62 protein-coding genes (1 of these 62 cut by a window edge) are annotated in these 55,641 nt (G+C 55.3%); 28 read left to right on the forward strand and 34 right to left on the reverse strand.

All coding sequences use genetic code 11. The annotated features are described in order from the left end of the window. Nucleotides 1–392 precede the first annotated feature (392 nt). Complete coding sequence (locus AUQ43_RS15230; RefSeq protein WP_008888737.1) at nt 393–1,082, forward strand: response regulator transcription factor; 690 nt, start codon at nt 393–395, stop codon at nt 1,080–1,082. A gap of 228 nt (nt 1,083–1,310) precedes the next feature. Here the strand turns inward: AUQ43_RS15230 and AUQ43_RS15235 are convergent, their stop codons facing one another. Then, the gene (locus AUQ43_RS15235) at nt 1,311–2,006 is read right to left on the reverse strand and encodes a YggS family pyridoxal phosphate-dependent enzyme (protein ID WP_062957045.1); all 696 of its coding nucleotides are present in this window, start codon (nt 2,004–2,006) and stop codon (nt 1,311–1,313) included. Between the two features lie 69 nt (nt 2,007–2,075). Between AUQ43_RS15235 and AUQ43_RS15240 the strand changes: the two genes are divergently transcribed. Beyond that, a complete protein-coding gene (locus AUQ43_RS15240; RefSeq protein WP_062957046.1) occupies nt 2,076–2,726 on the forward strand; it encodes a thiamine phosphate synthase in 651 nt (216 codons plus the stop codon). Nucleotides 2,727–2,744: 18 nt separating this feature from the next. Beyond that, nucleotides 2,745–3,965, forward strand: a complete 1,221-nt coding sequence (locus AUQ43_RS15245) for a glycosyltransferase family 9 protein (protein WP_062957047.1) — start codon at nt 2,745–2,747, stop codon at nt 3,963–3,965. Nucleotides 3,966–4,067: 102 nt separating this feature from the next. On the opposite strand, the gene AUQ43_RS15250 is transcribed toward AUQ43_RS15245, so the two are convergent. Both AUQ43_RS15250 and AUQ43_RS15255 read right to left on the reverse strand, forming a co-directional pair. Then, nucleotides 4,068–5,102: a porin gene (locus AUQ43_RS15250; RefSeq protein WP_062957048.1), complete on the reverse strand. Its 1,035-nt coding sequence runs from the start codon at nt 5,100–5,102 to the stop codon at nt 4,068–4,070. Nucleotides 5,103–5,761: 659 nt separating this feature from the next. Next, nucleotides 5,762–6,796 carry a porin gene (locus tag AUQ43_RS15255; RefSeq protein ID WP_062957049.1) on the reverse strand — a complete coding sequence of 345 codons (1,035 nt, stop codon included), beginning with the start codon at nt 6,794–6,796 and terminating at the stop codon, nt 5,762–5,764. Nucleotides 6,797–7,188: 392 nt separating this feature from the next. Between AUQ43_RS15255 and AUQ43_RS15260 the strand changes: the two genes are divergently transcribed. Genes AUQ43_RS15260 through holA form a run of 4 tightly spaced genes read left to right on the forward strand, consistent with a single transcriptional unit; the run spans nt 7,189 to nt 9,874 of the window. Continuing rightward, entirely contained in the window at nt 7,189–7,614 is a 426-nt protein-coding gene (locus tag AUQ43_RS15260; protein WP_369813472.1) for a DUF3576 domain-containing protein, read from the forward strand. Between the two features lie 5 nt (nt 7,615–7,619). Then, complete coding sequence (locus tag AUQ43_RS15265) at nt 7,620–8,285, forward strand: hypothetical protein (protein WP_062957051.1); 666 nt, start codon at nt 7,620–7,622, stop codon at nt 8,283–8,285. Further along, nucleotides 8,282–8,788 carry an LPS assembly lipoprotein LptE gene (gene lptE / locus AUQ43_RS15270; protein ID WP_062957052.1) on the forward strand — a complete coding sequence of 169 codons (507 nt, stop codon included), beginning with the start codon at nt 8,282–8,284 and terminating at the stop codon, nt 8,786–8,788. The genes AUQ43_RS15265 and lptE overlap by 4 nt, the downstream gene beginning before the upstream one ends. Before the next feature lie 54 nt (nt 8,789–8,842). After that, nucleotides 8,843–9,874 carry a DNA polymerase III subunit delta gene (holA, locus tag AUQ43_RS15275; protein ID WP_062957053.1) on the forward strand — a complete coding sequence of 344 codons (1,032 nt, stop codon included), beginning with the start codon at nt 8,843–8,845 and terminating at the stop codon, nt 9,872–9,874. 221 nt (nt 9,875–10,095) lie between these two features. Here holA and AUQ43_RS15280 read toward each other — a convergent pair whose 3' ends face one another. The 7 genes from AUQ43_RS15280 to AUQ43_RS15315 form a co-directional block, all read right to left on the reverse strand. Beyond that, the gene (locus AUQ43_RS15280; protein ID WP_062957054.1) at nt 10,096–11,289 is read right to left on the reverse strand and encodes a ParB/RepB/Spo0J family partition protein; all 1,194 of its coding nucleotides are present in this window, start codon (nt 11,287–11,289) and stop codon (nt 10,096–10,098) included. Beyond that, nucleotides 11,286–12,110 carry a ParA family protein gene (locus AUQ43_RS15285; RefSeq protein ID WP_062957356.1) on the reverse strand — a complete coding sequence of 275 codons (825 nt, stop codon included), beginning with the start codon at nt 12,108–12,110 and terminating at the stop codon, nt 11,286–11,288. Before AUQ43_RS15285 ends, AUQ43_RS15280 begins: the two co-directional genes overlap by 4 nt. 14 nt (nt 12,111–12,124) lie before the next feature. Continuing rightward, a complete protein-coding gene (gene rsmG / locus AUQ43_RS15290; protein ID WP_062957055.1) occupies nt 12,125–12,760 on the reverse strand; it encodes a 16S rRNA (guanine(527)-N(7))-methyltransferase RsmG in 636 nt (211 codons plus the stop codon). 480 nt (nt 12,761–13,240) lie between these two features. Beyond that, complete coding sequence (mnmG, locus tag AUQ43_RS15295; protein WP_062957056.1) at nt 13,241–15,142, reverse strand: tRNA uridine-5-carboxymethylaminomethyl(34) synthesis enzyme MnmG; 1,902 nt, start codon at nt 15,140–15,142, stop codon at nt 13,241–13,243. Nucleotides 15,143–15,286: 144 nt separating this feature from the next. Next, on the reverse strand, nt 15,287–16,660 hold the full coding sequence (gene mnmE / locus AUQ43_RS15300; RefSeq protein ID WP_062957057.1) for a tRNA uridine-5-carboxymethylaminomethyl(34) synthesis GTPase MnmE: 1,374 nt from the start codon (nt 16,658–16,660) through the stop codon (nt 15,287–15,289). A gap of 445 nt (nt 16,661–17,105) precedes the next feature. Continuing rightward, nucleotides 17,106–17,429, reverse strand: a complete 324-nt coding sequence (locus tag AUQ43_RS15310) for a ferredoxin (protein WP_062957059.1) — start codon at nt 17,427–17,429, stop codon at nt 17,106–17,108. Nucleotides 17,430–17,443: 14 nt separating this feature from the next. Then, a complete protein-coding gene (locus tag AUQ43_RS15315; protein WP_062957060.1) occupies nt 17,444–17,701 on the reverse strand; it encodes a DUF6489 family protein in 258 nt (85 codons plus the stop codon). A gap of 325 nt (nt 17,702–18,026) precedes the next feature. Here AUQ43_RS15315 and AUQ43_RS15320 point away from each other — a divergent pair, with 325 nt between their 5' ends. Together AUQ43_RS15320 and AUQ43_RS15325 are read left to right on the forward strand one after the other, a co-directional pair. Then, the gene (locus AUQ43_RS15320; RefSeq protein WP_062957357.1) at nt 18,027–20,066 is read left to right on the forward strand and encodes a thioredoxin domain-containing protein; all 2,040 of its coding nucleotides are present in this window, start codon (nt 18,027–18,029) and stop codon (nt 20,064–20,066) included. Nucleotides 20,067–20,121: 55 nt separating this feature from the next. Then, nucleotides 20,122–20,610: a methylated-DNA--[protein]-cysteine S-methyltransferase gene (locus tag AUQ43_RS15325; RefSeq protein ID WP_062957061.1), complete on the forward strand. Its 489-nt coding sequence runs from the start codon at nt 20,122–20,124 to the stop codon at nt 20,608–20,610. 16 nt (nt 20,611–20,626) lie between these two features. Here the strand turns inward: AUQ43_RS15325 and AUQ43_RS15330 are convergent, their stop codons facing one another. Further along, nucleotides 20,627–21,019, reverse strand: a complete 393-nt coding sequence (locus tag AUQ43_RS15330) for a VOC family protein (protein WP_062957062.1) — start codon at nt 21,017–21,019, stop codon at nt 20,627–20,629. Between the two features lie 220 nt (nt 21,020–21,239). Here AUQ43_RS15330 and AUQ43_RS15335 point away from each other — a divergent pair, with 220 nt between their 5' ends. Beyond that, nucleotides 21,240–22,214 (forward strand): quinone oxidoreductase, encoded by a 975-nt coding sequence (locus tag AUQ43_RS15335; RefSeq protein ID WP_062957063.1) that lies wholly within the window; start codon nt 21,240–21,242, stop codon nt 22,212–22,214. A 105-nt stretch (nt 22,215–22,319) separates the two neighbouring features. Then, nucleotides 22,320–22,976 (forward strand): 2OG-Fe(II) oxygenase, encoded by a 657-nt coding sequence (locus AUQ43_RS15340; protein ID WP_062957064.1) that lies wholly within the window; start codon nt 22,320–22,322, stop codon nt 22,974–22,976. 59 nt (nt 22,977–23,035) lie between these two features. On the opposite strand, the gene AUQ43_RS15345 is transcribed toward AUQ43_RS15340, so the two are convergent. After that, nucleotides 23,036–23,569, reverse strand: a complete 534-nt coding sequence (locus tag AUQ43_RS15345) for an HD domain-containing protein (protein ID WP_062957358.1) — start codon at nt 23,567–23,569, stop codon at nt 23,036–23,038. Between the two features lie 162 nt (nt 23,570–23,731). Between AUQ43_RS15345 and AUQ43_RS15350 the strand changes: the two genes are divergently transcribed. After that, complete coding sequence (locus tag AUQ43_RS15350) at nt 23,732–24,034, forward strand: hypothetical protein (protein ID WP_062957065.1); 303 nt, start codon at nt 23,732–23,734, stop codon at nt 24,032–24,034. Between the two features lie 157 nt (nt 24,035–24,191). Here the strand turns inward: AUQ43_RS15350 and rho are convergent, their stop codons facing one another. The 10 genes from rho to AUQ43_RS15395 form a co-directional block, all read right to left on the reverse strand. Further along, entirely contained in the window at nt 24,192–25,457 is a 1,266-nt protein-coding gene (rho, locus tag AUQ43_RS15355; protein ID WP_062957066.1) for a transcription termination factor Rho, read from the reverse strand. 446 nt (nt 25,458–25,903) lie between these two features. Beyond that, complete coding sequence (locus AUQ43_RS15360; protein WP_062957067.1) at nt 25,904–26,263, reverse strand: helix-turn-helix domain-containing protein; 360 nt, start codon at nt 26,261–26,263, stop codon at nt 25,904–25,906. Further along, complete coding sequence (locus tag AUQ43_RS15365; protein ID WP_062957068.1) at nt 26,260–26,907, reverse strand: Smr/MutS family protein; 648 nt, start codon at nt 26,905–26,907, stop codon at nt 26,260–26,262. Before AUQ43_RS15365 ends, AUQ43_RS15360 begins: the two co-directional genes overlap by 4 nt. Beyond that, nucleotides 26,885–26,995: a hypothetical protein gene (locus tag AUQ43_RS20695; RefSeq protein ID WP_348657885.1), complete on the reverse strand. Its 111-nt coding sequence runs from the start codon at nt 26,993–26,995 to the stop codon at nt 26,885–26,887. The genes AUQ43_RS15365 and AUQ43_RS20695 overlap by 23 nt, the downstream gene beginning before the upstream one ends. 137 nt (nt 26,996–27,132) lie before the next feature. Further along, entirely contained in the window at nt 27,133–28,065 is a 933-nt protein-coding gene (locus AUQ43_RS15370) for an ABC transporter substrate-binding protein (RefSeq protein WP_062957069.1), read from the reverse strand. 1 nt (nt 28,066) lies between these two features. Next, entirely contained in the window at nt 28,067–28,780 is a 714-nt protein-coding gene (gene dnaQ, locus AUQ43_RS15375; protein WP_062957070.1) for a DNA polymerase III subunit epsilon, read from the reverse strand. A gap of 18 nt (nt 28,781–28,798) precedes the next feature. Continuing rightward, the gene (gene coaE / locus AUQ43_RS15380; protein WP_062957071.1) at nt 28,799–29,383 is read right to left on the reverse strand and encodes a dephospho-CoA kinase; all 585 of its coding nucleotides are present in this window, start codon (nt 29,381–29,383) and stop codon (nt 28,799–28,801) included. A gap of 21 nt (nt 29,384–29,404) precedes the next feature. Further along, nucleotides 29,405–30,271: a shikimate dehydrogenase gene (locus tag AUQ43_RS15385; RefSeq protein WP_062957072.1), complete on the reverse strand. Its 867-nt coding sequence runs from the start codon at nt 30,269–30,271 to the stop codon at nt 29,405–29,407. Nucleotides 30,272–30,325: 54 nt separating this feature from the next. Beyond that, nucleotides 30,326–30,931, reverse strand: coding sequence for a nucleoside triphosphate pyrophosphatase (locus AUQ43_RS15390; protein ID WP_062957073.1), 606 nt, complete (start codon nt 30,929–30,931; stop codon nt 30,326–30,328). Nucleotides 30,932–30,977: 46 nt separating this feature from the next. Beyond that, nucleotides 30,978–31,802, reverse strand: coding sequence for a pyruvate, water dikinase regulatory protein (locus AUQ43_RS15395; protein ID WP_062957074.1), 825 nt, complete (start codon nt 31,800–31,802; stop codon nt 30,978–30,980). Between the two features lie 693 nt (nt 31,803–32,495). On the opposite strand from AUQ43_RS15395, the gene hemE reads away from it, so the two are divergent. The 3 genes from hemE to hemJ all read left to right on the forward strand — a co-directional run bounded on the left by hemE (nt 32,496) and on the right by hemJ (nt 35,438). After that, the gene (hemE, locus tag AUQ43_RS15400) at nt 32,496–33,536 is read left to right on the forward strand and encodes a uroporphyrinogen decarboxylase (RefSeq protein WP_062957075.1); all 1,041 of its coding nucleotides are present in this window, start codon (nt 32,496–32,498) and stop codon (nt 33,534–33,536) included. Nucleotides 33,537–33,735: 199 nt separating this feature from the next. Continuing rightward, nucleotides 33,736–34,851: a ferrochelatase gene (hemH, locus tag AUQ43_RS15405; protein ID WP_062957359.1), complete on the forward strand. Its 1,116-nt coding sequence runs from the start codon at nt 33,736–33,738 to the stop codon at nt 34,849–34,851. Nucleotides 34,852–35,009: 158 nt separating this feature from the next. Further along, nucleotides 35,010–35,438 (forward strand): protoporphyrinogen oxidase HemJ, encoded by a 429-nt coding sequence (gene hemJ / locus AUQ43_RS15410; protein ID WP_062957076.1) that lies wholly within the window; start codon nt 35,010–35,012, stop codon nt 35,436–35,438. A 141-nt stretch (nt 35,439–35,579) separates the two neighbouring features. On the opposite strand, the gene secB is transcribed toward hemJ, so the two are convergent. Together secB and AUQ43_RS15420 are read right to left on the reverse strand one after the other, a co-directional pair. Next, a complete protein-coding gene (secB, locus tag AUQ43_RS15415) occupies nt 35,580–36,077 on the reverse strand; it encodes a protein-export chaperone SecB (RefSeq protein WP_062957077.1) in 498 nt (165 codons plus the stop codon). Nucleotides 36,078–36,365: 288 nt separating this feature from the next. Further along, nucleotides 36,366–37,004 (reverse strand): FxsA family protein, encoded by a 639-nt coding sequence (locus AUQ43_RS15420; RefSeq protein WP_062957078.1) that lies wholly within the window; start codon nt 37,002–37,004, stop codon nt 36,366–36,368. A 371-nt stretch (nt 37,005–37,375) separates the two neighbouring features. Between AUQ43_RS15420 and AUQ43_RS15425 the strand changes: the two genes are divergently transcribed. From AUQ43_RS15425 to AUQ43_RS15435, 3 genes are all read left to right on the forward strand, one after another. Beyond that, nucleotides 37,376–38,071, forward strand: coding sequence for a Tim44/TimA family putative adaptor protein (locus AUQ43_RS15425; RefSeq protein WP_062957079.1), 696 nt, complete (start codon nt 37,376–37,378; stop codon nt 38,069–38,071). Nucleotides 38,072–38,255: 184 nt separating this feature from the next. Further along, on the forward strand, nt 38,256–39,536 hold the full coding sequence (locus tag AUQ43_RS15430; protein WP_062957080.1) for a murein transglycosylase A: 1,281 nt from the start codon (nt 38,256–38,258) through the stop codon (nt 39,534–39,536). Continuing rightward, a complete protein-coding gene (locus tag AUQ43_RS15435; RefSeq protein WP_062957081.1) occupies nt 39,533–39,898 on the forward strand; it encodes a Dabb family protein in 366 nt (121 codons plus the stop codon). The genes AUQ43_RS15430 and AUQ43_RS15435 overlap by 4 nt, the downstream gene beginning before the upstream one ends. Nucleotides 39,899–39,929: 31 nt before the next feature. Here the strand turns inward: AUQ43_RS15435 and AUQ43_RS20350 are convergent, their stop codons facing one another. From AUQ43_RS20350 to AUQ43_RS15465, 7 genes are all read right to left on the reverse strand, one after another. After that, the gene (locus tag AUQ43_RS20350) at nt 39,930–40,103 is read right to left on the reverse strand and encodes a hypothetical protein (protein WP_157088469.1); all 174 of its coding nucleotides are present in this window, start codon (nt 40,101–40,103) and stop codon (nt 39,930–39,932) included. Nucleotides 40,104–40,142: 39 nt separating this feature from the next. Continuing rightward, nucleotides 40,143–41,399: a 23S rRNA (adenine(2503)-C(2))-methyltransferase RlmN gene (gene rlmN / locus AUQ43_RS15440; RefSeq protein WP_062957082.1), complete on the reverse strand. Its 1,257-nt coding sequence runs from the start codon at nt 41,397–41,399 to the stop codon at nt 40,143–40,145. Between the two features lie 232 nt (nt 41,400–41,631). Beyond that, the gene (locus AUQ43_RS15445; RefSeq protein ID WP_062957083.1) at nt 41,632–42,195 is read right to left on the reverse strand and encodes an invasion associated locus B family protein; all 564 of its coding nucleotides are present in this window, start codon (nt 42,193–42,195) and stop codon (nt 41,632–41,634) included. A gap of 229 nt (nt 42,196–42,424) precedes the next feature. Further along, nucleotides 42,425–42,937, reverse strand: a complete 513-nt coding sequence (locus AUQ43_RS15450; protein ID WP_062957084.1) for a hypothetical protein — start codon at nt 42,935–42,937, stop codon at nt 42,425–42,427. 12 nt (nt 42,938–42,949) lie between these two features. Continuing rightward, nucleotides 42,950–43,663 (reverse strand): polymer-forming cytoskeletal protein, encoded by a 714-nt coding sequence (locus AUQ43_RS15455; protein WP_062957085.1) that lies wholly within the window; start codon nt 43,661–43,663, stop codon nt 42,950–42,952. 82 nt (nt 43,664–43,745) lie between these two features. Continuing rightward, on the reverse strand, nt 43,746–44,423 hold the full coding sequence (locus AUQ43_RS15460; protein WP_062957086.1) for an EI24 domain-containing protein: 678 nt from the start codon (nt 44,421–44,423) through the stop codon (nt 43,746–43,748). A gap of 505 nt (nt 44,424–44,928) precedes the next feature. Next, nucleotides 44,929–45,642: an outer membrane lipoprotein carrier protein LolA gene (locus tag AUQ43_RS15465; protein WP_062957087.1), complete on the reverse strand. Its 714-nt coding sequence runs from the start codon at nt 45,640–45,642 to the stop codon at nt 44,929–44,931. Nucleotides 45,643–45,872: 230 nt separating this feature from the next. Between AUQ43_RS15465 and gshB the strand changes: the two genes are divergently transcribed. Continuing rightward, nucleotides 45,873–46,817, forward strand: coding sequence for a glutathione synthase (gshB, locus tag AUQ43_RS15470; RefSeq protein WP_062957088.1), 945 nt, complete (start codon nt 45,873–45,875; stop codon nt 46,815–46,817). Between the two features lie 94 nt (nt 46,818–46,911). On the opposite strand, the gene AUQ43_RS15475 is transcribed toward gshB, so the two are convergent. Next, nucleotides 46,912–47,205 (reverse strand): cupin domain-containing protein, encoded by a 294-nt coding sequence (locus AUQ43_RS15475; protein WP_062957089.1) that lies wholly within the window; start codon nt 47,203–47,205, stop codon nt 46,912–46,914. 247 nt (nt 47,206–47,452) lie between these two features. On the opposite strand from AUQ43_RS15475, the gene AUQ43_RS15480 reads away from it, so the two are divergent. Both AUQ43_RS15480 and AUQ43_RS15485 read left to right on the forward strand, forming a co-directional pair. Further along, complete coding sequence (locus AUQ43_RS15480; protein ID WP_062957090.1) at nt 47,453–48,910, forward strand: alkaline phosphatase D family protein; 1,458 nt, start codon at nt 47,453–47,455, stop codon at nt 48,908–48,910. A 51-nt stretch (nt 48,911–48,961) separates the two neighbouring features. Next, the gene (locus AUQ43_RS15485) at nt 48,962–49,591 is read left to right on the forward strand and encodes a glutathione S-transferase N-terminal domain-containing protein (RefSeq protein WP_062957091.1); all 630 of its coding nucleotides are present in this window, start codon (nt 48,962–48,964) and stop codon (nt 49,589–49,591) included. Between the two features lie 166 nt (nt 49,592–49,757). Here AUQ43_RS15485 and AUQ43_RS15490 read toward each other — a convergent pair whose 3' ends face one another. Beyond that, nucleotides 49,758–50,324, reverse strand: coding sequence for a carboxymuconolactone decarboxylase family protein (locus AUQ43_RS15490; protein ID WP_062957092.1), 567 nt, complete (start codon nt 50,322–50,324; stop codon nt 49,758–49,760). 116 nt (nt 50,325–50,440) lie between these two features. Here AUQ43_RS15490 and AUQ43_RS15495 point away from each other — a divergent pair, with 116 nt between their 5' ends. The 3 genes from AUQ43_RS15495 (at nt 50,441) to AUQ43_RS15505 (ending at nt 51,995) form a co-directional block, all read left to right on the forward strand. Then, on the forward strand, nt 50,441–51,040 hold the full coding sequence (locus AUQ43_RS15495) for a TetR/AcrR family transcriptional regulator (protein WP_062957093.1): 600 nt from the start codon (nt 50,441–50,443) through the stop codon (nt 51,038–51,040). Between the two features lie 106 nt (nt 51,041–51,146). Then, entirely contained in the window at nt 51,147–51,383 is a 237-nt protein-coding gene (locus AUQ43_RS15500) for a hypothetical protein (protein WP_062957094.1), read from the forward strand. A 129-nt stretch (nt 51,384–51,512) separates the two neighbouring features. Continuing rightward, on the forward strand, nt 51,513–51,995 hold the full coding sequence (locus AUQ43_RS15505) for a GNAT family N-acetyltransferase (RefSeq protein WP_062957095.1): 483 nt from the start codon (nt 51,513–51,515) through the stop codon (nt 51,993–51,995). Between the two features lie 27 nt (nt 51,996–52,022). Here the strand turns inward: AUQ43_RS15505 and AUQ43_RS15510 are convergent, their stop codons facing one another. Continuing rightward, nucleotides 52,023–52,502, reverse strand: a complete 480-nt coding sequence (locus tag AUQ43_RS15510) for a MarR family winged helix-turn-helix transcriptional regulator (protein ID WP_062957096.1) — start codon at nt 52,500–52,502, stop codon at nt 52,023–52,025. A 120-nt stretch (nt 52,503–52,622) separates the two neighbouring features. Here AUQ43_RS15510 and AUQ43_RS15515 point away from each other — a divergent pair, with 120 nt between their 5' ends. The 4 genes from AUQ43_RS15515 to AUQ43_RS15530 all read left to right on the forward strand — a co-directional run. Then, entirely contained in the window at nt 52,623–53,096 is a 474-nt protein-coding gene (locus AUQ43_RS15515) for a VOC family protein (RefSeq protein ID WP_062957360.1), read from the forward strand. 73 nt (nt 53,097–53,169) lie between these two features. After that, nucleotides 53,170–53,607, forward strand: a complete 438-nt coding sequence (locus AUQ43_RS15520) for an SgcJ/EcaC family oxidoreductase (protein WP_062957097.1) — start codon at nt 53,170–53,172, stop codon at nt 53,605–53,607. Nucleotides 53,608–53,645: 38 nt separating this feature from the next. Next, nucleotides 53,646–54,053 (forward strand): VOC family protein, encoded by a 408-nt coding sequence (locus AUQ43_RS15525; protein WP_062957098.1) that lies wholly within the window; start codon nt 53,646–53,648, stop codon nt 54,051–54,053. 90 nt (nt 54,054–54,143) lie between these two features. Continuing rightward, on the forward strand, nt 54,144–55,641 hold the 5' portion of the coding sequence (locus AUQ43_RS15530; RefSeq protein ID WP_062957361.1) for a YifB family Mg chelatase-like AAA ATPase. The gene runs 14 nt beyond the window's last position; only the first 1,498 of its 1,512 coding nucleotides appear in the window; its start codon is at nt 54,144–54,146; its stop codon lies beyond the right edge, outside the window.

The following is a 55,641-nucleotide window of genomic DNA, read 5'->3' on the forward strand; positions in this document are numbered from 1 at the left end:
ATCTTGTCTTTGTGATCACAACATCGCGATCTGGTGGCTATGGGGCTGGATAAAGACCCGGTTTAATTCATATAAGCGCATCAGGCGGCGCAATTGGTGATGCGCAAAATCGCAGGAAGACGCGCATCTTTCAAGATTTTACGACATCACGTTTTAGACAAATCGCCCCTACTACCTAATCCGGGTTGGTCAGGAGTTAAAGGACCAATGCGAAAACAGTTTGTTCTTGAAAATACAACTTAAGATGCTGATCCTGTGGTCAGGTTTAACAATGCATACTGCATATATGGCGGGCCGGACCCGAAAGCGCCACTAAAACAACCCGGTAAAATCAACATCAGGCGCAGACCCCGGATATGACGGCGGATCTGACAAGCAGCAAGGGATGGTGAATGTCGACAGGTAAACAGGTTCTGGTGGTTGAGGACGATGCAGCGCTCAGCCAGTCTCTGACGGAACAGCTCAGACTTCATGAAGATTTCGAATGCGTGGTTGCCAACAGCGGCAAGGAAGCGCTCGATCTTGCCAAGGATTCCTATTTCGATGTGATCCTGCTTGATGTTGGCCTGCCCGATATGGATGGCCGTGATGTCTGCAAGCTGATGCGTCGCGCCAATGTCAAATCACCGATCATCATGCTCACCGGTGCCAATAGCGATTCGGACACCATTCTGGGCCTGGAATCGGGTGCCAATGATTATGTCACCAAACCGTTCCGCCTGAATGTGCTTTTGGCCCGTATTCGCGCCCATATCCGCCAGCATGAACAAAGCGAGGATGCCGTCTTTGTTATCGGCCCCTATAGCTTCCAGCCCAGTGCGAAAATCCTGATCGAAACCGCGACCGAGAAAAAAGTCCGCCTGACGGAAAAGGAAACCTCGATCCTGAAATTCCTGTTCCGGGCGGGCGACAAACCGGTCAGCCGCGAAACCCTTCTTGATGAAGTCTGGGGCTATAACGCCGGTGTAACGACTCATACGCTCGAAACGCATGTGTATCGCCTGCGCCAGAAGATCGAAAAGGATCCGTCAAACGCAGCGATCCTGATTACCGAACCGGGTGGCTACAAGCTGATCCCCTGATCAGACGATGGTTTTAGGACCTGAAAAAAGAAAATCCCGGCGATGCGGGATTTTTTTGTCACGGATGTCGGGTTGCTGCGTCTATGTCTTTGGGCCGATTATCCACAGCATGGGGCAAACTGCAGAAACCCTCGTTAAATGCGTAAAAACCGCCTGAAACGCACGCGTTTTTGCAGTTTTTTGCCTCGAAAACAGATTAGACAGCCAAAATATCGCCCCAAAGGCCGTTTAATAGCCTCGGGATCCGAAAATAGCCGTGCCAACCCGCACATGGGTAGCGCCAAACCGGATCGCGGCCTCGTAATCACCGCTCATGCCCATGCTCTTGATTTTCAAACCATGGCGATCGGCGATCTTGCCAAGCAGGGTGAAATGCGGGGCCGGCTCTTCGTCCACCGGGGGAATGCACATCAGGCCAATAATCGGAAGATCAAGCTCTTCGCGACACATCTTGATGAAGTCATCGGCATCTTTTGGCGCGATTCCCGCCTTTTGTTCTTCCTCACCAGTATTGATCTGAATGAACAGATCCGGGCAGGCGCCAGTATTATCGCGCTGCCTGGCCAGCGCCTTGGCCAGTTTCGGACGATCCACCGTTTCGATCACGTCAAACAGGGCCAAGGCATCCTTGACCTTGTTGGTCTGAAGCGGCCCGATCAGGTGCAGCTCAATATCGGGGAATTCCGCGCGCAATCCCGGCCATTTACCGGCCGCTTCCTGCACACGGTTTTCACCAAATACCCGCCGGCCATCCACCAATGCCTTGCGCACATGATCCGCATCGTGGTTTTTGCTGACACAGACCAGCGTCACGTCACTCGGATCACGATCGGCCACGTCACATGCCGCATTGATATTGCTCTGGATTTCGGCAAGGTTGGCTGCCACATCGGTTTTATCAGATGACAGATCATGACTGCTCATGGCGGGTGGTCCTTCATCGGTAACGCATTCAGGAACGGCAGGTATAGCTGCCAAGTCGGGAGTGTATCAATGGATAAGGCCCTGTTAAAGCAGGCACGCAGGCTCAATCTGCGTAATGGTGGCCCGAATTGCCCGATTCCGCCGATTGTGCTGATGACCGATGACCAAAGATTGCCCGATCCGGAACCCGCCATCCGCGCCCTGCCAAGCGACAGCATGGTCATTTTTCGCCATTACGATCATCCACAGCGCGCGAAACTCGGAACAAGGCTGCGCGCGATCTGCCGCGCAAGGCGTATCCTCTTTCTGGTGGCAGATGACGTTGGGCTCGCGCTCAGGCTCGATGCCGATGGCCTGCATTTCCCCGAATACCGCGCGCTCACAGACCCGGGTATCTATCGGCAACTCCCGGCTCGGTTTTTGCGCACTTCGGCTTGCCACTCACTGCAAACAATCCGAAAACTGGCCCTGCTTCCGGAGTCAACTCGCCCCGATGGTGTCCTGATTTCCCCGATCTTTCCAACCCGGAGCCACCCGGGCGCAGCACCAATGTCATGGGCTGAAATCCGCCAAACGACCCGGATGTGCCAACAGGCCGGCATGACCCCGATTGGACTGGGCGGGATCACTGCGCAAACAATCGCAAATCTGCGGACGTCCGCCCTTGCCTCGGTCGCCGGGATCGGGTTTTCTGGTATCAGCCATCCGCCATCCCGTTGACCGGAGTTCTCCCGCAAAATGCCCCGGGCCCCACACCCATCCCGCAAGAAATTCACCCGTTTTGCATCCAAACAACCGTTTCAGTTTGGTCTGCCCAATGTCAGTCCTGCCCTGACACAAGCATCCGATAACAGCCCGATCTATGTCACCCGGACAACGTCCCTGCTGCGTCGTCAGGTTCTGGCGAACGCGCCCGGGGTCAAGATCAAGTCAGACAGCTATCGGTTTCAGGTCCTGCCACGTGACAGCTGGGGTGAACCGGATTTCTCGCGAAAATCCGTCCTTTTCCTCATCCCCGATGATGCGCTTGGCGATTGTGTCGGCATGGCGCTGTTTTTCCGTGCGCTCAAGCAAAAGTTTAAAGATATCCGGATCGGGGTTCTTAACGCTGGCAGCGCGTCGGACATCTTTGCGCTGGTACCTGATATCGAGATTTTCCAGCTGTTTATCTCAAGCACACAGCTCAAACGCTTTGATCACGTCATTGATCTCAGTGAAATGGAAGGTTGGCGTGATATCGCGACCATGCCGGTCAATCCGGAAGAAGCCCTCTGCGAAGCGTTTGGCATTCCGCCCATACCGCTTGAAGAACGGCATCTACCAACAGAAACGCGACTTAAGATCGGCATTGTCCCGATGGCGTCATCGCCACTGCGCACGCTACCACCCAAACTGATCAGCGAAATCACCGCCATGCTGTCCAAACAGGATTACGAAATCACCATTGTTCTGAATGCCTATCAGGGGGTGATGAAGGCCTATAAGACAGCCCTTGGCGCCTTGTCAGGCAAAAACATTCGCATCCTTGAGGGCTTCAAAACGATTGGTGACCTGGTCACGTTTGTCGGACAACAGGATTATCTTGTCGTGGCCGATAGCGGCCCGGCTCATATCTCCAAACTGTTCCAGACACCGGGATTTGGCATTTACAGTTCTGCTGACGCCAAGACCCTGCAAGGACGCCACAAAAACCTGCGCGTCTGGCAAAGTGATTTCGAAGGACCGCACTGCACCGCCCCGTGTGGGCTGGCAAAACTGCGTGCGACACCTGATGGCAAGATCGGCTGTATGGGCAGTCTTGATCTCCCCATCTCCGCACTGCCTGACATTCCTGAAAAAAGCGATCCACATCTTGCGCGGGCCCTTATCACGGATACCCCGGTACCTTGCGTTGCAAAGCTGCATGATCAGCGCGCTGCGATTGCCACAGCAATCGCCCAGGATCTGGGGCTTACCTGACGCCTGATTTTGTGCCGTTATCTCTTGGGCCCAAGGCTCACTTAGGCAAAAAGAAAGGGTGGCCGAAGCCACCCTTTCGAAACCTTGCATAATTCCGAAGAATTAGAAGGACAGTGCGAGACCGGTAACCGCACCAAAGCCGTCATTGTCGGCGATGTTTGCGCTGTCGGCTTCGTCATCGAACCAGAAGATCGACGATTTCCATGCTACGCCTGCGCCAAGGGTATAGGCCATGCCGAGGTCAACGGTGCTGATTTCACCAGAAGTGGTGGTGCTGCCGTCGGTGCGGTTGCCATACTCGGAGTATGCATAGGACAGCGAAACGGTCGCTGCGTCCATTGCATAGGAAACACCAATGTCGTAGCTGTCGGTGTCGCCAGCAGTGCGGGAGTTTTCGCCCTGTGCGTAATCGTCTTCGATGTGGCCCCAGGAAGAACCAACTACGAAGTTGCCAAAGCCAACGGTCGCGCCAAGGCCATACCAGTTGCCTTCACCCCAGTTTTCACCGGTTGCGGAAACACCAAGCGCAATACCGTCAAAGTCATGACGGAATTCAACACCTGCGGAAACGATTTCGTCGCCGTTGCCATCGGTGCCGTTATAGTTGTTCGAACCGTTACGCTGGCTGTCATCTGCATAAGATGCACCAAGGCGGAAGCCACCGAAGACCGGGGTGTAGTAGGTCAGGCGGTTCTGGTCGCCGCTCGACGGAACGGTGTCGATCAGGTACGCGTCAACCCAGTTGGTCAGGTCGCCATCGTTGACACCAACCGGACCGACGGACGGTGCAGTCACACCCATTGCGTCCGCAGCACTGTCATCTTTACCAAGACGAACCTGGCCAAAACCGCCGCTGACATAGAGATACTGTTCGTCGATCTGATCGCCCGAGGTTTCACCTTCGAGTTCGATTTTTGCACCGACTTCGATGCCGTTATCAAGCGTGGTCGCACCGGAGAAGTGAACTTCGGTATCGGACTGGAAGGCGTTTTTGGACTCGCCAACATCCTGGTCAGCGACACCAGCCCACTGTTCCATGTAACCACCGACCGAAAGTTTGATCGGCTCAGAAGCCTGTGCGGTGCCTGCAGCGGCAACAGCGACGAGCGCGCTGGAAGCAAAAAGAATCTTTTTCATCTTAACCCTCAATAGAATGACGTTGATGGAGTGAAGGGATGAACCGAGCGACCCTTCAATCTGTCGAGGGTGATAAAACACTCAAGGTGACCGTTGGTCAATTACTATAAATGACTAAATGTCACTTAAATGATGCACCGTTGCTCATTTGCAACACAACATCTCTATAAGCCTTCTATTTACTGTGTTCAGTCTCTATCTACATATGCCGACTAGCCATTAACAACTTTCCCCTCAACTGTTCTTTGTCTGACCTGTCACCTATTGTGACTTCCAGTCACTTATCACAAGCGACGTTAACCCACACAGAAATCAAGCTTGGCAACTCATGAAACAGTTAGATTTAGCACCCTTTGGTCTTTCGCTACGCGAGCGATCTCACGCAGAGGAGCTAAAACCGGCTTGGCACAGCTTTGCGAGTGTCACTGTATAATAGCCGGGATTGTTGGGAAAACCGACCAACGCTAACCATGATCGGGAGGGAGAGGCAGGAAATGGAGGGCGAACCACGAGGAGGTGGATCGTCGAGCGTTCTGACAACAACGCGACATTGTGTGGTTACGGAAAGCCGTTTTGACATCAAATACGATTAAATTAGGCACAAAAAAGAAGGGGGCGGATATCCGCCCCCTTCAATTCTTCAACTAATCCAGAGAGGATTAGAAGGACAGTGCGAGACCGGTAACGGCACCATAACCGTCGTTGTCGTCGCTAGCAGCCGTCGTGCCACGCTCGTTGTCGAACATGAAGACCGAGGACTTCCAGGTCACGCCAGCGCCGAGGGTGTAGCTCAGGCCGAGGTGCAGGTTGGAAAGGCTGTCTTCAGCAGTTGCCGAACCGTTTTCGTCTTCACCATAGAAGTAGGTGAGGGTTACGGTTGCGGCGTCCATTGCGTAGCCAACACCGAAGTCATAACCGAAAGCATCGCCGTTGGTTGCGTTAGCGCCACCATCGAGGTATTCGCTGTTTGCGGCACCATATGAACCACCAACGGTGAATGCGCCGAAGCCAACGTTTGCACCAACATGGTAGTTACGGCCATCGTCGGCATCGCCTTCAGCCATACCGGAAACTTTAACCGAAACGGCATCGAAATCACCGATGTATTCTACGCCAACAGCATAACGTGCGTCACCAGCGGTAGCGGTGTCGTTGTGCTCCGAGGTGTCGTCATCGGTGTAAGAAAGACCTGCACGGAAACCACCGAGAACCGGGGTGTAGTAGGTTACTTTCTTGGCATCGCTGTAGCCATAGATGTTGGCGGTGATGTTTGCGTCAGAAAGGCTTACCCAGTTGCCAAGGTCACCATCCTGAGCGTTGACCGGACCGGTCGACGGAGCAACGGTGAGCATATCGGTCTGCGGGCCATCTTCGGCGCCGAGTTTGATCTGACCGAAACCACCGTTGACGTACAGGTACTGTTCGTCAACCTGTGCACCAGCAGCTTCTTCGCCTTCGAGTTCGATTTTCGCACCGACTTCGATGCCGTTATCAAGCGTGGTCGAACCAGCAAAGTGAACTTCGGTGTCAGACTGGAAAGCGTTACGGGACTCGTATGCGTTGTCCTGCGAAGCAACACCGGCCCACTGTTCCATATAACCACCTACGGACAGGCTGATCGGCTCAGAAGCCTGAGCTGCGCCTGCGAAACCAACAGCGACAAGTGCGCTGGAAGCTACCAGAATCTTTTTCATCTTTTCCCTCAACGTCTTTGAATGCGTTTTACGCAATACAAATATTTGGACAGCTTTTGCCGCCCGGTTCGAAAAGGATGGAGCCACTAAATATCTGCCGCGTCAACCAAAGCTGTGACCAAAATGGCACATTGCCGCTCGACTGTGGCAAAAAAAACACACCGGTTTTCTTTGCTCATCGTGAAATTCCACCCTATATTCGCTGCAAAATATGGTTCTGCTTCTGAAGTACATTTGTCTAAAGGCCGGAAATGATAACCTTTTCTTCGTTCAAATCGCAGATTTCTGCGGCGGCAATCGTTTTGGTGCTGGCCGGATGTTCCTATGGCAGCGTTGATTATGATCAGTTTCCGGGATCGGCCAATACGGACGAGCGAGTCAACGGGAGAACCATGACACGCGCCGACGAAAAAGAACGCGGCGGTCTGTTTGGCTCCGAAGGGCTCAATATTTTTGGTGGAGAAGACGCGCAGCAAGGCGGTGGTTCAGGGATTGGCGTGAACAGCTTCCTGTGGCGTGCCTCACTTGATACGCTCTCCTTCATGCCACTTAATTCTGCAGACCCGTTTGGCGGCGTCATCATTACCGACTGGTACACACCGCCCGAGTCCCCGGACGAGCGTTTCAAGCTGACCGCCTACATCCTTGGTACCGCGCTTCGTTCAGATGCCATCAAGGTTTCCGTCTTCCGCCAGGTCAGTGTTGGTCCCAACCAGTGGCAGGACGCAGTTGTTGAGCCGGGAACGGTAACCTCCATGGAAGATGCCATTCTCACTCGTGCACGTCAGCTTCGCATTGATAGTGCAACGGCCGAATAAGGTTAATGTCGAAAGGCACACCTTACATATCGCCAGAATACAACCCCCATGCGCTGCAACGCGAATGGGGGTTTCTTGTATCAGCCGAGCGTCATGAGCTGTTTGAAGCGATGCACAAGAGTCTGGGTACATTCCGCGCTGTGCTCTGCGGATCTGTTGTTCAACACGCGGCCGAAGGTTCCGAGAGTTCTGATGCGATGCCCGGACACTCGGCCAAAGTTACGAGCGAGGGGATCGCACAAGAGGGCGAACAGCTCTATCGGGAAGTCGGCCTTGATATCATGACACTCGCACTGCTTGCCGATGTCCCGGCAAGCCGCCCCCTACACCTGACGCAACATAGCCTGATTGGCCATTGGCGCTGGCTGCGGGATGTCTGGCGCGAAACGCAATCACGTCCGAAATATGATGCGACAGCCTTTCAAACCCGAGATGCGGTAAGTGATGCCGTGCAGAACGGCAAGAACAATCTGGCTGTGGCTGAGTTGCGCAAGATGTTTAAAGAGGTGCAACACGCGCCAGAAAATGATGGGCTCTATATTTCCTTCCTGAACAGTCTAAGTCTGTTTTGCCCTTTTATCGGAACCGAACTATTGTGGCGTCAGGGACGGATTGATCATGATCCACTCGGCAGGTCCGGTACCAAAGACAAAGAAGGTTTGATTGAATGACATTGCGCGCGATTGCTCCGATTCTCGCACTTGTGGCCCTGACAACCCTCAGTGCCTGCGGATTTCGCCCGCTCTATGCAACGGCGGGTGATGACTACCAGACCGCTGCAAATATGGCGCAAGTAAAAGTCGAGTTGATCGATGATCGGGTCGGTCAATTAACCCGCAATGCCCTGCTTGAAACCCTCACCCCGCGCGGGCAAAGTTTAAACCCTCTTTATGACCTGAGCGTTACCTTGACCGAATCGACAAGTGAACAGGGCTTCACCAAGGACAACGAAGCAACCATCGCCGACTATCAGATTATCGCGACCTATGCCGTGACACGTAGATCGGATACCAAAGTACTCCGGAGCGGTACGGTCCGCGCCCGAACCAGCTACAATATCGTCGATTCGGATTTCGCCAGCATCGAGGCCGAAGATGCTGCACGCAAGGATGCCGCACGCAATCTGGCACAGCAACTGGCCAACCAAGTCGCGATTGGCCTGCGCTCACAATAACCTTCTCAGTTCACGCGACTCACACTAATCCTCTAAAGAACCACAAGGCGCATCATGAAGCTCAAGGCAGCACAGGTTGAAAACTTCTTGCGCGCCCCGGATGCGAAGGCCCAGCTCGTTCTGATCTATGGCGAGGACGAAGGCCTTGTGCGCGAACGCGCCATCAGGCTGGCCAAGACCGTGGTCGAGGATCTCAAGGACCCCTTCCGCGTCATCGAGCTTGGCACCGCCCAGCTGAAAGAAGATGCCGGCCGTCTGCGTGATGAAGCCGCCGCCATGAGCTTTGGTGGCGGGCGGCGTGTGATCCGACTCCGTGATATTGGTGATGCACAGGCCCCTGTCATTGCCGATTTTCTCGGTGATCCGGCCGGCGATGCCCTGATTGTCATTGAGGCCGGAAGCCTTCCAACCCGTTCCAAACTGCGCCAGGCAGTTGAAAAGGCCGGCAATGGCATGGCCCTGCCCTGCTATGCCGACGGCGCGCGCGATATTGAAAGCCTGATCCATTCGATCATGGAAGAACACAAACTGCGCATTGACCGCGATGCCACCAGCTATCTGGTCGCCAATCTCGGCTCGGACCGCATGATTTCGCGAAGCGAACTTGAAAAGCTCGCCCTCTATGCGCTTAAGGACGGTCAGGTCACGCTGGCAGACGCCATGGCCTGCGTTGGCGACAGTTCCGCTCGACACTATGACGATGTCATTCAGGCAGTTTCACAGGGCAATGTCGTCAATCTGGATGCCGCGCTCACCCGGCTGGTCGAAGAAGGCCTCAACCCGGTCGGGGCCCTTCGCATGATGATCAGCTATTTCCAGAAGCTGCATCTGGTCAAAGGACAGGTGTCTCAGGGAATGGACGCCAACCAGGCGATGAAATCACTGCGCCCGCCCCTGTTTTTCAAGGCCGCCGATCAGTTCCGCGCCAACCTCAATAACTGGGCGGTCAACAACCTGCAGCGTGCCTTGCAAATCCTGCTCGAGGCCGAAAAGGACTGCAAAAGCGGCTTGGCAATCCCGGAAACCATCGCGCACCGCGCCATGATCAAGGTCGCGGTCGCCCGTCAGAAACAGGTCCGGCGCTAACCACCCGCTCCTCTCGTGACGTCCTCAAGAAAATAGGCATGCCACGCGATGCGACATGCCTACAAAGATCAGACGGACCCATAGCCCGATAAAAGGCACAAGAACGTCTTAAAGAATCCGCTTAACCTCTACCGATCCCCGGCGTGATTTCGCATCTTCTTCTTTAAGCTTCTTGAGTTGATCGATCTTTTCGCGATCAAGATCTTTCATGCTGGTTCTGGTTACGGCTTTTTTCCCGTGCCATCTGTAACCTCCTCGGCGATCAGATCATCAAGCGCTTCTTCGCTGACTTCTTCGCTTTCGATCGGATCATCGCCTTCGGGCCCTTCAATTACGAAATCATCGTCTTCGCCTTCGGGAAGCGTCGCATCGGCAATGGTTTCAAGTTCTGCGGTCAGATCATCGTCCGAGTCGTCATCTTCGATAAACATCGAATCGAATTCGTTCTCATCGCCATCCGCCGAACTCACCGCGACCTCATCCTCGCCAAGTTCACTTGCCTTTCCATGGGTCAGGCGCTGCAGGATGTCATCAAGCTGCTCAAGCGTGTCATACCGGATCAAGATTTTGCCAGACGCCCCGTCAAAGTCGATATTGACCGCCAACCCCAACATATTGCTAAGGTCACGTTCCAGAGCTACCGTATCTGGGTCTTTTTCGGCTGCTGCACTACCCGATGACTTCTTCGGACGCGTGGCCTTGCCGCCATCGGTTTTGACAAGTTTTTCGGCCTGACGAACGTTCAAGCCCTTCTTGACGATCTGACCGGCAAGCTCGACCGCGTTTTCTGCGCCCAAAAGCGCACGCGCATGGCCAGAGCTCAGAACCTTGTCAGACAGCATCTGCTTGATTGGTGCCGGCAGGCCCAGCAAACGCAGGCTGTTGGCAATATGGCTACGGCTTTTGCCCAGTGCCTGGCCAAGTGCTTCCTGCGTGTGGGAAAATTCGCTCATCAGGCGGTTATAGCCTTCGGCCTCTTCCAGCGGCGACAGATCCTGACGCTGCAGGTTTTCAATCAGGGCAATTTCGGCCGTTTCGCGGTCATCAAATTCGCGCACCAAGACCGGCACTTCATGAAGCTGTGCACGTTGTGCCGCACGCCAGCGACGCTCACCGGCAATGATTTCATAGGTGGTTTCACCCGTTGACGATGCACGTACGAGAATCGGCTGAATGATGCCTTTTTCGCGGATCGATGCCGCCAGATCATCAATCGCGTCATCATCAAAGTTACTGCGCGGCTGAAACGGTGACGGTTTCAGATCAGTAATCGCAATATGCTGCGTCGTCCCGCCCGGTCCCGGATGGGCCGCTTCGGCGCTATCGCCACTGGCGGCAACAGCAACTTCTTCGTCCTCTTCACCCAGAAGTGCAGACAGTCCCCTTCCCAAGCCGCGTTTTTTTGCTTCGCTCATGCTTTTACCCCTTCGCGTTTCAGGACTTCGCTCGCCAAATTCAAATAGGCCCGTGAACCCGGGCACTTCATGTCATAAACCAGCACCGGCGTTCCGTGGCTCGGTGCTTCGGAAACGCGCACATTGCGCGGAATCACCGTGCGATACACAACATCCCCGAAATAATCGCGCACATCATTGGCCACCTGGGCTGACAGGTTGTTGCGCTTGTCATACATGGTCAGGACAATGCCCTGAATTTCAAGGTTCGGGTTGAACGCCTTTTTGACCCGCTTGATGGTGCGGACCAGATGGCTGATCCCTTCAAGGGCAAAGAATTCACATTGCAACGGCACCAGAACCGCATCGGATGCCACCAGCGCATTCAGGGTCAAAAGACCCAGAGACGGCGGGCAGTCGATCAGGACGTAATCAACATCCTGCGGCAATTTACCGAGCGAATCTTTAAGCTGCGTCTCGCGACGTTCGAAATCAACCAGCTCGATCTCCGCCCCCGAAAGGTCCATGCCCGACGGCACGATGCTCAGCCGCGGGATCGTGGTTTCCTTGCGTGCCTCTTCAAGCGTGTTGCCATTAATCAGCACATCATAAGAACTGATTTCGCGGTCGGACGGACGCAGGCCCAAACCGGTACTGGCATTGCCCTGCGGATCAAGGTCGACAATCAGAACCCGCTGGTTCACCGCCGCCAGTGCGGTTGCCAGATTGATCGTTGTGGTGGTCTTGCCAACACCGCCCTTCTGGTTGGCCACGGCGATGATGCGCGGACGATGATTTCTATCCCCGGCCTTGGCACCCTCTGATTTCGTCGAAAGCGGCAAATCAATAACATCCGTCACCGGCCCACTCCTTTTAAGATCATCACGACACCGTCCGGATCGACCAGGCTGGCATGCGTGGTTACATCAAATGTCCAACCAGCGTCCCGTGCGTCCGCCAGCTCATCCTCAAAGGCACGTCCCTTTAGCAACACATAATGGCCACCGTCTTTCAAATGGCGCTGCCCCAGCTCCAAAAGCTTGGGCAAGGGCGCAAAGGCGCGCGCCGTAATCACATCGGCCTGGCGTGGTGCCGCAGCCTCAATCCGTTCGCGGGCAATTTCGGTCTGACCCAGCACACCGCACACCCGGGCAGCTTCCATGAGAAAGACGGTTTTTTTGGTGTTGGATTCCATCAGGGTGACGTTATTGGCCCCAAGGATCGCCAGAACGATACCCGGGAAGCCGGCACCCGATCCAAAATCAACGATTTTGCCGGTTGCGGCGATGTCCTCAAGATACGGCCAAAGCTGTGCGGAATCCTGTAAATGACGTCCCCAAACGTCTTCGGCCGTGCTGGCGCCGACGATATTAATCCGTGGCTGCCACTTCACGACGAGGTCTGCATACTGGTTCAGTCGGTCCAATGTTTCACGTGAAACATTCAAATCCTGCTCGAACCAGGTTTTTACGGGTGTGGAAATTGTTTGCATATTTGATTTATAGGCCGAGCCACAAAAACACTCCAGTCTTGATTTTTACGGTTTTGTGTTTTTGCCCGCGTCGGATGTGATAAAACACCCCAAAACAGCGTCGAATGTTTCACGTGAAACATTCCCACCATCAAAATGGATCGCACCGGGTCAATTTCACCGCATAATCGAGGAAGTTTGTACCCCGACCGTCCGTCGTCAGCCGAGTCGTACCGATCCGCCGAGACAATCCCCGGCGACTCGGCAGAGATCAATGTAACGAGAGTGTAGGTCCAGCCTACCCCTGCTCGCCCACGTTCATGGTCCCATCTGTATATCCGTGCAGACGGACACAATCACAGTCAGGTTTCCGGGACGGAGAATCCCGATACGACAACACCCGGCCAATGGCTTGGCCGGGTGTCTGAATTTGGGTCGGATGTGTCGGTTATCGACACTTTATATATATGTGCTTGCAGGCCCACGATATGCACCGACCGATCAGGCGGTGCGGGTTGCAGTCGCGGTCTGGTGCTTGTGGCTTTTGATATGACCGAGCAGCGCGGTGACCGCTGCCGGGGTAACGCCGGGAATGCGCGATGCTGCCCCGATGGTTTCCGGTTGGATTTCTTTCAGCTTCAACCGGATCTCTGCCGACAGTCCACCAACCTTATCAAAATCAAGCCCGCGCGGCAGGCGCAATTCCTCGTCCCGGCGGAAGGCAGCAATGTCAGCCGCCTGACGATCAAGATACCCTTTGTACTGGGCATCAATCGAAACCTGTTCCTTGATCGCCGGATCAAGGGCACCCAGCTGCGGCCAGACCTTGGTCAGAGTATCGAAATCAATATCGGGATAGGCCAGCAGGTCATAGGCCGACCGGCGCACGCCATCCTGATTGATCTTGATATCAAACTTGGCCAAACCATTCGGGGTTTCGGTCAGTTCAGATACTTCGGTCTTGGCAGCATTCAGGGCCAATTTCTTGGCACCCCACGCCTGTTCACGGATCGATGCGATGCAGCCAATATCAAGACCGCGATCCGTCAGACGCTGATCGGCATTATCGGCGCGTAGCATCAGGCGGTATTCCGCTCGTGAGGTAAACATGCGATACGGCTCGCGCGTGCCAAGGGTGACCAGATCATCGATCATCACGCCGATATAGGCATCGGCGCGATCCAGAACAAACTCGCGCTCAGTTCCACCGGCAATCAGGGCAGCATTCACACCGGCAATCAGCCCCTGCCCGGCGGCTTCTTCATAGCCAGTGGTGCCATTGATCTGACCAGCAAAGAACAGGGCTGCGACCTTCTTGGTTTCCAGCGTATGGCGCAACTCGCGCGGATCGACGAAGTCATATTCCACCGCATAGCCCGGACGGAAAATCTCGACCTTTTCCAGACCCGGAATGGTGGCCAGCATGGCAAGCTGAACGTCTTCGGGAAGCGAGGTTGAAATACCGTTCGGATAAACCGTCGAATCATCGAGGCCTTCGGGCTCAAGGAAAATCTGATGCTGATTTTTCTCGGCGAAGCGCACGACCTTGTCTTCGATGGACGGGCAATAGCGCGGACCGCTGCTTTGGATCTTGCCGCTATACATCGGCGCGCGGTCGAGATTGGCACGAATAATTTCGTGGGTCGCTTCGGTCGTCCAGGTCAGGTGGCAGGGAATCTGCGGCACCGTGATTTCCTTGGTCAGGAAGGAAAACGGATCGGGTGGCGTGTCGCCCGGCTGTTCCTGCAGGCTGGCCCAGTCGATGGTCCGGCCATCAAGGCGGGCCGGGGTTCCGGTTTTCAAACGTCCTAATCGGAATTCGTATTTTGCCAACGTATCGGACAGTCCGGTTGCCGGCGCATCGCCCATACGACCGGCCGGTTCGGATTTCTCGCCAATATGGATCAAACCATTGAGGAAGGTACCCGTGGTCAGCACCACCGCCCCGGCCAGGTATTCGGACCCATCACCGATGACAACACCCTTAACACGGTTTTGGTCATCAATGATCAGGTCCTCGACACCGCCTTCAAGAATGGTGAGGTTTTCCTGCTCAGCAAGGATATCCTGCACCGCCTGGCGATACAGCTTGCGATCGGCTTGCGCACGCGGCCCGCGCACGGCGGGGCCCTTGGAACGATTGAGCATCCGGAACTGGATGCCCGCACGGTCAATCGCGCGGCCCATCACACCGTCAAGCGCATCAACTTCGCGCACCATATGCCCCTTGCCCAGACCACCGATGGCCGGGTTGCATGACATTTCCCCGATGCGATCCGCACGGTGGGTGACCAGTGCCGTGGATGCACCCATGCGCGCAGCGGCAGCTGCGGCTTCGCATCCGGCATGTCCCCCGCCGACCACGATGACGTCAAAGCGGTTATTTGGCACGTTCTGTGACATCGACTTCCTCACTCAATCCCCGCTGCTTGTCATGCGGCGGGCGTGAACCTTGTTTGGTTCGAATAGGCGTATATGGTCAACCTTGTGACGAATGTTTCACGTGAAACATTGGCTGGGACCAAGTCTAACGACTCTTCCCTAACTCTATTTGCCGATACAGAAGTCCCCGAAGATAATATCGAGCAAGTCTTCCACATCGACGCGTCCGGTAATCTTGCCGATTTCGCGAACAGCGAGGCGTACATCCTCGGCCGCCAGTTCCGCGATATCGGTCTGCAATCCGCGATCCAGATGATCGCTGGCACTTTCAAGTGCCCGCCGATGGCGCAGCCGTGTCAGCGGCACGGGCCCGGCAAAATCGAGCCCCTCTTTTACGCGAGTCTCCAGCAGTTGCAAGAGGCTTTCCATCCCCTGCCCGGTCATGGCCGATATGGCCAAAACGGGAAGCTCCAGTGCACGGCCATCTGCGGATGTTCCCTCCCAGCTTGCCGGGATATCAAGGCTGTCGGTCGCATCGACCTTGTTGATCAGAATAAGTGTCTTGTCATCGATCAGACGCGCGGCCTCCGGATCAATGTTCGGCCAGTCGTTGCGATCAATCACCACCAGGCGCAAATCGGCATTTTCGGCCCGCTCCGTCGCCCGGCGGACACCCTCTGATTCAATCACGTCACCGCTTTCGCGCAGACCCGCCGTATCGACCATGGTCACCGGGAAGCCCCCCAGATCCAGATGGACTTCGATCATGTCACGCGTGGTCCCCGCGATCTCGGACACGATGGCGGCATCACGCTGTGCAAGCCGGTTGAGCAAACTTGACTTACCGGCATTGGGCGCACCAAGGATGACGATCTGGAACCCTTCGCGCAGCCGTTCGCCGCGACGATTATCGGCAAGGTGTTTTTTGATCTCGTCAAACACACTCATCAGATCACCGCGTACCACCGGCACAATGCCATCGGGCAAATCTTCGTCGGGGAAATCAATATCGGCCTCGATATGGGCCAATGCCTTCATCAAACGCGCGCGCCAGCCTTCATAAAGCGTGCCCAGCTCACCGGCCATCTGGCGTACCGCCTGACGGCGCTGGGCAGATGTTTCGGCGTCAATCAGATCGGCAATGCCCTCGGCCGAGGTCAGATCCATCTTGCCGTTTTCAAAGGCGCGTCTTGTGTATTCGCCGGGATCGGCCACGCGCAAACCGTCCTGACGTGACAGGCAATCGAGCACCCCTTCGATCACGGCCCGCCCGCCATGGACATGCAGTTCAACCACGTCTTCGCCGGTAAAGCTTGCCGGGCCTTCGAAATAGATCGCCACCGCATCATCAAGCCGTTCGTGCGACTTGGGATCGCGGATCGGGGCATAGATCGCATGACGCGGTTTGGGCATGGTATCGCGGCCCAATAACGCACACAGCACCGCCCCCGAACGTGGCCCGGATAATCGAATCACGGCAACACCGGCACGCCCCGCGCCGGAGGACAGGGCAAAAATGGTTTCTCGGCTGGCAATCATGGCGGGTCCGTCAGTTCTGAAAATGCGGTTGCGTTGCTGAGGAGGATATCGTCCAGACAGCGGCAAAGGTCAACATATGGCAGAAAATAACCAACAGGGGTTTAATGACCTTTCGTTGGTTGATCGGATCTTGAAGTGCGCTTTGGCAACCGCCACTACCCGATTCACCGCCCTCGCCCCGTCATGGACCCCCGCCTTGGCGGGGGTGACGGTGTGTGGCAAGCATGGGGAAACCGTCTTTGCTGTCACTCAGGAGTGAGCATGGCAGGCCCAGGCCGCGCCGGAGCAGCATCCCGAGCGCCGCATACGGTCCGAGGACATGACCCCCCTCCGTCATGCCCGCGCAGGCGGGCATCCACCGCCGCGAGCACCACTGCACATAAAAAACCGGCCATGCAGCTGTCACAGGCCGGTTTTCACAATTAATGACTTATGGGTCGGCGGATTATTGATCGGGGGTAAGCCGCAACCGTTCAACGATCTTGCCACCGATCAGATGGTCATTGAGGATCGCCTCGATGTCTTCCATCGTCTCGTAGCGATACCAGGTGCCTTCGGGATAGACCACCATCACCGGGCCAAGTTCGCAGCGATCAAGGCATCCGGCGGTATTAATCCGGGTCTGCGGCAGGCCAAGTTCCTTGGCGCGCACCTTCATGTAATTGCGAAGTCTGGTCGCACCCTTTGAATTGCAGCATCCGCGTTCATGGCCGGCCGGGCGTTCGTTCTGGCACACGAATACATGTGCCTGATAGTAGTGTTCACGCATGATATCGGGTCTGCCTAGCCTTTGTCCTTGTCACCGGTGCCGGTACCCGCATTGAACTGGCCCCAGAAGGCTTTCTGAAGCTGTTCCCAGTTCTGGATGCCCTGTGGCAGCCAGGTATTGAGCATGGTTTCCGGGTCCATCGCCGCCAGATTGGCTTTCATGCGGTCTTCGATATCTTGCATCATCGCCTTTTGCATCGGCTGAACATCAGGAAGGCCAAAGAAGGTCCGTGCCTCTTCTGGCGTGCAATCAATGTTCACGGTTACTTTCATCGCCCTGATCTCCTGAACTGTTCTCTTTGTCGATCTCTGTCTTTTTTGTCTGGCGGGGCCATTATCCCCACAAGCAAGCCCGCGGCAATCATAATAACACGCCCCGTCCCTACCATATGGAAGGTAACGTCAGGCCGCGACCGCAACTTTCACAATATTGCGATAAAAGATTCCGGCCATTTGCCTTTATGAATGACGGCATAACCCTTAGAATCACGTAAATAGCCTAATAAAGCATTGCCAGCACTGATGACTGGCGCGTGATTGCAGATCGCGCTACCGCAAACAATAAAGTCATCCGCCAATGGATGGCACAGGACACAAAATGGAACTCGCACGCAACAATCTTGGTTCGGAAACCAGCCCCTATCTTGTTCAGCATCGCGACAACCCGGTGCATTGGCAGCCCTGGAGCAGCGAAATCCTTGCTGCGGCAAAGGAGGCCAACAAGCCAATCCTGCTGTCGGTCGGGTATGCGGCGTGTCACTGGTGCCACGTCATGGCGCATGAAAGCTTTGAGGATGAGGGCATCGCCGCCCTGATGAACGAGCTTTTCATCAATATCAAGCTCGACCGCGAAGAACGCCCCGACCTTGATGCGCTTTATCAGAACGCGCTGGCCCTTCTGAGCCAACAGGGTGGCTGGCCACTGACCATGTTTTTGACCCCGGATGGCGAGCCGTTCTGGGGCGGGACCTATTTCCCCAAGGAAGCGCGCTATGGCCGGCCGGGATTTGGCGATGTGCTTAAGACCGTCGCCAAGATATATGCCGAAAAACCCGATGATGTCCGCCACAATGTCAGCCAGATTTCCAACGCGCTGATCAAGATGAACAGTGCGGCAGTTGGCGCGGTCCCCAGCCTTGAGATGATTGATCGCTGCGGCCATGGCTGCGTGCAGATCATGGACGGGGAAAATGGCGGCACATCAGGCGCGCCGAAATTCCCTCAGCCCTGTCTTTTGTCCTATATCTGGCGCACCGGTGTGCGCACCGATGATGACGGGCTGAAACGCATCGTCAAACACAGCCTGGATCGCATGTGCCAGGGCGGCATTTATGATCATCTGGGTGGCGGTTTTGCCCGCTATGCCGTCGATGACCAGTGGCTGGTGCCGCATTTCGAAAAGATGCTGTACGACAATGCCCAGCTGATTGATCTTTTGTGTGATGTCTGGCGGGTTGATCCCAATCCGCTTTATGCCAAGCGGGTCGAGGAAACCATTACCTGGATCCTGCGCGAAATGCGCATTCCCGGTGGCGCCTTTACCGCAAGCCTTGATGCCGACAGCGAAGGGGTGGAAGGCAAGTTCTATGTCTGGTCCGAAGATGAAATTGACCAGATCCTGGGCGCGGACGCCGAACTGTTCAAGAAATTCTATGACGTCTCCGCGGGTGGCAACTGGGAAGGCCAGAATATCCTTAATCGTACTGCATCAGGATTGGCGCTTGCCGATGACGCGACCGAGGAAAAGCTGGCCGAGCTTCGGGACAAGCTTCTGACCGAACGGGCAAAACGCATTCGCCCGGGATGGGATGACAAGGCGCTGACCGACTGGAACGCCATGACAATTGCCGCCTTTGCCGAGGCGGCGATGACCTTCCACCGGGCCGACTGGCTGGATTATGCCAAGCTTGCTTATGGCTTTGTGATCAACACCCTGATGAAGGATGACCGCTTCCTGCACAGCTATCGTAATAGTCGTGTGCAGCATGCCGGAATGCTGGAAGACTATGCGCATATGATCCGCGCGGCACTCAGGCTTTATGAATGCTTTGGCGAGGATGCCTATCTTAATGAAGCCATCCGGTGGTCGGCTGCGGTCGAAACCCTGTTTGCCGATGCCAAGGGCGGCTATTTCCAGTCGGCATCGGATGCCAGTGACCTTGTCGTGCGCCAAAAACCCTTCATGGATAACGCCGTGCCATCGGGCAATGCGATCATGGCCCAGAATCTGGCCAAGCTTTATGCCCTGACCGGCGATGCGCAATACCGTGATCAGGCCGAAATCACCCTTGCGGCCTTTGGCGGGCGGATCAGCGAGCAATTCCCGAACATGCCCGGCCTTATGATGGCAGCTGAAATGCTGCAAAATCCGGTGCAGATCGTTCTGATCGCCAAGGATCGCAGCCAGACCTATCTTGATATGCGCCGCGCCATTTTTGGCAGTTATCTGCCCAACCGCGCCATCACGATCCTGTCTGACGGTGATCCCCTGCCCGACGGCCATCCGGCCCAGGGCAAGACCGCGATTGACGGCAAGGAAACCGCCTATGTCTGTCAGGGTCCGGTTTGCTCGGCCCCGGTCACAAGTGCCGATGAGCTGACCAAACTGCTTGCAGATTTGCCAGCCAAGACCGCATAGCCCCCCAACAGCCCCAAAACACCCAAACCAGATCCACCGCACGAAAGACGCCACCATGCCGCAAATCTCGATCAACAGCCCCGTCGGCGCAATTACGGTTTTCGCATTTGAAGATCAAATCGTTGCGCTTGATTGGGGTTTTGTTGACGAGGTTGAAAGCACCCCGGTGCTTGAAGAAGCCCAAAAGCAGCTTACTGCCTATTTCGCAGGGCGCTTGCACAGCTTTGATTTGCCACTCGCCCCTGACGGAACAGAATTTCAAAAGGCGGTCTGGGCTGCCATGTGCAAGATCCCGTGCGGCAAAACCGCGACCTACAAGGATCTGGCGGCGATGGCCGGATCGCCCAAGGCGTTCCAGTCGGTTGGCACGGCGTGCGGATTAAACCCGATTCCGATCATGATCCCCTGTCACCGCGTTCTGGCTGCGGGCGACAAGCCGGGCGGCTATTCCGGCCATGGCGGGCTTGAAACCAAGCGTGCGCTTTTAAAGATCGAGGGTGTTGATTTACCCCTGCCCGACGATCAGGGCGATCTGCCATTATAACCTTGTTTTCGATTACTTAGTCTTTGGCGTAGCACACGGCTTGCAGCTTGTTGCCATCCGGATCTCGGACATAGGCAGCATAGTAGTTCGGGCCGTAATGCGCACGCAGGCCTGGTTGGCCTTCGTCCATGCCACCGTATTTGAGCGCCGCTGCGTGAAAGGCATCGACCATGTCACGTTGGTCCGCCTGAAACGCGATATGAGTACCATTGCCCCATGTTGCCGGGCGCCCGTCTGCCGGGCTGTAGATATAGATCGTTGGCATCTGTCTATCCCGCTCATAAGCCAGTGGCTTTTCCGGGGGTTTTGGCAATCGCTCGAAGCCCAGCGCACCGAGAACGGCGTCGTAAAACTTCGCAGAGCGGGCCTTGTCATTGGTTCCGAGCGTAATGTGGCTGATAACCGTCAATGCCGTTGTCCTTCCTTATGAACGGGTCAAGCTTGTTGCGACAAAACAAGTCTAGCAGATTGCCATGACAGGATATGTCAGGAGCAGGATGGCTGCGATCAAGCACGGCCTGTCGCAAAGATATTTTCGGTATTTCCCCTGCTGCAAATCACAGGCTTCTGCCCTACACTGCCCTCATTGACGAAACGTGCGTTCCAAAACGCAAAAAGGGAGGTCACCCATGACGAAAGCATTCCGATTTCACGAAACCGGCGGCAGTGATGTTCTGAAATTTGAAGATGTCGAAGTTGGCGCACCGGGCGAAGGCGAAGTGCGCCTGGCGCAAAAGGCGGTCGGGCTGAACTATATCGATATCTATTTCCGCTCCGGCGTCTATCCCGCACCCAGCATGCCGTCCGGCCTTGGGCTTGAAGGGGCTGGTATCATTGAGGAAGTCGGTCCGGGTGTGACGGATCTGGCCGTGGGCGATCGCGTGGCCTACGCCGCACAGCCGCTTGGTGCCTATGCCGAGGCGCGCGTGATGCCGGCCAAGGGTCTGGTGAAAATCCCCGATGATGTCAGTTTCGAACTGGCCGCGGCCGCCATGCTTCAGGGCATGACCGCGCAATATCTTTTGCGCCGGACCTATGAGGTCAAAAAGGGCGACACCATCCTGATCCATGCCGCGGCTGGCGGCGTTGGCCAGATTGTTTGCCAGTGGGCCAAGCATCTGGGGGCCACCGTGATCGGAACGGTCGGTTCCAAGGAAAAGGCCGAAATCGCCAAGGCCAAGGGCTGTGATTACCCGATCCTGTATCGCGAAGAGGTTGTCTCGGAGCGGGTCAAGGAAATCACCGATGGCCAGGGCGTTGAAGTTGTTTATGATTCAGTGGGCAAAGACACCTTTGAGGATTCGCTTAAATGCCTCAAACGGCTTGGCATGATGGTCAGCTTTGGCCAGTCATCGGGTGCAGTTCCGCCGGTGTCGCTTGCCCAGCTTGCCCCGGGGGCCTATTTCCTGACCCGGCCGAGCATCTTCCACTATAACGCCACCCGTGAAGAGCTGCTGGCCAGTGCCGGTGAGCTGTTTGACGTGCTGAAATCGGGCATTGTCACCATCGACATCACCGCGACCTACCCGCTTGCCGATGCCGCAAAGGCCCATGACGATCTTGAAAGCCGCAAAACCAACGGTTCGATCGTCTTTACCGTGTGATACGCCTTCAATCCTGACGAGAAAAGTCTAGGAACTTCCACAAAAAAGCCGATACATTGCGCGATCGGCTTTTTTCTTGTGCCTTCGCATAATGGAACCTCTGCAATGTCTGTTTCAAAAGTACAACAATCTGTCATCGCAGCCTTCAAATCGGCAAAAACCTATCAGGACCCATATCAGCACTGGTTCCTTGAAGATGTCCTCCCAGAAGGCATGGCAGAAGCCGTTTGCGCCCTTCCGATTGACGCGCCGTTTCTTGAGGTCGATGATGCCGGCACGCGTGAAGCCAACAATTCAAGCCGTCGTTACTTCGATCAGGAAAACATTGCGAAATTCGAGGCCGCCAATGACATCGCGCAGGCCTTCCATTCCCGCGAAGTTGTCGACACGGTCGAGGAAGTGTTTGGCGCCGATCTGAGTGATTCCCGCATTCGACTGGAATTTGCCCAGGATCGCGATGGTTTCTGGCTGCAGCCGCATACGGATATCGGCGTAAAGCGCTTTACCATGTTGCTCTATCTTTCTGACGAGCCGGGTCATGAAAAGCTGGGTACCGATATCTACAAGGACGCCGATACCCATTTCGGCGCATCGCCGTTCAAGCCGAACTCGGCCCTGATCTTTGTGCCATCCAACAATACCTGGCACGGCTTTGAAAAACGGACCATTCCTGGCATTCGGAAATCGCTGATTATCAACTATGTCACGCCGGACTGGCGGGCTGTTGAACAGCTGCCCTTCCCCGATAGCTACGTCAAATAACGTTCAAAGCGACGTCAAGTCAGCGTAAGAAGCCCGGTATTTCAACATTTACCGGATTTTTAGTTGCCGTGGGTGATCCGCACATCGCGTGCGATGGCGTCAAAGCGATCCGAAAGGTTGTCACTGACTTCGCGGCATGGGGCGATGACGGCTTCGGCCCAGTCGACATAGGTCAGTATCTGCCTTTCATCCCAGCCAACCGGCGTGTCGGTCAGCATCGCACCGACATTGGCGACCTTGTCGGCCAGACGCACCAGTTTGGCCCCACTGGTCAGGTTTGGGGCGGTCTCGATCTGCTTTGCCTTGCGCTCGTCACGTGGCAGGGCCTTGTCATCACTGACTTCGAGCACGATATCGGCGATGATGTCGTTAAAGCAGGCGGCGATTTCATCGCGCGTCGCACCGCAATCCTCAATCACATCATGCAGAACGGCGGCACAAAGGATGTCCTCCCCTGTGTGCGGTTCGCATTCGACAATCAGGCGGGAAACCTCGATCGGGTGATTGATATAGGGTTCCTGTGCAGCACCTTTGCGACGCTGGTCGCGATGGGCACGGGCGGCGAAATCAACGGATTTGAGTAGAAGTTGCATCAAGCGCAATACAGTCGTGAACGGAAAGCCCAGAGTCCCACGGCTTTTGCGTGGTTTCAAGCCTTCATGCATCCAACAGCAGTGAAAATTGCGCAAGTGCATGAAAAACAGCGGCAAACAGGATAGACTGACAGCAAAGCCATGACCCGGGAGAGGCCAATAATGTCACAGGAAATGCGCCTGAAACTGACCTTGTGGAATGAAAACGCCGAGACCCCGCTGCATCTGAGCGCCCTTGCCCCCAAGGATGGCTGGCAAAGCGCCCCGCCCAACCGGATCGAGGCCGGTGAAACGGTGGTGTGCGAAATCACGGCTGCCAACACACTGGCGATTACGCTCAATTACGGCACGCACCATATCGGCATTCATCTTGAAGATGACAGTTTTTCCATCGAGCCGGGCACTGCGCGTGTGGATCGCCAGAAACTTGATGGCGATCTGGCGGAAGTAAGCCTGACACTATGACCGGGACAAATACGATCCCAAGCCAGCAGCGTTTCATGTGAAACACTGCCGCGTTCTGGTCTGGCGTGTCCGGACCGCACACAAAAAACGGGGCCCGTCGTGGGGCCCCGTTTGATTTGGTCGATCCATGTCACAGGCCGTTCAGGCCCGGACGGCATCAGCCATTCATGGAATCGAAGAAGTCGTCGTTGTTCTTGGTGCCCTTGAGCTTGCCAAGGAGGAATTCCATCGCGTCCTGCGAACCCATCGGGTTGAGGATACGACGCAGCACCCACATCTTGGACAGAACGCTCTTGTCGACCAGAAGCTCTTCCTTACGGGTACCCGATTTAAGGATATCAATCGCCGGGAAGATACGTTTGTCAGACAGTTTGCGATCCAGGATAAGCTCGGAGTTACCGGTACCCTTGAATTCTTCAAAGATGACCTCGTCCATACGCGAACCGGTATCGATCAGGGCGGTCGCGATGATGGTCAGAGAGCCACCTTCTTCGATGTTACGGGCCGCACCGAAGAAGCGTTTCGGACGCTGCAGCGCGTTGGCATCAACACCACCGGTCAGGACCTTGCCCGAGCTCGGAACCACAGTGTTATAGGCGCGCGCCAGACGGGTGATCGAGTCCAGCAGGATGACAACATCATGCTTGTGTTCGACCAGACGTTTGGCCTTTTCCAGAACCATTTCGGTGACCTGAACGTGACGCTGGGCCGGTTCATCGAAGGTCGACGAAATGACTTCACCTTTTACCGAACGGTCCATGTCGGTCACTTCTTCCGGGCGTTCGTCAATCAGAAGAACGATCAGATAGGCTTCCGGGTGGTTTTCCTCGATCGCGTGCGCAATGTTTTGCAGCATCACGGTCTTACCGGTACGCGGCGGTGCGACGATCAGGGCACGCTGACCTTTACCAAGCGGAGAGACAAGCTCGATCACGCGGTTGGTGGTGTCCTTGTTCGTGCCTTCCTGATCAATTTCACGCTCCATGTGCAGCGGCTGATCGGGATACAGCGGGGTCAGGTTGTCAAAGTTGACGCGATGACGGACTTTTTCCGGCGCATCGAAGTTGACCTTGTCGACCTTGAGCAGCGCGAAATACCGTTCGCCTTCCTTGGGCGACCGGATCTGGCCTTCGACCGTATCACCGGTACGCAGACCAAAACGCCGCACCTGGCTCGGACTGACATAAATGTCGTCGGGGCCGGCAAGATAGTTTGCCTCGGGGCTGCGCAGGAAACCGAAACCATCAGGCAGTACTTCAAGAACGCCCTGACCAAAGATGGCATGGTCGTTCTCGGCCAACTGCTTGAGAATGGCAAACATCAGCTCCTGCTTGCGGAGCGTGCTGGCATTTTCGATTTCGAGTTCATCAGACAGAGCAAGCAGCTCGGTCGGAGATTTCTTTTTAAGGTCCTGAAGATGCATATGTGCGTTTAATGATCTGTGGTTGCCGAAAGGGCGAAGATTTTATGGAGATAGAAGAGAAGATGTGCGGTTGACCGTCAGGCAAGGCACTCAGGCTTTTGCTGGGGCGTGCGGACGGTTCGAAACCTTGGAGTTGCAAGAAAGGCAGGTATTTTCATGTTTCTGGATCGAAACACCACCGATTGATACCCTTGAAAATCGTAATAGTCAAACCGTGATTCGAAGAAATCACCTATTTTGACCCCCACGTTGTACAAAAAACACGCTTTTGGCCGGTGATTACCCGGATTTCGATCAACAGTTACGGAAACAAGGCCCCGGGATCGCAACAGATCGACGTCACCACCGGCACATCATCACCAGAATATCACTGGCATATCACTGGCATATCACTGGCATATCACTGGCCCGGCCATGGATATCAAACAAAGCCTGTGCGTCAATCCCTAGGCCGGGCGTTCGCGCACGATTTCAAGCATGCGACCCAGTTGATCGTCGCTCAGCCCGGCAATCCGTTCCGAAAGCAGATTGGCCAGTTCGGTTGCGGCCGGTTCCAGACCGGCGGTATCGACCGTGACCTTGGGGTGCGAAAGCTGGGCAAGGCGTTTGATGTCATCGACCTCGTCCCAGACCAGATTGAAATAGCCACATATCTGTTGCACCAGACCGGGGCTGGGCCGTCCGCGATGGCCATGTTCAAGGGCGGACAGATAGGCTGGCGACAGCTGAAGCGCGGTTGCCATATCGGTCAGTGTGACGTTGTTGCGCGCACGGAGTTCCCTGATGCGATTGCCAAAAGGTGTCACGGGCGTCTCCGTTTCAACAAGACATAAAAGGCCCCGGCCCCGCCATGCTGGATCTGGGCCTGATGAATGGCAAGAATGCGATTGCGCAGGCGCGGCGCGCTCAGCCATTGCGGGGTGCGTTCGCGCAAAAGACCGGTACGGCCATACTCATCGGGCCTTGATCCCTTGCCAGTTATTACGAGAACGCAACGTTTTCCGGCCCGCCAGCTGTCTTCGATAAAGGCATTGAGCGCATTATGGGCGACGTCCTGGGTCATGCCATGCAGATCAATGCGCCCGTCAATGGACATCTTGCCTTTCTGGAATTTTTGGGCGGTTGAGCGATCAATCCCGTCGGTGACGCCAGGTTGGAGTTCCGAAAGCTGGCGATTTTTGATCTGTGGTCCACGATCGGCATTGCGGGCCGATGGCAGATTGCGCGCTGCCCGGCTTTGCTCGGACTGTTCAAGCTTGTCGCCAAGATTGTCGGGCAAGGTGATGGCGGTATCGCTGGTGTGGATGTCGTCATCAGATGCGATCACGTCATCGCCGCCCTTGCGCTTTTTCTTGCGCAAGGGTTTGACGTCACGGGTAAAGACCTCCCACAGGGTCTTTTCATCATCCGTGACAGTGCGGCGTCGCTTATTTGGTTTCTTCTGACTCATCGACCAAGACAATATGCAAGTGGCGCGATCCATGTGCGCCAAGCTGTATCATCTGTTCGATATCACCTGTCCGCAACAGCCCGCTCAACCAAGGAATGTTCGCGGCATATTGCCGTGTCCTTCCTTTTCGCGCAACCGCGCCCGTGGCTCATTTCGGCATCTGGCGACAAACTGTTTGGTAAAAACAGACAGAACCGGCAATAGCGATCCCCGCAGGTCGGGACCTTAGGGACCAATGCCGTTCAAATCGACGCAGCTCACACCATTATTATCAAGATCAAGCATCGCCTTGAGAAACGAGCTTTCCAGATTGGTCGATAATCCGTTCTGACGCCGGTTTTCGACAAAGAAACCATTGGTTTTAAAGGTATCGAGCCGGGTCTGGAGTTTTGCGATATCACTGTCTGGCACATCGCCGCTGATCGCGATGTAAAGGTAACAGGTGCGATACGGCAAGGCGCCGGCCACATCCGGGACCGGCGTGTCGGGATTTTCGGTGCGGGCCTGATCAATATAGTGGCGCAGGATATTGCCACCGATCGCGATCAGATCCACGCGATCAGCCATCATCATCGGCAACAGCAATTCTTCACGCGGAACCATGACAAGCTGTTCGGCCCCGCGCATGCGCAAATATGCCTCGCGCGCAGAGCCAAGCAAAACGCCAATCCGGGCATCGCGCAGAAGCGTTTCAAACGCGATGTCTGGCCAACCCTTGTTTTCAAAACCGTAAAGTTTCCAGATTGTTCGACTGACCGGGCCAACCCATTTGAAAACGTCCTCGCGATAGTCCACACGCGTTGTTGGATAGATCACATGACCCGCCTCGCGGTCGGCAATTTCCATCTGCCGTTTCCACGGCATTTGGGGCACGAATTCGATATCAAGGCCGCTTTGGGTGAACAGTTCGATGGCAAGATTGTCGAAATAGCCCGGTTCCGGCCTACCGGATGCGCCTGCACGCGCACTTTCCGACAAATGAATGACATATGTGCCGTCAAATGCAGTGTTGCCGGATATGTCTTTGGCCCCGGCATCGTCGGCTTTGGCCGGTACAATATTTAGAACGGTCGTAAAGAACAGGGCAATGGCAAGGCCGGGGACGCATTTTTTGAAATGCTGTGGGAAACACACATTCGGCCACTGCCATTTTCCCATCTTATGCCTCTTGTTTTCCTAGCCACAGGGCGTCTTTGATCTTGGCTTCAACATAGGCCCTGTGGGCGGTGAGCTCTTGTTCGCTGATCACGTGCGGCCTTGGTTCCAGCCGGTTGCCACGCGGGCCCAGAACCCGGCGACCGCCGTTTTCATCATCCTGATCGCCGTTCAAGGCGTTGGGATCAAGCGACAGGCCATGCTGACGGCCCCCCAGCAGTTCGAGATAGACCTGGGCCAACAGATCGGAGTCAAGCAGGGCTCCGTGAAGGGTACGGTTGGAGTTGTCGATCTTGAACCGGCGGCACAGCGCATCAAGGCTGACCGGGGATCCGGGGAATTTCTTGCGCGCCATCTGAACGGTATCAAGGGCGCGTTCCATGGCAATGCGCGGTTTGTTCAGCCATTCAAGTTCCGCATTCAGGAACTTCATATCAAAGCTGGCATTGTGAATGACCAGAACCGAATCATCGCCAATAAACTCGATGAAATCATCGGCGACCTCGGCAAAGACCGGCTGCTCTTTGAGGAAGTCATCACCCAGACCGTGCACGTCGAATGCCTCTTTGGGCATGGGGCGCTGGGGATTGATGTACTGGTGATACTGACGGCCTGTCGGCATGTGATTGATCAGTTCGATACAACCGATTTCGACCAGTCTGTGGTCAGCATAGGGATCAAGGCCGGTGGTCTCGGTATCGAGGACAATCTCACGCATGTATTCTGGGTCCAGTGATCAACTGAGTTGGTCAATAATGCCCTGAATACATTGAAAAGTCACTGCGCGTCCCAAGCCGGTCGGGATGATGAAGTCAGCGCGCTTTCGCTTTTCAGTATCAGGCATCTGTTTGGACAGAATGGCGGAAAATTTTGCATCCGTCATCCCCTCTCGCGAAAGAACACGCTGACGTTGAACAAACCCGGGCGCGGTCACAACCGCGACATGATCGCAGCGTTTTTCACCGGATGTCTCATATAAAAGCGGAATATCAAGAACAACCAGTTTGCGCCCCAGACGGCGCTGTTTGGCAAGAAAGCGGTTTTCGGCCGCGCGCACCAATGGATGCAAAATGGTTTCAAGCTTTTTGAGAACCGCCGGATCAGCAAAGGCGATCTTGCCCAAGGCCTGTCGATCAATCCGGCCATCAGTGATCACATCGGGGAAAGCTGCGGCAATCGGATCAAAGCCCAAACCATCTGGCGCCATCAATTCGTGGATACTGGCATCGGCATCGTGAACCGGCACACCAAGGGTGCGAAACATCGCCGCCGCGGTTGATTTGCCCATTCCGATGGAGCCGGTTAACCCAAGAATTTTCATGTTAAGATTACCCTTCGGATCTTAATATGGCGAAAGTACGAAGTCGCGCAGTTCCTGGGTCACTTCCGGATCAATGCCGAACCAACGATGGAATCCCGGTCGTGCCTGATGGAGCAACATGCCAAGGCCATCGACAATCGGATTGCCGCGTTCCCTGGCCTGCGCCAAAAGATCCGTCATCAGCGGCGCATAGACAATATCAGTCACAAGGGCGGTTTGCGGCAAACCGGCCAGATCAATCTCAAGTGCGGGCTGACCAACCATGCCAAGGCTTGTCGTGTTCACAACAAGTGATGCGCCGTCCAGCGCATCGGGGGAAAGTGGCCAGTCCACAACCTTGATCCTTGGATCATTCATCTCAGCGGCCAGGTCTTCGGCGCGTTTGCGGGTCCGGTTGGCCAGACGGATTTCCGGACTACCTTCATCAAGCAAGGCGACAAGCACCGCACGGCACGCACCGCCTGCCCCAAGCACCACCGCCGGACCACTGGCAAAAGCAATTTCCGGGGCGACTTGCCGAAGGTTTTCGATAAAGCCAAAGCCGTCCGTATTGTCGCCCAGAAGACGACCATCCTTGGCGAAGGTCACAGTATTGACCGCCCCGATGCGCCGCGCGCGATCAGAAAGCTCATCACATTGGGGCATCGCCATTTCCTTTTGCGGAATGGTGACATTGACCCCGGAAAAACCCAGATCACGCAAGGAAATCAAGGCTGCCTGAAAGTTTTTCGGCTCTACGGGCAGTGGCATATAGCAACCATCAATGCCGTATTTTGCCAGCCAGTAACCATGCAAACGTGGTGATTTCGAATGCGATACCGGCCAGCCCATTACGCCCGCCAGGCGCGAGGTTCCGGTCAGGGTGCGATAGGTGTGATGCGGAGTCATCGAACGATATTTCCTGCCTGAATGCTTTGTATCAGTTGGGTATCAGTTGGATTTTTATGCTTTTAGAACGCCATGATCGCGCAAGAAGCCGATCAGCGGCAAGAGCGGCATGCCCAGAACCGTGAAGTAATCGCCGCGCACCTCGGTAAAGAGCTGCGCGCCCAGACCTTCAAGCTGATAGCCACCGACACAGTGATAAATCTCCTCACCCGCGGCATCGAGGTATTCTTCGAGCCATTCATCGGTGAAGTTGCGCACGGTAAGGTGGGCGGTATCAATCGTGCCCCAGATGCGCGAGCCTTCCTTATATATAACAGCGGCCGAAACCAGCTTGTGACTTTTGCCGCGCAGCGACAAAAGCTGTGCGCGGGTGTTGTCACGGTCCATCGGCTTGTCAAACCAGATGCCATTGCATTCCAGCATCTGATCGGCAGCAATCACGATGGCATCAGGTTGCTGGCGATACATGCGAAGCGCCTTCATTTCCGCAAGCGTCTCTGCGGCTTCGGCCGCCGTTGCGCCTTCGGCCTTCATCGCCTGTTTATAGCCATCCTCGTCAATCATCGAGGCGACGGCTTCGCATTCAACACCGGCATCGGCCAGCATTTTGTGACGGGCCTTGCTGCTGGATGCGAGAATAAGACGATGGGTATTGGGCATGGCTTTATCCTGATTGAGAGCGCGACTTCGTTTACGGGCCGCGCTTCTAGTGACCGCGCCGGTCATACATGGTTGATAAGATGATGGCCGCGGTTTCCTCGATGGAGCGACGGGTGACATTAATGATCTTCCAGCCGCGTTCGGTAAAGTACCGGCGTGCCTGGTGGACTTCATCACGCACCGCGACCGGATCAACATAATCGCCGCCCTCGCCGCGTTCGATCTGGCGCAGGCGGTTTTTACGGATCGAGACCAGCTGATCAACATCCTTGATCAGACCGACCACCAGCGGTTTTTTAAGCCCGTCAAGTTCCGGCGGCAATGGACAGCCCGGCACGAACGGAATATTCGCCGTTTTGATGCCGCGATTGGCCAGATAGACAGATGTCGGTGTTTTTGACGTACGCGAGACACCGACAATCACCACATCGGCTTCTTCCAGATCCCAGCCCGATTGCCCGTCATCATGCGACAGGGTGTAATCGATCGCCTCGATCCGGCTGAAATATTCCTCGTCCATCTTGTGAAGCGCGCCGGTCCGGCCGTGCGATTGCTGCCCCAGATAACCGGCCATCATGGTCACCGTATTATCAAGCACGTGGCTGTGCGGCACCTGCAAGCGACGACAGCCTTCTTCGAGCTTGCGGCGGATGTCCTTGTCAAACACCGTATAAAGAACAATTCCCGGATTGCGTTCGATATCGGCCAAGACACGCGCCAGCTGTGCGTCGGTTCGGATCAGCGACCAGACATGTTCATGGGCACGCACATCGGGAAACTGCGCAACACAGGCACGCGCGATGCCATCAACGGTTTCCCCGGTTGAATCCGAGACCAGATGAAGATGGAAAATTTTGTCCGTCCCGACCATGCCTGTCCGTTTCTTTGGTCAATTTTTGATCACCAAGCGGAATCTTATCCACTTTTTGCCGACCAAACGATTTTTCAAACTTTATTCAAACAACAATCCAGCTGTTCAAAATACCGATCACTAACCGGATGGATAAGGTTTTTATCGCAACCCGAAGTTAGCGGATCGGAGTCGGCCCTGTGGATAAATGTGGATAACGGGTGCGACTCCGGCCCGATTTTTTCCACAGGAATTATCCTCCCACCCATACAAACTTTCTCAAGTGCTCTGTCCCGAGCGGGATAAGTGCCAAATTTTTCCCGTAATAACAGGGATAAGAATGCAAAAACCAGACTTATTCACCTTATCCCCATTATTCAAAAACGTCTTTTCCCAAGGCAGAGTCCGGGAGTCGGTCGGAGTCGTACACAGTTTTCCCCAAGACCGGTTGAGATGAATCATTTTTCCCGAGTCGGAATGTGAATAAACTGTGCGTGAAATTTAATCCCTGTTATCCACAGGGAACTACTCACAAACAACATCCTTTTTTATTAAATAAGGTTTTGTTAGGCAGGACGTGGAAAACGTTCGGGCAAAGGCCCCAGGACAAAATTCACGAAATCACAAAACCGGCTCCGGCACCTTCTGACGATCCGTTCAGAACCGGAACCAAGCTTTAAAAAAAGCGATCGGGACAGAGAAACAGGAAACCAGATGCCCAACACCCAGAAGACCTTCTTGCGTGCCCTTGCCGGTGAAACCTTGCCTGTACCGCCGATCTGGCTGATGCGTCAGGCAGGTCGCTATTTGCCAGAATACCGCGCCACCCGCGCAGAAGCAGGCTCTTTTCTTGATCTTTGCTATAATCCTGATCTTGCTTGCGAAGTTACGCTCCAGCCCCTTCGGCGCTATGACTTCGATGCGGCGATATTGTTCTCCGATATCCTCGTTATACCGCAGGCACTGGGTCAGCATTTGGCATTCAAGCAGGGTGAAGGCCCACAGCTTGAGGCCATCAGAGATGCTTCAGGCCTTGGCAAGCTTTCGGTTGAAGGCATTCATGACACGCTTGGCCCGATCTACGAGACGGTTTCAAAGCTTTCACACGCCATCCCGTCAAGCACAGCACTGATCGGCTTTGCCGGTGCGCCCTGGACCGTTGCGACCTATATGGTCGAGGGCAAGGGATCCAAGGACTTCCCGAATATCCGCCGCTTTGCCTATGGCGATCCCGATGGTTTTGCCAAACTGATCGACATTCTGGTCGAGGCAACCACGCAGTACCTTCTGAAACAGGTTGAGGCAGGCGCAGAATGCATTCAGCTGTTTGAAACTTGGGGCGGTGTTCTGTCCGAGACCGGCTTTAATCGCTGGGTGATCGAGCCGACCAAACAGATCGTTGCAAACTTGCGCGCCGTGCATCCGGATCTGCCGATTATTGGCTTCCCGCGTGGGTGTGGATTGCATCTGGTTGATTTCAAACAGAAAACCGGTGTAACCGCGGTTGGCCTTGATAGCGGGGTGAAACTGGACTGGGTGGCGGAAAACCTTCAGAAACTGGGGCCAGTACAGGGCAATCTTGACCCGATGTTGCTGATCACTGGCGGTGATCCGATGTTTGATGAAACCAAACGCATCCTTGATACGCTGGGCAAGGGGCCATTCATCTTCAACCTTGGCCATGGCATCACGCCGGAAACGCCGCCGGAACATGTTGGCCAGCTGGTGAACTTCATCCGCGATTACAAAGGATAAATGCCGGCAATTGCTGCATTTTATTTTGTGATTTTTGAAATCAATCAAATCGATTGAAAAATTCAATGCGTATAGTGGGCTAAGTTTGTTGCGCTTGGGACCTGTTTGACCAAAATAGGCCCCGGAGCGCGACGGATTTACATATATTCCGGTTTGTCGGGAACCGGTTGAAACACGCTGTGCCATGAAGGATAGCCAAATGTCCGAAACGACGCGCAAGAAACGCGCCATTGTTCTTTTCAATCTGGGTGGTCCGGACAGTCCGGCAGCCGTTGAGCCGTTTCTGTTCAACCTGTTTAACGATCCGGCGATCATCAGCCTGCCCAATCCGTTCCGGTTCTTGCTGGCCAAGCTGATTTCGCGTCGCCGTGCGCCGATTGCGCGCGAGATTTATGATCATATCGGTGGCAAATCGCCGCTTCTGGAACTGACCCAGGAGCAGGCCGATGCCTTGCAAACGGCGCTCAATGGCGAAGATGACGGTTATGAAAACCGTTGTTTTATCGCCATGCGCTATTGGAAGCCGTTTGCCGATGATACCGCAGCCGCGGTCAAGGCATGGGGGGCAGATGAACAGATTTTGCTGCCGCTTTATCCGCAATTTTCGACTACCACCAGCGGATCTTCGGTCAAGGACTGGAAACGGGCCTGTGCCAAGGTTGGCCTGACATCCCCGATCAAGACCGCATGCTGCTATCCGACCAATCCGGGCTTTATTGAGGCCTCGGCCGAGATGATCAAGGCGGGCTATGAACGCGCATGTGCCAAGACCCAAGAGCTTGGCATCGAGAAGCCGCGCATCCTGTTTTCGGCCCATGGTGTGCCAAAAGCGGTGATTACCAAGCGCGGTGATCCCTATCAGTCGCAGATCGAAAAAACATCGGCCGCCGTGGTCGAGAAAATGGCGATCGAGGGGCTGGACTGGAATGTCTGCTATCAAAGCCGGGTGGGCCCGATGGAATGGATCGGCCCATCGACCGAGGACGAGATCGAGCGTGCTGGTGCGCAAAACAAGGCAATTGTCGTTGTGCCGATTGCCTTTGTGACCGAGCATTCGGAAACCCTGGTCGAACTCGACATCGAATATGGCGAACTGGCGCATGAAAAACATGTGCCGGTCTATGAGCGTGTCCGCACGGTTTGTTCCCATCCGAAATTCATCAACGGACTTGTTTCGGTTGTAAAACAAACCCAGGACGAGCTTGATGACAAGGGCCCCGATGACTACACGGTCGAAACGCGTGGCTGGTGGTGCCCGGATGAACATTCCTGTGCCGTGGCCAAGCAACCCGCCCTCAAACCCGCCGGGGTCTAGATCCCGGCCAGGGGTCTGGATCACAGTGATAACGCCAATCGGGCCGGTTCTGTTTTTGAATCGGCCTGATTGCTGTTAAGGTCTGGAAAATTTCAAAAATCTGCCGCTAACGCGGAAAACCAGCCCGATTGTGATCGCCACATCCAGAGAAGAGAGACATGGATACCTACAGCATTATCAAATCCCTGCATGTCATCAGCATGATCGCCTGGATGGCGGGTCTTCTGTATTTGCCCAGGCTTTATGTCTATCACTGTGAAGTGGAACCGGGATCAGAAGCCAGCGAGAAGTTCAAGGTGATGGAACGCCGATTGCTGCGTGCGATCATGAACCCGGCAATGATCGCGACGTGGATTTTTGGCGGCTATCTGATCCATGCGGCCGGTGTCATGACCGAAGGCTGGTTCCACGTTAAACTGCTTTGTGTGGTTCTGTTGACCGCATCACATATGATGATGGCGCGTTATCGCCGCGCGTTCGAGGCGGATGCCAACACGAAATCGCAGAAATTCTATCGTATTTTCAATGAAGTACCGACGATCCTGATGATTATTGTCGTCTTCATGGTGATCGCACGGCCCTTCTGATCGCACGCCCTTCTGATCGTGAGTGCCTGGCGGGCCACCCGCAAAAAAACGTTTCGATTTTAAAATAAAAAGGCCGCCAAACTGGCGGCCTTTCTTTTATACCGTTTTGGTATCGAACCAAAAACTGGGATGTGGGGTCAATCAGGCGTTTCCAGCCGGCTGACCTTCCATCTTTTTGGCGAATTTCTTGCGGAAAAGATCAGCAAAATCAATCTGCTGCATCATCAGCGGCGGGAAGCCACCGTCTGCGGTCAGGTCTGAGACGATCTTGCGGACATACGGGAACAGCAGGCGCGGGACTTCGATCATCAGCACCGGCAGGCGGTGTTCGTCAGACACATTGAGCGTCACGACACAACCATACTGAAGTTCGGCAATGAAGGCCACCTTGTCGCCAACGTCGGCTTTGACATTGATCTTGATGGTGACTTCGTGAAGTTTCTGGTCCTGAGTGGTGCGGGCCTCGACATCAACATCGATATTGATTTTCGGCTGCTGCTGCAGGGCAACGCTTTCCGGTGCGTTCGGGTTTTCGAACGACAGATCCTTGATGTACTGGGTATGGATCGTGATCGGGTTTGCCGGCTGCTGCTGTTGGTCTGCAGCGCCTTCTGCACCGGTGGTATTCTCGTCGGCCATTAAAGTCTAGCTCCCTTACAGGTCATTTGGTCTTGATCAGAAAAAAGCTTTCAGCTTCGTCATCAGACCTTGCTGAAATGCTTGTTACTGACGCCGCCTCATCGCGGCAGATGAATTGGACTTGTTGGCCTAGCACGTCTGACAAAGACGGGCAAGCCAATCAGAGGGCGCGCAAAGCCCTTATTTCTGCGGGTTTGCCTGATGTAATCAGCGACAAGAGCGCCGAAAACAAAGAAGGTTGACCGAACATCTCGGCCAACCTTCTGATTTTGTGATTTTCCTGTGAATTCAGCGCGTCTCGTTATGTGTTTCGTCCTTGGGCGGCAAATTGCGCGGCGTTTCCGACGTGTCATCAGATCCGGTGTCGTTGGAAGGATCACGGGAGGGATCATGCGGGCTGACATCTTCGAAATCGCCATCAATGATTGGTCCCGATCCGCGTGACCGCGATCCTGCCGCACCGCCTGGCCCTGCACCGCCGGATGGGCCACGGCCCGGACCATGTGGGCCACCGGGTCCACGCGGTCCGCCATCAAAGCCGCCACCCCCGAAATTGGTGCGGATATTGCCCGACTGGACCAGCTTCATGATCACTTTGGCCCCGATCAGCTGGCGCAGCGGCGGGACAAGCAACAGGAAGCCGAAGGTATCGGTGACAAAGCCCGGGGTCAGCAACAGGACACCAGCCACCAGAATGCAGATACCGTCAAACATTGCCCCGATGGGCATTTCGCCCTGATCCATCTGGCTTTGTGCCTTGGCCAGGGTTTGCAAACCCTGGGCGCGCATCAGCGATGTCCCGATGATGGCCGTCAGAACAACCACGCCAATGGTCGGCCACAGCCCGATCAGTTCGCCGGCCTGAATAAAGACCGCGATCTCGATGATCGGCATGGCGACGAATATCGCGAGAAAGTAAAAGCCCATTTTTTCTCCGTTTACTGGCGATGTCCTGGCACAGCCGAACGTAAATATGACACCATCACATCTTATTTACGCTCCAAGCTGACGTCTTGGGGAAACTATTGCAGAAAACAACTTGGATTTCAGTGATTTCTCATTAATCTGCAGACTTGTCGTCTATGGTGATGGTCGGGACGCTAAAACGACAACGCGACAAAAATGCGGCAGATTGCCAGGCATGCCCAGATGTCTGCTGCGGCAAAGGGTGAAGATGATCACATCTGTGGTCGCGATCACCGGTTGCCCTTGCATTTGGTTAAGTTCATACCATCTCTCGACAACGGTTGTGATATAAGTGCAACCTGTTTGAAACCACTAGGATCAAGAGACCGGTCTTGCAGTATTTCGATATATTCTTATTCGCTCTGATTGCTGTTTTTCTTGTGCTGCGTCTGCGCGGCGTATTGGGCCGGCGCACCGGCAATGAAAAACAGGGGCCGACCGACATCTTTGGCCGTCAGTCCCATGACAATGAGGGCCAGAAAGACGCGGCACCCCAGACCGATAATGTTTATCGTCTGCCGGATTCCGGTAACGATCAGGACGACGCAAATGTTCCGTCGGGTACTTTTGCGACCCTGCAGGAGATTCAAAAACACGATCCGAATTTCACCCAGCAGGATTTCCTGAATGGCGCGCGCATGGCGTTCGAAATGATCGTCGAATACTTCGCCAAGGGCGACAAGGACGGCTTGAATCCGTTGCTTTCGGCCGAGGTTTACAAGAATTTCGCCGCCGCCATCGATGCCCGTGCCGAAAAGGGCGAGCACGAGGAAACCACCCTGGTGGGTATCAAGAGCGCGTCCATTCATGATGCCAGCCTTGAAGGCCGCACCGCCTATGTCACGGTGAAATTCGTGTCCGAGGAAGTCTCGGTCATCCGCAATGCCGAAGGCGACGTGGTTGATGGCGACCCCAATCAGGTGGTCGAGGCCGAAGACCTTTGGACATTCGCGCGCAATATCGAAAGCCGCGATCCGAACTGGCAGCTTGTGGCGACCGAAACCCCGGAAGAAGAAACCGCCGATTAACGCGGGTTTCGCAAAGACCGAACATATCAAAGGCGATCCGATAAACCGGGTCGCCTTTTTTCATGTCCGCATGGTAACGCGCGCGCAATTATCGGCTTGTTAAGCATGTCAGGGGCAAAATCGGGTTTTCGTAAAGCCGTTGCAAAAACGGTGTCGTTTGCCTTGCTTATTGACGAGTTTCATCTTGAAAAGACGACTGGTTTTATCGCGCAGCCTGTCCCTGATTTCCGTACTGGTGGGTGCGGGGGCGGCATTGATCTGGATGTTCTGGCCCCAAATCACCGGACAGATCGAACCACCGGCCGAGGTTGAAGACAAACTGACCCTGCGCCCGGCGAGCTTTGCCGACCTGGATGGCTGGCAGCGCGATGATATGCGCCCGTCCATCCGCGCCTTTGCCCGGTCGTGCAAGGCGATGCTCAGGCGTGATGATGACCGTGGGGTTGGCCCAGACCCGCGCATGGGAACCATCGGCCAGTGGCGCGACCTGTGTCAGACCGCGGTGGAGCTTGATGTTGAAAACCTTCGCAAGGAAGACGCGCGCGCCTTCTTTGAAAGCGGTTTCAGGCCCTATCTCAGCGGTAATAACGATACGGCGGAGGGCCTGTTTACGGGGTATTACGAGCCGGAATTGCAGGGCCAGCTGACCAGGGGCGGGGCCTATCAGACGCCGCTTTATCTTAAGCCTGAAGACATGGTGTCGATTGATCTGGGCGATTTTCGCGAAGATCTGAAAGGCACGAAACTGGTCGGGCGCATATCGGGCGATTCCGTGAAACCCTATTACGACCGGGCCGCGATCGAGCAAGGCGCGCTTTCCGACCGTGATCTTGAACTGGTTTGGGTCGATGATGCTGTCGATGCCTTTTTCCTGCAAATTCAGGGGTCTGGCCGGGTGGTACTGCCCGATGAAAGCGTGCTTCGGGTGGGGTATGCCGCGACCAATGGGCACCCCTATTTTGCCATTGGGCGCGAACTGATCGCGCGGGGGGTATTAACGCGCGAAACCGTTTCGCTGCAATCGATCCGCAAATGGCTGCATGACAATCCCGATGAAGCCGATACGGTGATGAATACCAACGCATCCTATGTGTTTTTCCAGCCGCTTCGCGTTGATCCGACTGACCCCGAAGCCGGTCCGCTGGGATCGCAGGGGGTACCGCTGGAACCCGGACGGTCATTGGCGGTGGACCGGCGTTTCCACGCCATGGGCGTGCCTGTGTGGCTTGAAACCCTTGATCCGATGAATGCGGACCGCACATTCCGCCGCCTGATGATTGCCCAGGATACCGGCGGGGCCATTCGCGGGCCCGTGCGCGGGGACATCTTCTTTGGTCCGGGCGAGGACGCGGCCCTTTATGCCGGGCATATGAACCGGCAGGGCCAGAAATATGTGCTGTTGCCCAACACCATCAATCCGGCAGACTGGCAGGATGCGAATGGCAAGACGGGGGACAGTTCATGATCCGTCATATCGTCCTTTTGCAGATTCCAAACCACACCGACCCGTCCGAGGTCGAGACCATGATCCGCCAACTTGAACAGGCCGCCCTTGCCGTGCCGGGAACGGTGGCCTTTTGTGGCGGGGCGAAGCTGCCGGGAAGCTGGATGGGTCAGGGATTTACCCATGCGGTGAATATCGATTTTGTCGATGAGGCAGCGCGCGATGCCTATCTTGCCGAACTTGATCGTGACCGGGTGGGCGGCAGGTTGTCGGAGATGACCGAAGGCGGCCTTGGTGGCATCCTTATCATGAACATCAATATCGATAATATCAGCACGCCGCAAAAGGGTTCGGACAAAAAGCCGGAACTGCGCTGGGAATAGAATATATCATTATAGATCATATCAAATGACCTTACATTGATGATACTGCCGGTTTTTTGCGTGAAAAATGTTTCATTAGCTTTCCGCCAAAGACATTGATTAGCAAACCCGCCATGACCAGAATCGCTGCGATGATTTTGATCGGGCCGAGATCCTCGTTCAGAACAAGTGTGGCGCAAAGAAAAACACCGGACAGCTTGGCCATCCGGTGTTGATCAATATCGGGTCGACGTTAGTGCCAGACTTACTGGGCGGCGACGATGCCTTCGTTGCCGGCATCAGATTTGCCACAACCACCTGCGTCACCGGTGCTGCCAACGCGTGATTTGCGCTGACGCTGGCTTTCGGATTTGAGCTGACCACAGGCGGCAAGAATATCGCGGCCGCGCGGCCAGCGGATCGGCGCTTCGTAGCCGTTATCAAGCAAGACTTGCGCGAACTTCTTGATATCGTTGGTCGGCGTGCATTCGTAATCCGAACCCGGCCATTTGTTGAACGGGATCAGGTTGAACTTGCAGTGAACACCTTTGACCAGCTTGGCCAGGGCACGTGCATGTTCGGGTTTGTCATTCACGCCCTTGAGCATGACATATTCCATGGTGATCGGACGCGCATTGGACATGCCCGGATAGTTCCGGCAGGCATCCATCAGTTCCTTGAGCGGGTATTTCTTGTTGATCGGCATGATTTCGTTGCGCAGATCATCATCAGGCGCATGCAGCGAAATCGCCAGACCAACACCAAGATCCTCGCCACAACGCACGATTTCCGGCACCACGCCAGAGGTCGACAGCGTAATACGGCGGCGCGAGATCGAAATACCTTCGCCGTCCATGGCAATGCGCAGGGCATCGCGGACGTTTTCATAGTTAAACAGCGGCTCGCCCATGCCCATCATGACGATGTTCGACAGACGGCGGATGCCATTGGCCGGGGTCGGCCATTCGCCGTAGCTGTCACGTGCGACCATGAACTGGCTGATGATTTCACCCGGTGTCAGGTTGCGCACCAGAAGCTGGGTGCCGGTGTGGCAGAACTTGCAGGTCAGCGTGCAGCCAACCTGCGATGAAATGCACACAGCACCGCGATCTTCGTTGCGATCGGGGATATAGACCGTCTCGGCCTCGTTGCCGTCATGGAATTTCATCAGCCATTTATGGGTGTCATCGGTGCTTTTCTGATCGGCTGTCAGAAGCGGGCGACCGACATAGAAATCCTGTGAAAGGCGATCACGCAGCTTTTTGGAAATGTTGGTCATGTCCTCGATGTCAGTGACACCGCGGTTATAGATCCAGTTCCAGAGCTGTTTGACGCGGAATTTGCTTTCACCCATGCCGGCCATGATTTCGGTCAGCTCTTCGCGGGTGATGCCCACAAGATCACGACGGCCGTCGGCAGCCTGCCCATTGGCGGCGCGCGAAACGAAGTCGGACAGCGATGGCCCATCCTGCGTCGCAGGGGCATCGGTCTGGGGTGCGTTTTCGGTCAGGACGTCGGTCATCCCGGGCTCTCTCTTTTGTGTTTTGTGGGTTTGCCGGACGGTTTTTGGACCGTCTCTTTCTGGCGTCCGCGGGACTATACCAGAAATGATGCAAAAATGCTTGGCCCCGCATATAGCGGGGCCGGGTCGAATTAGAAACGATAAATTTCACATTGCTGCTATCACAGCAGTGCAGTCACGGTTGCAAAGCGGGCTGTGACCGCCCCACCTGCCGGTTTGATCAGCGATATGATCAGTTGACCGGCTTGGTGTTGCAAGCCTTTGAAATCGCGTTATAGGCGGCGGTAAAGCCCGACAGAGAATAGGTGTCGGTGGTCTTGGTCCCGCGCGAGGAATAGCCAACCACAACCATGGTCGAGCCTGCCTTCATCGAACTGACCAGCTTGCGGTCTTCTTCGCTGTTTACGGCCCAGGCGGAATCCTCGTGGGTGAACAGCTTGAATTTCTTGGAATCGATTCGAAGATCCACATCGCTACCCGATTTGTAGGTATAGCCGGTAATGAAGCTGACTTCATTGAGCAGTTTCAGGGCCGGACGATGGGTGACCATCACATAGATTTTGCCGCGTTGGGTATAGTCGCCTTTGGCCGAGGTCGGCTGGCTGCCCATATAGCAGACTTTCTGGCCGTCTTCGGAATAGGTATAGGCTTCCCACTTGCCATAGACGTCAATCAACTGCGGGGAGTTTTGTGCCTGTGCATCACCGGTCGGCAGACCAAGGGCAAGCAGGCAGGCAATGGCGCCAAATACGGCGGCAAACGAATTTCTGACGAAACGATGGGCGTGTTTTTTCATGAGGTCGCGTATCGTGTCTGAAGTTTCGGGATCGGTCCGGTGGGACCGCGTTTGGACGTAATAAATCCAACGGATATGGCAAATTTATGAGGCTCGTTTTCCGAGATTGCCGCCAAAAGGTAAAGATTAAACCAAGGAATGCTGCCAACCGCCTATTCGGGCGGATTTTTTAGAAAGTTTTTCATCTGCCATTTTCCAGGAACCGGCAAAGCCGGCCCTGATCAGGGTCCTAGCCGCGCGCCAGATTCATTTTGACCACCTGATCAAGGCAGTCCTGCACCGAGATCGGCTGATTTCCCCGACGCATGCGGGCCAGCATGTGGCGCAGTTCACGCGGTGCGCCTTCGGTTTCGGGGGCGAAGAAGGCATCAAAGGAACATTGATCCGAGCGGTACTGCCAGACGCGTATTTCACCTTCGCCGCGGACCATTTCCGGGACACCGATTTTGGTTTCGAATTCCTGTTCGGAAAGTCCCTTGAGCGTTGCGCTGGGGATCGGTTTGAACGGAATGGCTGCACTTCTGCGTGTTCGGGAATTTTCCGGTTTCTGGCGGGTCTCAGGTCGGGTCGTGGTGACATTGCCCTTCGCATCAAGTTGCCCGTAACTGGCATTTGTCGAACCCGGCGGCACGGACGCCCCGCCACAGGCAACCAGCCCCATGGCCATCACGGCCAAAAGCAAAATCACCCCGAAAGGACGGGTGATGTCCGATCGGGGTGTGTTTTGGGTCAGTTCAACCATGCGCAGCAAAGATCAGGAATCGTCTGATTTGCGCGGGATGGTGATCGCGCCGCTGTTGCCAGAGCGACTGATGCCGGTATCGGAACCTTCGACATAGTCGAGTTCGCCCTTGATGCGCGCGCCTTCTTCGATCTGAAGCGCGCCATAGGTGATTTTGCCGTTGATTTCCGCCGAGTTGATAACAACCACACGGCCGGCAGTCAGTTCGCCTTCGAACTTGCCGCTGATTTCGGCTTCGTCCACCTGGGCGGAACCGATGAAGCTGCCGCCATCGGAAACTTCGAGGCGCGAGCATTCCTTGATCTGGGCTTCGACAACGCCTTCGACGACCAGAACGTCACAGGAACCGATTTCACCTTTGAGCGTAATGTCGCGACCAACTGTCAGCTTCTTGCCTTCGGCATTGCTGCCCTGGCTTGCCGGACGGCCCGAACTACCGCGGGTCGGGATTTCAAGCGGACGCTTCGGAATTTCCGGGCGGAAGTTGGTGGAGTGCGGTTTACTGGACATTTGCGGTTCATCCTTTGTGCGCGGCTGGGTGAAGAGCTGCGGCTCGGTTCGTTTTTCTGGTTTTGCAGGCGTGCCGGTTGCGGCGGTTTTTTCAGATGCAGTCTCAGAGGCCTTGGTCGTGGTCCCGGAAAGCCTGTCTGATGCATCCAGCCGAGATGTATCTGACGAAGTCGCACTGCTGTCGACTTTTTTATTGGCTTTTTTCTTTCCAAACATGGGATGACCAGATCCTTAAGGTTGCAGTTTCGGTGTTGGGCCTAGGTCCTGACCCTAGGTGATATGTCCTTGCGGTTACATGTCAGGCGGTTTCAGGCACATAGGTTCCAAGACGCACAGAATAATGGACCATGAACGCGGTGGCGATGATTGGCGCGACCAGATTGACCACCGGAATGGTCATCAGGAAGGTCAGGCCGACCCCGGCAATCCAGAGCTTTTTCTGGCGGCTTTTGCGAATGGCTTCAACCGTGCGCGCATCATAACGGCGTGCGGCAACCAGTTCAAAATATTCACGCGATAAAAGATAGCCATTCATCATGTAGAAGGCGATGACATAAAGCGGTCCGGCCAGAAGAAGCGGCAATAACAGAATGTTAAGGGCCAAGGCCGTCAGCGCGAATTTAAGACCGCTGATCAGCGCATCCATGATCGGCTGCGGGCGGGTATCTGGCAGGGTTGGATAATGCTTGTCTTCAACCGCATCGGCAATCTGATCAAGCAGAAGGCTTGAGATCAGAACGGTCGCCGCAGGAAACAGCAAAAGCACAAGCAGGGTCAAACCAATGCCAAGGACCCAGTCCACGGCTGTTTCAAGCCATCCGCCATCGGTAAAGAACGTGATGGAATTCAGCCCGAACCAGATCAGAACCCAAAGAGCGACAATGGTGGCCAGCGCACCGGCAACGCCAATCAGGACGACTTTGCGAAAACGCGGGTCGGAAAACTGCGCAACGGATTTCAGAAAGTCATTGAACATTGATCGGGTTGGTCCTGTCCTGTCGTGTGTCGAGTGTGTCTTGCAAGGGAATCATGCATTAGTTTAGTAGGCAATTAAAATTAACAGCCTGTGAAATCAGGGGGTGGCTTTGCAGATTTCCCAAGAATGCGACATCTATCGCAGGCATCAGGCAAAAAAAAGGCGTCCGGCCAGGGGGGAGAACCGGACGCCAGCGCTCCGATGATCTGGAGCGTGAGGAAAGGTAGGGGAGACCTTTTCCTCACACGGGGTTCCCGTCGTTTAGGGGAACCTTGTGACAGACTCACATATAGGAAGCGATCCGGCCTGCTGCCATGGGTTTAAGCCCGAAACAGGCACAAATTTTTATCGTTTAAAATGATTCCAAACCGTTGGTCATTTCATTACGAGTTCACAATAATTTCCACGCATATGCCAAGCAGTTGAATCAGAAAATATTCTTGATCCGGCAGCCGTTTACGGCCGGGAAACATCGGTCAAAAAGTGACGGGAAAAATTTCTGTGCCTAACTGCCGCGCTGTGGCCAGACGCGTTCAAATTTGAACAGTTCCGGGTCAAGCTGCATGCCTTCTTTGGTGTTAAACAGCGTTACTGTGGTTTCAATCCCGGTCGGGTCGGTGACGATCCATTGACGCAGCTGCATCGGCTTTTCGGAAAAGACCAGGGTGACGCTGCCCGCCCCCGGATCGGATTTGCGCACCAGCGTGACGCGGATGGTTTCGGCCGTGCGGCGATAATCGACAATCCGGACCTTGTCGGTCAGCGAGATGTTTTCAGCCAGAATGATGCCCGCCGGGGTTTCATCAATGTCGATATAGGTCGGCGCGTTGATTTCCTTGTCATAATAGATGAAATCATGACCGGTCGCGACCAGCAGGATCTGTGCGGGCGGGTTATATTCAAACCGCATCTTGCCGGGGCGTTCCATGAACAGTTTGCCTTCGGCCGCACCGCCATCCGATGAAATCTGCACGAAATCGGCTGTCAGCGTGGTGATCCCGGCGAGATAGTCTTCGATCTTTTTGACCATTTCGGGGCTGATCTGGTCGTTTGACTGGGCGGTTGCCGGGCTCGGCAACAGGGTCAGACTGGTCAGGGCACCAAGACCGATGGCGGTGGCAAGCGCGCCAGCGGCCAAAATGGCGCGGCTTTTCTTGCCAAAGGATTTCCAGAGGGTGGATTTCCGAAGCGTCTTGGGTTCTTGGGTCAAACGGGTCATATGCCTTGTTGCCGTAACAATTCGTTGATTGCAATCATGGCGATTGCAGAAGGTGAATGGCGAATGATAAAAATCGAGCCATCTATTACGCGAAATACATATCGCATCATTTGGCCGGGAAGGCCAGCCGGGTCAAGCCATGCCCGCAAATGACCTTATTTGGCCGGTTTGGGCCATATTTGCGGAGTAATGACCGGCTTGATCAACGGTCTAAAGGAGAACGCTTTATAATGAGCCGTATCGTCGCCATCCAGATGGACCCGATTGAAAGCATCGACATCAAGGGGGATTCCACCTTTGTCATGGGCCTTGAAGCCCAGGCGCGCGGATATGAACTTTTGCATTATCATCCCGATGACATGTTCTATGACCGGGGCCGGATCAAGGCGGAAGTCCGCCCGATGACGCTGCGGTACGAGCATGGCAACCATCATGATCTGGGGGCACCGCGCGTGATCGATCTGGCGCGCGAAACTGACGTTATCCTGATGCGTCAGGACCCGCCCTTTGACATGAACTATATCACGGCGACCCATCTGCTTGAGGCGATCCACCCGGAAACTTTCGTGGTCAACCATCCGGGCCATGTTCGCAATGCGCCGGAAAAGATCTTTGTCACCGAATTTCCCGATCTGATGCCACCGACCCTGATCACGCGGTCCGGCGCGCGGATCAAGGATTTCCGCGAAGAATACAAGGACATCATCGTCAAGCCGCTGTTTGGCAATGGCGGGGCGGGTGTGTTCCACCTGAAACCCGGTGACGAGAACCTGAACTCGCTGCTGGAACTGTTTGCCGCCCAGTCGCGCGAACCGCTGATGGTGCAGGCCTATTTGCCCGATGTGCGCAAGGGCGACAAACGCATCATTCTGGTCGATGGCGAACCGGTCGGCGCGATCAACCGTGTTCCGGCCGAGGGCGAAGCACGGTCAAACATGCATGTTGGCGGTGTGGCCGAAAAATCGATGCTGACCCCGCGTGAACGCGAGATTTGCGATCGCATTGGCCCGGAGCTCAAGAAACGCGATCTGATCTTTGTCGGGATCGACGTGATTGGCGATTACATGACCGAAATCAACGTCACCTCGCCGACAGGCTTGCAGGAAATCAACCGGTTTGACGGCTCCAAGCTTGAAGGCCTGATCTGGGATGCGATCGACAAGCGTCTGGGATAGGTCTGCGCCAAGTCACGGTTTTAAAAGTGCTTTGAGACGAAAACGGGCAGGTTATCAACACCTGCCCGTTTTGTTTGTAGGCCGTTACGGCTTGTTATTTGGCTTCGATCTCGACAAACGTGATCGGGAAATCATTTTCGTTAATCACGTTGTGCGCAACCCCGGTCTTGCGGGAATAGGACTGCCCGACTTTCATTTCCGACGGAAACGTTGTGCCATCGTCGTTCACAATGGTCAGGGTTCCCGTGGTCATCGGGACCACGACATAATCCATGCCATGGACGTGATCGCCGGTTTCCGATCCGGGGGGGAAATGCCATTCGGTCACCCGGAAGGTGTCATCATCGACCTGAACGGTGGGAATGGCTTTGGGGCGCTGTGTTGTCATGGGGCTTTTCCTGTGTGTGGCGTTATTACTGTAAGACCAAAAAAGACTAACGTATTCGGGTATTTAATCAATTGCCGGTCTTTGGAAGCGTTTCGTCCGGGATGCTTTTTTGTTCGAAATTCCCGGCCCAATTGATTTTAATCGTTGGCACGGATCGCTACCCGGATGATCAGGTCCTGATCCAAAGGGAACCAAAACCGCGATCAAACGTATGATTTAAGGGCAATTTTGGCAGGTTAGAAAGCGCATGACGAGTACCGAGGCGAAAACACTCAGCGATCAGGATCTTTTCGGACCGTTTCTGTTCGCCCGGGGCGCTGACACCAGGACGGTGAAACTGGCCGCACTTGTGGTGGCGCACGAAGGTGCTGAAATCCCCGAACTGCGCGCAAATGGCCGTGATGTTATTGCCCCGACCAAGCTGGCAACCCTGTTTGGCCGAAGCTATTGGCGGTTTGACTTTGAACTGCCGAAAAGCCGGGCTGCGCATTATAGTTTCGGAAACGAAACATACGAGGTTTGCACGGATCTTGGGGATGATCTTCGCATCGGGTTTGTATCGTGCAATGGTCAGGAAGACGGAGATCTGGACCGGCCGCTTGAAGATCGAAACGCACTTTGGGCCGATCTTGGGCGTGAACACGCCAAGCAACCCTTTTCCCTGTTGCTGCATGGCGGTGATCAGATTTATGCCGATGGCGTCTGGCACTGTCATCCTGACATCATTGCGTGGGACAAGGCCAAGCGGCGCGAACGGATGGCGACCGGCTTTTCCGATGTCATGCGCGATGCGGTTCTGAAATTCTATCTGGATCATTATCTGGCGATTTATGGTCAACCCCAGATCAGCCACATGCTTGCACGGGTGCCGTCGCTGATGATGTGGGATGACCATGACATTTTTGATGGCTGGGGCAGCCACAAGAAATGGTTTCAGGGCACTGCAGTCGCCAGGGGCATGTTTGCCTGCGCACGGGAGGCCTTTTGCCTGATGCAGCTTGGCTGTGCGCCGGATGAACTGCCCGAAATGGTGATGGACCGCGATGGCAAAAGCCTTGCCTGGCGGGTTGATTTCCCCGGCGTGACGATCATCGCGCCGGATTTGCGCTCGGAGCGCACACCCGATGCCATCATGGGCGAACATGGCTGGCGCGATGTGCCCAAGGCGCTTGAAACGGTGCCGGATGGCAACCGGATTTTGCTGATGTCGAGTGTGCCGGTGATCGGGCCGCGGTTGTCGCTGGTCGAGATGATGCTGCATCTTTTGCCCAAGGCCCAGAAATACGAGGATGACCTGCGTGATCAGTGGCAAAGCCGCTGGCACCGCCGCGAGTGGTGCCGGTTTCTTGAGCTGATCGAACAGGTCGCCAATGAGCATGATCACGAAATCACGCTGCTTTCGGGCGAGATTCATGTGGCAACGCGCGGCACCTTTGAAACACGGGGCAAAACCATCCATCAGCTGGTGGCATCGGGTATCTCGCACACCGCACCACCGGTGACCTTTGCGCGGGCCTTGGGGCTTTTGGCGTGGATCGGGGACAACCCGCTTCCGGACCGGCCGACAAAGTTAAAACCGCTGCCTGAACGCAAAGGTACCTATTGTGCGGCGCGAAATTACCTTACACTGTCACGTGACGATACCAACTGGCATGCGAACTGGCATCTTGAAGGGATCGGCTGGACGCCGGATTTACCCATTTGACGGTGTTCATGGACCCAAGGGATATCAGCTGATGGCAAGGGGCTTTGGATCATGATGCAGCTTTATTACGCGCCAACTTCACCCTTTTCGCGCAAGGTGCGTGTTATCCTGCGTGAACTTGGTCTGGAAAAACAGATCAGCGAAATCCTGATTGATCCGTGGACGGATGAAGCGCTGCGCGCCCATAACCCGCTGTCAAAGGTCCCGACCCTGATCCTTGAAGACGGCATGGCGGTTTTTGAATCCGCCGTGATCTGTGATTATCTGGATCAGCTTGCCAAATCCCGGGGCATTTCAGAGGGCGTCATCCCCGAAAGCGGCCCGGGCCGCCTGAGTGCCCTTAAATGGCAGGGACTGGCCGATGGCATGATGGCGGCAACCGGGCGGCTTTATGCCGACTCAAACCGCGAAGACAGTGATCGTTCCGAAGTCGTAATGGAGCGACAGGCGCAAGCCATCACCTCTGGCATTGCGGCGATCCTTGACGGTCTGGCAAGCCTGCGCACCGAGGCGCCCCATCTTGGCACCTGGTCGGTGCTGGTGGCGCTTTATTACATTGATTTCCGCTGGCCGGATCGCCGGTTCGAGATTCCGGTGCGGGTACGCGACTGGATGGCGATCATGTCCGAACGCGAATGCTTTACCGAGACGACCTTTCACCTGCCGCATGATGATGACTGATTGACCACCAACGGTTGGGATAACAGTTGGGTTTGAGGTCAGAAAAAAAAGCACCGCCCGTGGACAAGGCGGGCGGTGCAGGACAACGCAAGGATATGGCGCAGGGGGATGGGGGAAACTGTCCACGCCGATCATGTGCGTTGATAACAGGTTGAGGCAGACGAAATCAGGCGGCCTTTGCGCCGGATTTTTCCCATGCAAAACGCTGGAACGGTTCATCAACCGGGGTTTCGGCAACGTGGTTGATGTAATTTGACATCACTTTCTGGGCCAGACCCAAGATGATCTCAAGCACCTGCTGCTGGGCGTAACCCGCTGCATAGAAGGCATCGAGCTGATCCTGTGTGACATTGCCGCGCCCACGGGTCATGGCAAGGGTGAAGGTACGCAGTGCTTCAAGCTTTTCGGAGGCCAACGGGGTTTCATCGCGCAGCGCATTGATGGTGTCAGCATCGATTTTCATCATATGCGCAATCGCGGTATGGGCCGGAACACAATAGTGGCAGCCATGCTCGACATTAATCGTCATCCAGACAACGGTCAGTTCATCGGCATCAAAGCTGGTCTTCTGAAACAGGCCGTGCAGGACCTGATAGCCTTCAAGCACAGCCGGGGCTTCGGCCATGACACCGTGCAGGCCCGGGATCATGCCAAAGGCATCCAGGGAGTTTTGCAGAAGCGGCTTGGAATCGGCCGGGGCGGACTCTTTGTCGTGAATTTTGAAGTCGGACATGGCGTAATCTCCAGAATTATTGAGTGATTGCTCAATAACGATGGGCCGACGCTACCTTGACGATTTTACAAAGGCAAGTTATTTTTGAGTGACTGCTCAATAAACAAGGAAATATTGTGGCGAGACCAAGCTCATTTGATCGCGAAGATGCCCTGGCAAATGCGCGCAACCTGTTCTGGCGCAAGGGGTTTCATGCGACCTCGCTCAAGGATATCGAAGCGGCCCTGTCGCTTAAGCCGGGCAGCATCTATGCCGCGTTTGGCAGCAAGAAAGCGCTGTTTTCCGAGGCGCTGACATATTATGCCCATGGTGTCGCCGAAGAATTCCGGAGCCATATGGCGCAGTCCGACTCACCGCTTACCGGTCTGATCGGCTATGTGCGCAGCATCACGCACCAGAGCGAAAACAAGATGCCCTCGAATGCCTGCATGGTGTTCAAGACTGCCCTTGAACTCGCCAATGACGACTCCGATCTTAAGGAACTGGCGGCACAGCAACTGACCGGCATGGCCAATCTGTTTGCCGGGGCGTTTGAAGACGCCCGGCACGCTGGCGAAATTGCACCCGATGTCGATCCGCATCGCGCGGCAGTTAAGCTGCAAACCAGCATCACCGGCCTGCGCGGCATGATCGAAAGCGGCCTTCCGGCTGCGGATGTTCAAAACCTGATTGATGACATCATTGCGGATATGGAACGTTTGCGTGTCGTACACTGAGTAACCATCTGCATTGATTGGGTGCGACAAACGCCGCCAGACGTGCTATCGCCCCACCTTAACGCCCCATCCTGGCGCCTGAACCGCGAACGGAACTGCAAAACAAATGACCGAACCGACCATTACCAAAGCCATGCGCGAACGTGCCTGGGTCCGCGCCGAACGGATTGAGGGCGAAGACCCCAAGGAAGTGCGCAAACACGCGGCCAGTGGCATCACCATGAAAAAGGCCAGCTTTGGCAAGTTCCGCAATTTCGGCTGGACCGTAGTGAACGAGGAAGCGGTGCCGTGCCGCAAGGAATTCCTGCCGCCGCGTGAAACGGATGGCGGATCCCCGGACTAGGCCACTGTCGCAAATGTGATGGGTGCCATTGGGCGCAGTGATTGACAAAACCATGACCAAAGGGCGCAATAAACGGATGGTTTTTGCGCCCTTTTTGCTGCGCGGCTGTTCTTTTGGGGACTGGTTCCGATGACAACCCGAAGCGATTTGATTGCATTTGGTGCGCTTGATGATATCGCGCCTGCAACCCTGATTGCCCATATGTCCAACCCGCGTCTGGCAGAACATATGCCGTTGCTTGGTGACCGTTGGGACCAGAACGAAGTTGACCGGTTTCTTGCGGCCAAGAAGGCCTATTGGCAGCGGGATGGTTTGGGGCACTGGGCCATTTTCCATGATCGCGAATATGTCGGCTGGGGCGGGTTCCAAAAGGAAGGCGATGACTGGGACTATGGATTGGTGCTGCGCCCTGAATGCTTTGGCCTTGGCATGGCGATCACGCGCAAGGCGCTTGAATTTGCGCGCACCGATAACCGCATCGATTCTGTGACCTTTTTGCTGGCGCCGACCCGCACCAATCTTGGCGTTTTACGACGCCTTGGCGCGGTTGATGAAGGCACGGCTTTTCTGCACGGGGCGGCTTTTCGAAAATTCAGGTTAAAGACCGGATAACATGATCGCGTTGCACCAACGCCAGACCTAGTCATCGGGATCATGGGACAGGTTGATTAACGCCGCCAGAAGCTGTTTCGGGTCTTCATCGGCGACCTGATTTTCCAGCTGTTGCTGGGTTTCCTGCCAGATCGGAAAGGCGCGCGCCAAAAGCGCCATGCCATCCCTGGTCAGGGTCAGGAGACGCCCGCGCTTGTCCTTGGGATCGGGGGCGATTTCAACCAAACCCCGGCGTTCAAGCGGTTTGAGATTGGCGGTCAATGTGGTGCGATCCATCGCCAGAAGATCAGCGACATCTTTCATGTGCGGCGGGTATGGCCGGTTTAGCGACATCAAAAGTGAATATTGTCCGCTGGTCAGATCAAGGGGACGAAAAGCGTCATCAAACCGTCTGGCGATGGTGCGGGCAGCGCGCCGGACATGCAGGCAAAGGCAGGAGTCCCGAACCATTATGGTATCAGCAAATGGCACGGTCTGATCGCTATGGTTGAAATCTTTTTTTGACATGAATAAATTATGTTGATATCAACGTATTTGTCAAACGGGAAAATCATAATTTGCTGATAAATGCGCCGTTTGATCGTCACCGAAGCGCACCACCGTTCTGCCCGGCAAGGAGGACGCCACATGCAGAAGATCAGCCCCTTTTTGTGGTTTAACCAGACCGCAGAAGAAGCCGTGAATTTTTATGTCTCGGTTTTTGCCGATGCCAAAATCGGCGACATCATGCGTGCAAGTTCCGCCGGCCCCGGCCCGGAAGGTAGCGTTCTAACCATTCGTTTTGAGCTTTTTGGTCGGCAATTTACCGCCTTTAACTTTCCGTCGGATTTTGAATTTACCGAAGCCGTATCCTTTGTCGTCGATTGCAAGGATCAGGCAGAGGTCGATTATTACTGGGATTGCCTTTCGGAAGGCGGCGAGCCGCGTGATTGCGGCTGGGTCAGGGACCGGTTTGGCGTGTTTTGGCAAATCACCCCGACCCGCCTGATTGAATTGATGACCGATCCGAACCCGGCCATCGCCGCACGCGCAGCAACCGCAATGATGACCATGCAAAAAATCGATATTGCCGCGCTTGACCAAGCGGTGGCAAACGGCTGACCGGCCCCGCCCCGGTCGGGTCGCGCTGCAAAGACCAAATCCCCCTCGCACCACCACAGCCAGGATATGTTTGATGTCAGAAAAACAAGCCAGAGATCGCCAGGCGATTCTTGATCTGTTTGATCGCTGGGCGACGGCCAATCGCAACAAGGATATCGATGCGATCATGGCCCTTTATCATCCCGATATCTGCTCTTATGACGCGGTTGGCCCCCTGCAAGTCGTCGGTGGCGAAGATTACCGTGCCCATTGGGAAAAATGCCTGCCCAAGGACGCCGAAATGATTGTCGAGATGCAGAATCCAACCATTCGCGTCTCAGGCCATCTTGGTGTTGCGCGTTTCCTGATCCGCTGCGGGATGTGTGATCAGGATGGCACCGAACAGGCCAGCTGGATGCGGTCAAGCTATCACCTTGAAAAGCGCGACGGCCAATGGCGCATCGCGCATGAACATTTCTCTGTGCCGTTTGATATCGACAATGGCCAGGCCCAGTTCGGGCTTGAACCATAAGCCGTGCCCACCAACGCAATCTTAAAAAGGAAGCCCCGATGAGAATAATCAGCTATTTGAATTTTGATGGCAATTGCCGCCCGGCGATGGCGTTTTATCAATCCGTTCTGGGCGGTGAACTGATAACGGTTCCCTATGGCGATACGCCAATGGCCGCGGAAATGCCCGATATGGCCGACAAAATGGCCCATGCCTGCCTTTCGGGAGATGGCTGGACCATCATGGCATCAGACAGTCCGGCCCCGAATTTCGAACCGATGAAGGGGATGAATATCTCCATCCATGCGGCCACGGCCGACCAGGCGCGCGCGTATTTTGACGGGCTTGCTGTTGGCGGTACGGTGATAATGCCGTTTGCAGAAACATTCTGGTCAAAGGGCTTCGGCCTGGTGAATGACAAGTTTGGCACGCCCTGGATGATCAATACTGAAGATGACAACGCCTAGGGTGCCAAACCACCGTCGCTGAACGATATGTTGCCTTGACCCCCATTTCCCGTCAAAGTGGTGCAACTTGGGGTTATGGGGGCAGGCGAATTGACAGCGCGGGTTACCACAGTTGCCTTTGCCGGGATTGAAACGATCCCTGTTGATGTGCAGGTGCAAATGGCAAGTGGGCTTCCGGCCTTTAGCGTTGTTGGCCTGCCCGACAAAGCAGTGTCAGAGGCCCGCGAACGCGTTCGATCCGCCCTTTCGGCCATGGGGTTGGCCCTGCCGCCCAAACGCATCACGATTAATCTGGCCCCGGCCGATTTGCTTAAGGAAGGATCGCATTTCGATCTGCCGATTGCGCTGGGCATTCTGGCCGAGATGGATGTTATCGGCCATGACGATATCGAACGGTTTCTGGTGCTGGGTGAATTGGGGCTTGATGGCAGTATCACCAAGGTTGGCGGTGTCTTGCCCGCTGCCATGGAAGCCGGGATGCAGGAATGCGGCATCATTTGCCCGGAGGCCAATGGGGCCGAGGCGCTTTGGGCCGGGGACCTTGAAATCCTTGCCGCACCCAGCCTTGTCGCCCTGATAAATCATTTCAAAGGCACGCAAATTCTGCCCCGTCCGATCCGGCGTGACGCAGACGCGTTCAATGATTTCCATGGCGACCTGCGCGATATCAAGGGTCAGGAAAGTGCCAAACGCGCGCTTGAGATCGCAGCAGCCGGGGGGCATAACCTGTTGATGTCGGGGCCGCCGGGATCGGGAAAATCAATGCTGGCCGCCCGTTTGCCCGGCATTCTGCCCGACCTTGATGCCAGACAGGCACTTGAAACCACGGTCATCCATTCCGTATCCGGAATGTTGCCTGAAGGTGGCCTGATCCGCACCCGCCCGTTCCGCCAGCCCCATCACTCTGCCTCTATGCCGGCCCTTGTCGGTGGTGGCCATCGGGTCAAGCCGGGCGAGATTTCGCTGGCCCACAACGGGGTGCTGTTTTTGGATGAATTGCCGGAATTTCAGCGCAATGTGCTTGATGCCCTGCGCCAGCCGCTTGAAACCGGACAGGTATCGGTTGCGCGCGCCAATGCGCATGTGACCTATCCGGCACGTGTGCAGCTGGTGGCGGCGATGAACCCGTGCCGGTGCGGCTATCTTGGTGATAACGAGCTGGCCTGTACCCGTGCCCCGCGTTGTGGCGAGGAATATCAGGCACGGCTTTCAGGGCCGCTTCTGGACCGGTTTGATATCCAGATCGAAGTGCCCGCCGTCAAACCCGAAGACCTTGATTTACCGGCCAAGGGTGAAACCAGTCAGGCGGTGCGTGAACGGGTGTTTCTGGCGCGCGAACTGCAAATGTTGCGATATAAAAACGAAAACATCTCCACCAACGCCGAAGCCGATGGTGAAACCCTGCAAAATGCTGCCGGGCTTGATGCGGATAGTCGCGGCTTGCTGCAGGATGCGGCCCGTCAGATGAAGCTGTCAGCCCGCGGATATCACCGGATATTGCGGGTGGCGCGCACGATTGCCGATCTTTCGGGCAGTGGTGCGGTCAAGCGTGGCCACATCGCCGAGGCGCTGAATTACCGTCAGATGG

The organism is Thalassospira sp. MCCC 1A01148 (genome assembly GCF_001613795.1).
In the GTDB taxonomy this organism is placed as follows: Bacteria; Pseudomonadota; Alphaproteobacteria; order Rhodospirillales; family Thalassospiraceae; genus Thalassospira.

Coding starts and splice junctions, on each gene's coding strand:
- hemE (WP_062957075.1), top strand. CDS start 32,496: ATGCCCAACACCCAGAAGACCTTCTTGCGTGCCCTTGCCGGTGAAACC.
- AUQ43_RS15510 (WP_062957096.1), bottom strand. CDS start 52,502: ATGTCAAAAAAAGATTTCAACCATAGCGATCAGACCGTGCCATTTGCT.
- AUQ43_RS15345 (WP_062957358.1), bottom strand. CDS start 23,569: ATGCAACTTCTACTCAAATCCGTTGATTTCGCCGCCCGTGCCCATCGC.
- AUQ43_RS15265 (WP_062957051.1), top strand. CDS start 7,620: ATGTCGAAAGGCACACCTTACATATCGCCAGAATACAACCCCCATGCG.
- AUQ43_RS15445 (WP_062957083.1), bottom strand. CDS start 42,195: ATGAAAAAACACGCCCATCGTTTCGTCAGAAATTCGTTTGCCGCCGTA.
- AUQ43_RS15235 (WP_062957045.1), bottom strand. CDS start 2,006: ATGAGCAGTCATGATCTGTCATCTGATAAAACCGATGTGGCAGCCAAC.
- AUQ43_RS15245 (WP_062957047.1), top strand. CDS start 2,745: ATGCCCCGGGCCCCACACCCATCCCGCAAGAAATTCACCCGTTTTGCA.
- dnaQ (WP_062957070.1), bottom strand. CDS start 28,780: ATGCGTGAGATTGTCCTCGATACCGAGACCACCGGCCTTGATCCCTAT.
- AUQ43_RS15455 (WP_062957085.1), bottom strand. CDS start 43,663: ATGTTTGGAAAGAAAAAAGCCAATAAAAAAGTCGACAGCAGTGCGACT.
- hemJ (WP_062957076.1), top strand. CDS start 35,010: ATGGATACCTACAGCATTATCAAATCCCTGCATGTCATCAGCATGATC.
- AUQ43_RS15315 (WP_062957060.1), bottom strand. CDS start 17,701: ATGAAAGTAACCGTGAACATTGATTGCACGCCAGAAGAGGCACGGACC.
- AUQ43_RS15260 (WP_369813472.1), top strand. CDS start 7,189: ATGACACGCGCCGACGAAAAAGAACGCGGCGGTCTGTTTGGCTCCGAA.
- AUQ43_RS15385 (WP_062957072.1), bottom strand. CDS start 30,271: ATGACTCCGCATCACACCTATCGCACCCTGACCGGAACCTCGCGCCTG.
- rlmN (WP_062957082.1), bottom strand. CDS start 41,399: ATGACCGACGTCCTGACCGAAAACGCACCCCAGACCGATGCCCCTGCG.
- rsmG (WP_062957055.1), bottom strand. CDS start 12,760: ATGCAAACAATTTCCACACCCGTAAAAACCTGGTTCGAGCAGGATTTG.
- AUQ43_RS15525 (WP_062957098.1), top strand. CDS start 53,646: ATGAGAATAATCAGCTATTTGAATTTTGATGGCAATTGCCGCCCGGCG.
- AUQ43_RS15230 (WP_008888737.1), top strand. CDS start 393: ATGTCGACAGGTAAACAGGTTCTGGTGGTTGAGGACGATGCAGCGCTC.
- AUQ43_RS15485 (WP_062957091.1), top strand. CDS start 48,962: ATGATGCAGCTTTATTACGCGCCAACTTCACCCTTTTCGCGCAAGGTG.
- mnmG (WP_062957056.1), bottom strand. CDS start 15,142: ATGTCACAGAACGTGCCAAATAACCGCTTTGACGTCATCGTGGTCGGC.
- secB (WP_062957077.1), bottom strand. CDS start 36,077: ATGGCCGACGAGAATACCACCGGTGCAGAAGGCGCTGCAGACCAACAG.
- AUQ43_RS20350 (WP_157088469.1), bottom strand. CDS start 40,103: ATGGCCAAGCTGTCCGGTGTTTTTCTTTGCGCCACACTTGTTCTGAAC.
- AUQ43_RS15505 (WP_062957095.1), top strand. CDS start 51,513: ATGACAACCCGAAGCGATTTGATTGCATTTGGTGCGCTTGATGATATC.
- AUQ43_RS15280 (WP_062957054.1), bottom strand. CDS start 11,289: ATGAGCGAAGCAAAAAAACGCGGCTTGGGAAGGGGACTGTCTGCACTT.
- coaE (WP_062957071.1), bottom strand. CDS start 29,383: ATGAAAATTCTTGGGTTAACCGGCTCCATCGGAATGGGCAAATCAACC.
- mnmE (WP_062957057.1), bottom strand. CDS start 16,660: ATGATTGCCAGCCGAGAAACCATTTTTGCCCTGTCCTCCGGCGCGGGG.
- AUQ43_RS15475 (WP_062957089.1), bottom strand. CDS start 47,205: ATGACAACACAGCGCCCCAAAGCCATTCCCACCGTTCAGGTCGATGAT.
- AUQ43_RS15390 (WP_062957073.1), bottom strand. CDS start 30,931: ATGCCCAATACCCATCGTCTTATTCTCGCATCCAGCAGCAAGGCCCGT.
- AUQ43_RS15480 (WP_062957090.1), top strand. CDS start 47,453: ATGACGAGTACCGAGGCGAAAACACTCAGCGATCAGGATCTTTTCGGA.
- AUQ43_RS15255 (WP_062957049.1), bottom strand. CDS start 6,796: ATGAAAAAGATTCTGGTAGCTTCCAGCGCACTTGTCGCTGTTGGTTTC.
- AUQ43_RS15420 (WP_062957078.1), bottom strand. CDS start 37,004: ATGGGCTTTTACTTTCTCGCGATATTCGTCGCCATGCCGATCATCGAG.
- AUQ43_RS15310 (WP_062957059.1), bottom strand. CDS start 17,429: ATGCGTGAACACTACTATCAGGCACATGTATTCGTGTGCCAGAACGAA.
- AUQ43_RS15320 (WP_062957357.1), top strand. CDS start 18,027: ATGGAACTCGCACGCAACAATCTTGGTTCGGAAACCAGCCCCTATCTT.
- AUQ43_RS15435 (WP_062957081.1), top strand. CDS start 39,533: ATGATCCGTCATATCGTCCTTTTGCAGATTCCAAACCACACCGACCCG.
- gshB (WP_062957088.1), top strand. CDS start 45,873: ATGAGCCGTATCGTCGCCATCCAGATGGACCCGATTGAAAGCATCGAC.
- AUQ43_RS15350 (WP_062957065.1), top strand. CDS start 23,732: ATGTCACAGGAAATGCGCCTGAAACTGACCTTGTGGAATGAAAACGCC.
- AUQ43_RS15370 (WP_062957069.1), bottom strand. CDS start 28,065: ATGGGAAAATGGCAGTGGCCGAATGTGTGTTTCCCACAGCATTTCAAA.
- AUQ43_RS15450 (WP_062957084.1), bottom strand. CDS start 42,937: ATGGTTGAACTGACCCAAAACACACCCCGATCGGACATCACCCGTCCT.
- AUQ43_RS15340 (WP_062957064.1), top strand. CDS start 22,320: ATGTCTGTTTCAAAAGTACAACAATCTGTCATCGCAGCCTTCAAATCG.
- AUQ43_RS15335 (WP_062957063.1), top strand. CDS start 21,240: ATGACGAAAGCATTCCGATTTCACGAAACCGGCGGCAGTGATGTTCTG.
- AUQ43_RS15325 (WP_062957061.1), top strand. CDS start 20,122: ATGCCGCAAATCTCGATCAACAGCCCCGTCGGCGCAATTACGGTTTTC.
- AUQ43_RS15395 (WP_062957074.1), bottom strand. CDS start 31,802: ATGGTCGGGACGGACAAAATTTTCCATCTTCATCTGGTCTCGGATTCA.
- AUQ43_RS15490 (WP_062957092.1), bottom strand. CDS start 50,324: ATGTCCGACTTCAAAATTCACGACAAAGAGTCCGCCCCGGCCGATTCC.
- AUQ43_RS15240 (WP_062957046.1), top strand. CDS start 2,076: ATGGATAAGGCCCTGTTAAAGCAGGCACGCAGGCTCAATCTGCGTAAT.
- AUQ43_RS15250 (WP_062957048.1), bottom strand. CDS start 5,102: ATGAAAAAGATTCTTTTTGCTTCCAGCGCGCTCGTCGCTGTTGCCGCT.
- AUQ43_RS15520 (WP_062957097.1), top strand. CDS start 53,170: ATGTCAGAAAAACAAGCCAGAGATCGCCAGGCGATTCTTGATCTGTTT.
- AUQ43_RS15460 (WP_062957086.1), bottom strand. CDS start 44,423: ATGTTCAATGACTTTCTGAAATCCGTTGCGCAGTTTTCCGACCCGCGT.
- rho (WP_062957066.1), bottom strand. CDS start 25,457: ATGCATCTTCAGGACCTTAAAAAGAAATCTCCGACCGAGCTGCTTGCT.
- AUQ43_RS15515 (WP_062957360.1), top strand. CDS start 52,623: ATGCAGAAGATCAGCCCCTTTTTGTGGTTTAACCAGACCGCAGAAGAA.
- holA (WP_062957053.1), top strand. CDS start 8,843: ATGAAGCTCAAGGCAGCACAGGTTGAAAACTTCTTGCGCGCCCCGGAT.
- AUQ43_RS15365 (WP_062957068.1), bottom strand. CDS start 26,907: ATGAGTCAGAAGAAACCAAATAAGCGACGCCGCACTGTCACGGATGAT.
- AUQ43_RS15465 (WP_062957087.1), bottom strand. CDS start 45,642: ATGACCCGTTTGACCCAAGAACCCAAGACGCTTCGGAAATCCACCCTC.
- lptE (WP_062957052.1), top strand. CDS start 8,282: ATGACATTGCGCGCGATTGCTCCGATTCTCGCACTTGTGGCCCTGACA.
- hemH (WP_062957359.1), top strand. CDS start 33,736: ATGTCCGAAACGACGCGCAAGAAACGCGCCATTGTTCTTTTCAATCTG.
- AUQ43_RS15500 (WP_062957094.1), top strand. CDS start 51,147: ATGACCGAACCGACCATTACCAAAGCCATGCGCGAACGTGCCTGGGTC.